At 30.2% G+C, this 57,671-nt stretch carries 55 protein-coding genes and 1 other annotated feature (2 of these 56 running past the window's edge); of the genes, 16 read left to right on the top strand and 39 right to left on the bottom strand.

The window, feature by feature from the left end:
* Both cysK and speD read right to left on the bottom strand, forming a co-directional pair.
* A protein-coding gene (cysK, locus tag KDK92_RS08525; RefSeq protein ID WP_338115264.1) for a cysteine synthase A crosses the window boundary here: on the bottom strand, positions 1-111 show its 5' end (the start). It extends 798 nt beyond the left edge of the window; 111 of the gene's 909 nt are visible here — the first part of the coding sequence; it begins with the start codon at positions 109-111; its stop codon lies beyond the left edge, outside the window.
* A 115-nt stretch (positions 112-226) separates the two neighbouring features.
* Positions 227-465: a binding site (T-box leader), on the bottom strand.
* Between the two features lie 81 nt (positions 466-546).
* Positions 547-972, bottom strand: a complete 426-nt coding sequence (gene speD, locus KDK92_RS08520) for an adenosylmethionine decarboxylase (RefSeq protein WP_420852337.1) — start codon at positions 970-972, stop codon at positions 547-549.
* A gap of 316 nt (positions 973-1,288) precedes the next feature.
* Between speD and KDK92_RS08515 the strand changes: the two genes are divergently transcribed.
* Together KDK92_RS08515 and KDK92_RS08510 are read left to right on the top strand one after the other, a co-directional pair.
* The gene (locus KDK92_RS08515) at positions 1,289-1,978 is read left to right on the top strand and encodes a nitrite/sulfite reductase domain-containing protein (RefSeq protein WP_420852336.1); all 690 of its coding nucleotides are present in this window, start codon (positions 1,289-1,291) and stop codon (positions 1,976-1,978) included.
* Between the two features lie 59 nt (positions 1,979-2,037).
* Positions 2,038-2,694: a hypothetical protein gene (locus KDK92_RS08510; protein WP_250858807.1), complete on the top strand. Its 657-nt coding sequence runs from the start codon at positions 2,038-2,040 to the stop codon at positions 2,692-2,694.
* An 11-nt stretch (positions 2,695-2,705) separates the two neighbouring features.
* Here the strand turns inward: KDK92_RS08510 and KDK92_RS08505 are convergent, their stop codons facing one another.
* From KDK92_RS08505 to KDK92_RS08475, 7 genes are all read right to left on the bottom strand, one after another.
* On the bottom strand, positions 2,706-3,422 hold the full coding sequence (locus KDK92_RS08505; protein WP_250858806.1) for a YaaA family protein: 717 nt from the start codon (positions 3,420-3,422) through the stop codon (positions 2,706-2,708).
* 62 nt (positions 3,423-3,484) lie between these two features.
* Complete coding sequence (locus tag KDK92_RS08500) at positions 3,485-3,919, bottom strand: FxsA family protein (protein WP_250858805.1); 435 nt, start codon at positions 3,917-3,919, stop codon at positions 3,485-3,487.
* A gap of 117 nt (positions 3,920-4,036) precedes the next feature.
* On the bottom strand, positions 4,037-5,461 hold the full coding sequence (locus KDK92_RS08495; RefSeq protein WP_250858804.1) for a sensor histidine kinase: 1,425 nt from the start codon (positions 5,459-5,461) through the stop codon (positions 4,037-4,039).
* Between the two features lie 422 nt (positions 5,462-5,883).
* Positions 5,884-6,831 carry a helix-turn-helix transcriptional regulator gene (locus tag KDK92_RS08490; RefSeq protein WP_250858803.1) on the bottom strand — a complete coding sequence of 316 codons (948 nt, stop codon included), beginning with the start codon at positions 6,829-6,831 and terminating at the stop codon, positions 5,884-5,886.
* A 78-nt stretch (positions 6,832-6,909) separates the two neighbouring features.
* Entirely contained in the window at positions 6,910-7,647 is a 738-nt protein-coding gene (locus KDK92_RS08485) for a hypothetical protein (RefSeq protein WP_250858802.1), read from the bottom strand.
* Positions 7,648-7,672: 25 nt separating this feature from the next.
* Positions 7,673-10,846 carry an AAA family ATPase gene (locus tag KDK92_RS24800; RefSeq protein WP_250858801.1) on the bottom strand — a complete coding sequence of 1,058 codons (3,174 nt, stop codon included), beginning with the start codon at positions 10,844-10,846 and terminating at the stop codon, positions 7,673-7,675.
* Positions 10,846-12,009 (bottom strand): exonuclease SbcCD subunit D, encoded by a 1,164-nt coding sequence (locus KDK92_RS08475; protein ID WP_250859903.1) that lies wholly within the window; start codon positions 12,007-12,009, stop codon positions 10,846-10,848. Before KDK92_RS08475 ends, KDK92_RS24800 begins: the two co-directional genes overlap by 1 nt.
* A gap of 237 nt (positions 12,010-12,246) precedes the next feature.
* Between KDK92_RS08475 and KDK92_RS08470 the strand changes: the two genes are divergently transcribed.
* Both KDK92_RS08470 and KDK92_RS08465 read left to right on the top strand, forming a co-directional pair.
* Positions 12,247-12,459, top strand: a complete 213-nt coding sequence (locus KDK92_RS08470) for a hypothetical protein (RefSeq protein ID WP_250858800.1) — start codon at positions 12,247-12,249, stop codon at positions 12,457-12,459.
* A 183-nt stretch (positions 12,460-12,642) separates the two neighbouring features.
* Positions 12,643-14,031 carry an alanine/glycine:cation symporter family protein gene (locus KDK92_RS08465; protein WP_250858799.1) on the top strand — a complete coding sequence of 463 codons (1,389 nt, stop codon included), beginning with the start codon at positions 12,643-12,645 and terminating at the stop codon, positions 14,029-14,031.
* Between the two features lie 58 nt (positions 14,032-14,089).
* On the opposite strand, the gene KDK92_RS08460 is transcribed toward KDK92_RS08465, so the two are convergent.
* From KDK92_RS08460 to KDK92_RS08445, 4 genes are all read right to left on the bottom strand, one after another.
* On the bottom strand, positions 14,090-14,296 hold the full coding sequence (locus KDK92_RS08460) for a hypothetical protein (RefSeq protein ID WP_250858798.1): 207 nt from the start codon (positions 14,294-14,296) through the stop codon (positions 14,090-14,092).
* A gap of 85 nt (positions 14,297-14,381) precedes the next feature.
* Positions 14,382-15,557 carry an alanyl-tRNA editing protein gene (locus tag KDK92_RS08455; protein WP_250858797.1) on the bottom strand — a complete coding sequence of 392 codons (1,176 nt, stop codon included), beginning with the start codon at positions 15,555-15,557 and terminating at the stop codon, positions 14,382-14,384.
* A 528-nt stretch (positions 15,558-16,085) separates the two neighbouring features.
* Positions 16,086-16,481 carry a hypothetical protein gene (locus tag KDK92_RS08450; RefSeq protein WP_250858796.1) on the bottom strand — a complete coding sequence of 132 codons (396 nt, stop codon included), beginning with the start codon at positions 16,479-16,481 and terminating at the stop codon, positions 16,086-16,088.
* A gap of 314 nt (positions 16,482-16,795) precedes the next feature.
* Positions 16,796-18,118, bottom strand: coding sequence for a leucine-rich repeat domain-containing protein (locus KDK92_RS08445; protein ID WP_250858795.1), 1,323 nt, complete (start codon positions 18,116-18,118; stop codon positions 16,796-16,798).
* 211 nt (positions 18,119-18,329) lie between these two features.
* Here KDK92_RS08445 and KDK92_RS08440 point away from each other — a divergent pair, with 211 nt between their 5' ends.
* A complete protein-coding gene (locus tag KDK92_RS08440) occupies positions 18,330-19,307 on the top strand; it encodes an alpha/beta fold hydrolase (RefSeq protein WP_250858794.1) in 978 nt (325 codons plus the stop codon).
* Between the two features lie 83 nt (positions 19,308-19,390).
* Here KDK92_RS08440 and KDK92_RS24515 read toward each other — a convergent pair whose 3' ends face one another.
* Entirely contained in the window at positions 19,391-19,522 is a 132-nt protein-coding gene (locus KDK92_RS24515; protein ID WP_276575928.1) for a hypothetical protein, read from the bottom strand.
* Between the two features lie 257 nt (positions 19,523-19,779).
* Here KDK92_RS24515 and KDK92_RS08435 point away from each other — a divergent pair, with 257 nt between their 5' ends.
* Genes KDK92_RS08435 through KDK92_RS08425 form a run of 3 tightly spaced genes read left to right on the top strand, consistent with a single transcriptional unit; the run spans position 19,780 to position 21,523 of the window.
* Complete coding sequence (locus KDK92_RS08435) at positions 19,780-20,088, top strand: PadR family transcriptional regulator (protein WP_250858793.1); 309 nt, start codon at positions 19,780-19,782, stop codon at positions 20,086-20,088.
* A gap of 14 nt (positions 20,089-20,102) precedes the next feature.
* A complete protein-coding gene (locus KDK92_RS08430; RefSeq protein WP_250858792.1) occupies positions 20,103-20,756 on the top strand; it encodes an ABC transporter ATP-binding protein in 654 nt (217 codons plus the stop codon).
* Positions 20,744-21,523 carry an ABC transporter permease gene (locus KDK92_RS08425; protein ID WP_250858791.1) on the top strand — a complete coding sequence of 260 codons (780 nt, stop codon included), beginning with the start codon at positions 20,744-20,746 and terminating at the stop codon, positions 21,521-21,523. The genes KDK92_RS08430 and KDK92_RS08425 overlap by 13 nt, the downstream gene beginning before the upstream one ends.
* Before the next feature lie 85 nt (positions 21,524-21,608).
* Here KDK92_RS08425 and KDK92_RS08420 read toward each other — a convergent pair whose 3' ends face one another.
* Positions 21,609-22,958 carry a helix-turn-helix domain-containing protein gene (locus KDK92_RS08420; protein ID WP_250858790.1) on the bottom strand — a complete coding sequence of 450 codons (1,350 nt, stop codon included), beginning with the start codon at positions 22,956-22,958 and terminating at the stop codon, positions 21,609-21,611.
* A gap of 216 nt (positions 22,959-23,174) precedes the next feature.
* On the opposite strand from KDK92_RS08420, the gene KDK92_RS08415 reads away from it, so the two are divergent.
* Positions 23,175-24,230 (top strand): M20/M25/M40 family metallo-hydrolase, encoded by a 1,056-nt coding sequence (locus tag KDK92_RS08415; protein WP_250858789.1) that lies wholly within the window; start codon positions 23,175-23,177, stop codon positions 24,228-24,230.
* Between the two features lie 140 nt (positions 24,231-24,370).
* Here the strand turns inward: KDK92_RS08415 and KDK92_RS08410 are convergent, their stop codons facing one another.
* Both KDK92_RS08410 and KDK92_RS08405 read right to left on the bottom strand, forming a co-directional pair.
* A complete protein-coding gene (locus KDK92_RS08410) occupies positions 24,371-24,607 on the bottom strand; it encodes a thioredoxin family protein (RefSeq protein WP_250858788.1) in 237 nt (78 codons plus the stop codon).
* Positions 24,608-24,634: 27 nt separating this feature from the next.
* The gene (locus KDK92_RS08405; protein ID WP_250858787.1) at positions 24,635-25,015 is read right to left on the bottom strand and encodes an ArsR/SmtB family transcription factor; all 381 of its coding nucleotides are present in this window, start codon (positions 25,013-25,015) and stop codon (positions 24,635-24,637) included.
* Between the two features lie 300 nt (positions 25,016-25,315).
* On the opposite strand from KDK92_RS08405, the gene KDK92_RS08400 reads away from it, so the two are divergent.
* A complete protein-coding gene (locus KDK92_RS08400) occupies positions 25,316-26,062 on the top strand; it encodes a DUF975 family protein (protein ID WP_250858786.1) in 747 nt (248 codons plus the stop codon).
* 57 nt (positions 26,063-26,119) lie between these two features.
* Here KDK92_RS08400 and KDK92_RS08395 read toward each other — a convergent pair whose 3' ends face one another.
* The 13 genes from KDK92_RS08395 to KDK92_RS08335 form a co-directional block, all read right to left on the bottom strand.
* Positions 26,120-27,088 (bottom strand): MerR family transcriptional regulator, encoded by a 969-nt coding sequence (locus tag KDK92_RS08395; RefSeq protein ID WP_250858785.1) that lies wholly within the window; start codon positions 27,086-27,088, stop codon positions 26,120-26,122.
* A gap of 194 nt (positions 27,089-27,282) precedes the next feature.
* Positions 27,283-27,882, bottom strand: coding sequence for a rhomboid family intramembrane serine protease (locus KDK92_RS08390; RefSeq protein WP_250858784.1), 600 nt, complete (start codon positions 27,880-27,882; stop codon positions 27,283-27,285).
* A gap of 72 nt (positions 27,883-27,954) precedes the next feature.
* On the bottom strand, positions 27,955-28,383 hold the full coding sequence (locus KDK92_RS08385; protein ID WP_250858783.1) for an NUDIX hydrolase: 429 nt from the start codon (positions 28,381-28,383) through the stop codon (positions 27,955-27,957).
* A 199-nt stretch (positions 28,384-28,582) separates the two neighbouring features.
* Positions 28,583-28,810, bottom strand: a complete 228-nt coding sequence (locus tag KDK92_RS08380) for a thioredoxin family protein (protein ID WP_250858782.1) — start codon at positions 28,808-28,810, stop codon at positions 28,583-28,585.
* A gap of 18 nt (positions 28,811-28,828) precedes the next feature.
* The gene (locus KDK92_RS08375) at positions 28,829-29,794 is read right to left on the bottom strand and encodes a permease (protein ID WP_420852335.1); all 966 of its coding nucleotides are present in this window, start codon (positions 29,792-29,794) and stop codon (positions 28,829-28,831) included.
* Positions 29,795-29,876: 82 nt separating this feature from the next.
* Positions 29,877-30,536, bottom strand: a complete 660-nt coding sequence (locus tag KDK92_RS08370; RefSeq protein WP_250858780.1) for a cytochrome c biogenesis CcdA family protein — start codon at positions 30,534-30,536, stop codon at positions 29,877-29,879.
* A complete protein-coding gene (locus tag KDK92_RS08365) occupies positions 30,536-31,003 on the bottom strand; it encodes a YbbN family protein (protein WP_250858779.1) in 468 nt (155 codons plus the stop codon). Before KDK92_RS08365 ends, KDK92_RS08370 begins: the two co-directional genes overlap by 1 nt.
* A 32-nt stretch (positions 31,004-31,035) precedes the next feature.
* Positions 31,036-31,383, bottom strand: coding sequence for an ArsR/SmtB family transcription factor (locus KDK92_RS08360; protein ID WP_250858778.1), 348 nt, complete (start codon positions 31,381-31,383; stop codon positions 31,036-31,038).
* Positions 31,384-31,629: 246 nt separating this feature from the next.
* A complete protein-coding gene (locus KDK92_RS08355; RefSeq protein ID WP_250858777.1) occupies positions 31,630-32,772 on the bottom strand; it encodes a gluzincin family metallopeptidase in 1,143 nt (380 codons plus the stop codon).
* Between the two features lie 194 nt (positions 32,773-32,966).
* Positions 32,967-33,749 carry a histidinol phosphate phosphatase gene (locus KDK92_RS08350; protein ID WP_250858776.1) on the bottom strand — a complete coding sequence of 261 codons (783 nt, stop codon included), beginning with the start codon at positions 33,747-33,749 and terminating at the stop codon, positions 32,967-32,969.
* A gap of 126 nt (positions 33,750-33,875) precedes the next feature.
* The gene (locus KDK92_RS08345; protein WP_250858775.1) at positions 33,876-34,670 is read right to left on the bottom strand and encodes a hypothetical protein; all 795 of its coding nucleotides are present in this window, start codon (positions 34,668-34,670) and stop codon (positions 33,876-33,878) included.
* Between the two features lie 88 nt (positions 34,671-34,758).
* Positions 34,759-36,567 carry a sensor histidine kinase gene (locus tag KDK92_RS08340; protein ID WP_250858774.1) on the bottom strand — a complete coding sequence of 603 codons (1,809 nt, stop codon included), beginning with the start codon at positions 36,565-36,567 and terminating at the stop codon, positions 34,759-34,761.
* Positions 36,564-37,244: a response regulator transcription factor gene (locus KDK92_RS08335; RefSeq protein ID WP_250858773.1), complete on the bottom strand. Its 681-nt coding sequence runs from the start codon at positions 37,242-37,244 to the stop codon at positions 36,564-36,566. Before KDK92_RS08335 ends, KDK92_RS08340 begins: the two co-directional genes overlap by 4 nt.
* 321 nt (positions 37,245-37,565) lie before the next feature.
* Here KDK92_RS08335 and KDK92_RS08330 point away from each other — a divergent pair, with 321 nt between their 5' ends.
* Both KDK92_RS08330 and KDK92_RS08325 read left to right on the top strand, forming a co-directional pair.
* The gene (locus tag KDK92_RS08330; protein ID WP_250858772.1) at positions 37,566-38,954 is read left to right on the top strand and encodes a rhodanese-like domain-containing protein; all 1,389 of its coding nucleotides are present in this window, start codon (positions 37,566-37,568) and stop codon (positions 38,952-38,954) included.
* A 124-nt stretch (positions 38,955-39,078) separates the two neighbouring features.
* Entirely contained in the window at positions 39,079-39,546 is a 468-nt protein-coding gene (locus KDK92_RS08325; RefSeq protein ID WP_250858771.1) for a hypothetical protein, read from the top strand.
* A gap of 130 nt (positions 39,547-39,676) precedes the next feature.
* On the opposite strand, the gene KDK92_RS08320 is transcribed toward KDK92_RS08325, so the two are convergent.
* Positions 39,677-40,714 (bottom strand): ABC transporter permease, encoded by a 1,038-nt coding sequence (locus KDK92_RS08320; protein WP_250858770.1) that lies wholly within the window; start codon positions 40,712-40,714, stop codon positions 39,677-39,679.
* Between the two features lie 56 nt (positions 40,715-40,770).
* Positions 40,771-42,315 carry a hypothetical protein gene (locus KDK92_RS08315; RefSeq protein ID WP_250858769.1) on the bottom strand — a complete coding sequence of 515 codons (1,545 nt, stop codon included), beginning with the start codon at positions 42,313-42,315 and terminating at the stop codon, positions 40,771-40,773.
* A gap of 1,182 nt (positions 42,316-43,497) precedes the next feature.
* Between KDK92_RS08315 and KDK92_RS08310 the strand changes: the two genes are divergently transcribed.
* Positions 43,498-43,983 carry a GNAT family N-acetyltransferase gene (locus tag KDK92_RS08310; RefSeq protein ID WP_250858768.1) on the top strand — a complete coding sequence of 162 codons (486 nt, stop codon included), beginning with the start codon at positions 43,498-43,500 and terminating at the stop codon, positions 43,981-43,983.
* 109 nt (positions 43,984-44,092) lie between these two features.
* Here KDK92_RS08310 and KDK92_RS08305 read toward each other — a convergent pair whose 3' ends face one another.
* From KDK92_RS08305 to glmS, 3 genes are all read right to left on the bottom strand, one after another.
* On the bottom strand, positions 44,093-44,578 hold the full coding sequence (locus KDK92_RS08305; protein WP_250858767.1) for a hypothetical protein: 486 nt from the start codon (positions 44,576-44,578) through the stop codon (positions 44,093-44,095).
* A gap of 312 nt (positions 44,579-44,890) precedes the next feature.
* Positions 44,891-45,667, bottom strand: a complete 777-nt coding sequence (locus KDK92_RS08300) for a PHP domain-containing protein (protein WP_250858766.1) — start codon at positions 45,665-45,667, stop codon at positions 44,891-44,893.
* A gap of 182 nt (positions 45,668-45,849) precedes the next feature.
* Positions 45,850-47,676: a glutamine--fructose-6-phosphate transaminase (isomerizing) gene (gene glmS / locus KDK92_RS08295; protein WP_250858765.1), complete on the bottom strand. Its 1,827-nt coding sequence runs from the start codon at positions 47,674-47,676 to the stop codon at positions 45,850-45,852.
* A 459-nt stretch (positions 47,677-48,135) separates the two neighbouring features.
* On the opposite strand from glmS, the gene KDK92_RS08290 reads away from it, so the two are divergent.
* The gene (locus KDK92_RS08290; protein WP_250858764.1) at positions 48,136-48,678 is read left to right on the top strand and encodes a DUF1062 domain-containing protein; all 543 of its coding nucleotides are present in this window, start codon (positions 48,136-48,138) and stop codon (positions 48,676-48,678) included.
* Positions 48,679-48,746: 68 nt separating this feature from the next.
* Here the strand turns inward: KDK92_RS08290 and glmM are convergent, their stop codons facing one another.
* On the bottom strand, positions 48,747-50,096 hold the full coding sequence (gene glmM, locus KDK92_RS08285; protein ID WP_250858763.1) for a phosphoglucosamine mutase: 1,350 nt from the start codon (positions 50,094-50,096) through the stop codon (positions 48,747-48,749).
* Positions 50,097-50,316: 220 nt separating this feature from the next.
* On the opposite strand from glmM, the gene KDK92_RS08280 reads away from it, so the two are divergent.
* Both KDK92_RS08280 and KDK92_RS08275 read left to right on the top strand, forming a co-directional pair.
* Positions 50,317-51,990 carry a flavin monoamine oxidase family protein gene (locus KDK92_RS08280; protein WP_250858762.1) on the top strand — a complete coding sequence of 558 codons (1,674 nt, stop codon included), beginning with the start codon at positions 50,317-50,319 and terminating at the stop codon, positions 51,988-51,990.
* 82 nt (positions 51,991-52,072) lie between these two features.
* Positions 52,073-53,743 (top strand): flavin monoamine oxidase family protein, encoded by a 1,671-nt coding sequence (locus KDK92_RS08275; RefSeq protein ID WP_250858761.1) that lies wholly within the window; start codon positions 52,073-52,075, stop codon positions 53,741-53,743.
* A 126-nt stretch (positions 53,744-53,869) separates the two neighbouring features.
* Here KDK92_RS08275 and KDK92_RS08270 read toward each other — a convergent pair whose 3' ends face one another.
* The 3 genes from KDK92_RS08270 to KDK92_RS08260 form a co-directional block, all read right to left on the bottom strand.
* Positions 53,870-55,384 (bottom strand): hypothetical protein, encoded by a 1,515-nt coding sequence (locus KDK92_RS08270; protein WP_250858760.1) that lies wholly within the window; start codon positions 55,382-55,384, stop codon positions 53,870-53,872.
* 166 nt (positions 55,385-55,550) lie between these two features.
* The gene (locus KDK92_RS08265) at positions 55,551-55,715 is read right to left on the bottom strand and encodes a heavy metal transport/detoxification protein (RefSeq protein ID WP_250858759.1); all 165 of its coding nucleotides are present in this window, start codon (positions 55,713-55,715) and stop codon (positions 55,551-55,553) included.
* 107 nt (positions 55,716-55,822) lie between these two features.
* Positions 55,823-57,671: the 3' portion of a heavy metal translocating P-type ATPase gene (locus tag KDK92_RS08260; protein WP_420852334.1), read on the bottom strand. It continues 590 nt past the right edge of the window; the window shows 1,849 of its 2,439 coding nt (coding positions 591-2,439); its start codon lies beyond the right edge, outside the window — the gene reads right to left on this strand; the stop codon is at positions 55,823-55,825.

Genomic DNA, 57,671 nt, shown 5'->3' with positions numbered 1-57,671 from the left:
ATTGAACCCCTCCAATTTAACATATACTTCTGCCATATCCTCATTTACTACATTATTAAGTTTAATAATCGGTGTTTTACCTATCATTTCTAAAATATTCATAAACATAATCTAATCTCTCCTTTTCTTTTAAAATTTCTCCTAAGTTACTAAAAAATAAATAAAATTTCTCCTACTTTTTAAAATAAAAATAAAAAAACCTCGTTCTCATATATGCATTTCTACATTAAGAGACGAAGTATTATCCGCGGTTCCACTCTAATTGATACAAAGTATCCACTTTTCAAGCACCTATATGCTCTATCGCTATAAGGGGCGAATCCCCGTGTAGCCTACTAGCCAACTAGCCTTTCAGTACACACTCCAAAGGGCACTTCATATAAATTTCCTATAAGATCTCTCTCAGCTTTGAAATCTCTCTCTGTATATTTCCTTTATACTACTTTCCTTTTTCTACGCTTTACCACTTTATTCCGAGTACATCACTCTGATTAATATTTATTATATGCATGTAATTTATAAATGTCAACAAAAATTTTATAAAATTTAATCATTATTTTCTTCAAGGTTAATTGGTTTGAAATGCATATTTTGAAATCTCTCATTTGAAAAATATCTTATTTTACTAGTTTCACCTCTAATAATATCCTTAATTTCTATCTTATTACTTTTTAACATTGTCTTTAAATAATCTAGCCCAATCCATGGATCTACACTATCTCCACAAGTAAATAAATCTATAGCTGCGTATCCATATTCAGGCCAAGTATGAATTGTTAAATGAGATTCTTGAATAATAACAGCCCCACTAACTCCCCATGGGTTGAACATATGAAATACACTTTGTACTATTGTCGCCCCTGATTTTTCTGCAGCTTCATTCATATACCCCTCAATAAGTTTGTGATTGTTTAATATCTCTTTATCACAGTTATACATTTCAACAAGAATATGTCTCCCTAATTGTTGAATATTCACTCCCCTCATCCCTTCTTTATCTTTTAAACTTTATGTTTGTATATACTAAACTGTTTAGTATATACCCCCTATTTTAACACATGTCCTATTTAATGCAAAACTCACTTTCTTGGAGTAAAATGCTCTCCTTTCAAGAATTTAGCTTAATTATTTTTTTATAATTCTGTTTCCTATTTTTAAAATTTCTGTTTTCATGTATCGTAGGTTACCTCTTTTTTCTTATTTATTGTATATAATTTTATTATAATTTACATGAAATCGAAATTAGTGAATAAACTAATCTTATATATAACGAGGTGATAATATGAAAATGCCTAAATATGCAGTTTTGCAAAGAATAAGAAATAATAAAAGAACTTACGCAATTACCCCTAGAATACCTGGAGGTTTTGTTAATCATAAAACTTTATTAAAAATTACAGAAGTTGCTGAGAAGTATAATGCATCTATAAAATTAACATCTGGTCAAAGACTGATGATAATTGGTTTAAAAGCAGAAGATGTGGAAAAGGCTTGGAAAGATCTTGGTATGGAGCCTGCAGTTTTATCTCCATATTCAGTTAAAAATGTAGAGATGTGTCCAGCTACTTTCTGCAAAAGAATGAAACAGAATTCACTTCCATTAGGACTAAGACTTGAAAAAAGATTTTATGGAGCTCCAACACCTAATAGAACTAAAATCGGGGTTGCTGGATGTCGTAATGCTTGTGGAAGTGTTAACTCAAAAGATATTGGAGTCATCGGAACTAAAGATGAAGGTTATATAGTGATAGCTGGCGGAAGTGCTGGATATCATCCTAGACTTTCTGATAAAATAGCTTCAAATTTGAATGAAGATGAGGCTTTTAACATGGTTGAATCAATTTACGAATTCTATAATGACAATGCAGAATTAGGAACTAAACTTGGTGATTTCATAGATCAAATAACTCTAGATAAATTTATCCAAGGTGTTTATAAAATCTATGATGAAATTAATCCCAAAACCATAGAAAAGTAGTTTAAAAAATATAGCACAGCAAAAGGAAAAAATAATTTTTAAAATTCAGGAGGTTTATTATGAGTTTATTTTTAGGACCAATACATCATTGGCTTTACAACAAAATTAGATTATTTAGTGATTTAGAGGAGAATATTATAGAGGCTATAAATTCTTCTAAGGAAAATAAAATTGATAATTATGTTCATCTTATAAATGAGAAATTTGGGTGCCCATTAGAGAATAAACCACTTGAAGAATTAATCGATGCTAGCAACATCCACGGATGGTTACATGCAAGAATTGGGGAAGCTGAATCAAGACAAGCAGCTTTAATCACATACATTATAAGAGAATATAAAGATGGAATGGATTTAATTAAAGGCGTTTACTCAGCTCAAGCCGAAAGATGTGCTCTTTCTGTTGATAAATCGTCTATAACTTCACCAGAAAGCATCAACAAATTAATAAATGATTTTATTCTTGATGGAATGCCATGTGATAATGTTAAATCCATTACAATCAGTACAGCTGAATTGCTTCAATGGAAAGTTTCAAACTGTCTTCACAAAGACTATTGGGATAACGTCGATGGAGATATAAATGTATTCTATGATTTAAGATCATTGTGGATAAGTACTTTTGTAGACACACTTAACTGTGGATATTACTTTGAATTCCACAAGGAAACTGTTGATAATTCTACAATCCTCGTTTCTGAGATAAAAAAAGCGTAAGGTTAAAAACCTTACGCTTTTTTTATGAATACCCAATTATTATCCTTAGAGTTTTCTTCACTAAAAAAATAACCATCCATATCAAATTTCTTTATTTTAGAGATATCTTCTACTCTATTGCTTATCAAGTAGTGTAACATCATCCCTCTAGCTTTCTTTGCGTATGTACCTACTGTTTTTAATTTCCCATCTTTCATTACTTTAAAATCAATTGTCAACATTGGCCTTTTTACGAGCTTACAAAATTCTTTTGAAGCTAAATTCACTATTAATTCTTCATCTGAAAATTCTTGTGATATTTTTTCAGTCCATAATGAATATAAACTTTCATCACAAATCTTCATAGTCATATCTAATCTATAGGGATTTATACTATCAAAGGGTTTTAAAATTCCATATAAAGCTGATAATATCCTTAACTTATCTTCCATATATTCAAGTTCTTCTTCAGAATATCCTTCTAAATATAATTCCTTAAAAACAAACCCAGTATATGCTTCAATAGCACAGGCTTTATCCAAATTTTCAACTGAAGTTTCATAAATTTTAAGAACTTCTTCTAACTTTTTACCTTTGATTTTCATTATTCTAGTGATTTCATCTTGCGATTTTGATTTCAGTATCTTTCTAAGTTCAAAACTCTCCGGTTGAAACTTTGGGTTTGAATTTTTATATGATATTCTTCTCTCAAACTGTTGTATCTTGCTTGGTGAAACTATAATCTTCATTCTATTACCCCATTCTTTAGAATTTTTATACAATGATTAAAAGCGCCTTTAAGCGCTTTTATTTAGTGTTCATTATAATCATCTTTATTTATATATACAAAGTTACTGTTTCCAGTGTTTATCATACCATTAAATTTACTCTTCAAAAATTTAATAAATATAACTCTTGAAATTGGTATTATTAGTAAGAATCCAGTAATGTCAGTTAATATACCCGGTGTTAATAACAGCACACCACCTACAAGAATACTCAATCCATTCAATAATGAATCTCCTGGCATGTTACCACTGCTTAATTCCATCTTTATTTTATTTAATATTTCTTTTCCTTGTTGTTTTGCAAGATATGCTCCTGCTACCCCTGTAACAATAACAAGTAGTATTGTTGGTCCCCAATTTATTGCTCCTGCAAGTTTAAATAGTATATATAATTCTAATATTGGAATTACCGTCAATAGCAAAACTAACTTGGAAAAAATCCCCGAACTTTTTTTCATAGTTTTCTGCACCACCTAATATAGTTTTATTTACTTTTTATCATTATATCATATTCCCTTGAGATAATCATATTTGTTAATAAAACTTTATATTTTTTTAACATTTCCACTTAATTATTATTTCGAATTTTTCTTCGGTAATGTAATCTGGAACATACTCTTCATTTCTCCAACTTCATCATAAAGTTCAATTGTTCCATCGTGCATATCAACTATTCTCTTTACAATTGATAATCCCAATCCACTACCACCAACCTTAGAAGCTCTATCTTTACTTCCTCTTACAAATGGCTCAAATATATTCCCTCTTATGTCCTTTGGTATTCCTACTCCTGTGTCCCCAACTCTTACTATTGCTGAATCCTCTATATCATCTACACTTATTATGATTTTTGTTCCTGTGGTGTTATATTTGAGAGAATTTGAAATAAGATTTGATATTACTCTCTTCATCTGCATAAAATCAACATCAATTAGCAACTTCTCATCTTTAATATGAACTTCTATTTCAAATCCATTAACAATTATATCTTCATAATTCTCAGCAATAACCTGTCTTACCAGTTCATTTATATCTTTCTTTTCAAAACTCAATTCATAACTCCTATGATCTAGTTTTACATAATCAAAAAGAAGATTAATCAGTTCAGTAACACTTCTTGCTTTCATATAAATAATATTTAAATATTTTTGTTTATCCTCTTCATCCTTCACAATTCCATCTGCAATTGCTTTAGCATATCCTTGAATTGTTGTAATTGGTGTTTTTATATCATGTGAAATATCCACTATCAATTTCTGCTTACTATCCTCAAGTTCTTTCTTTTCCTCTTCTATTCTTTCAATCTCATCTATCATATAATTAAATGAGTCTGCAATTTCCACGAATTCCATCTCTACAGAATTGTTATAATGAATTTTCTTTTTATTCTCTGCTTTAGCAAAATTCCTAAGCCTCTCTGTAAGTATAGTCAAAGGATTTGTAATCCTTTTTCCCACCCATATAGAGAATAAATAAATATTTAAAAAGAATAAAAAAATAAAAACTATAAGGGAACCTTTTAGTGATGCTATAAAGTCATATAAAAAATCTTCTGTGAATTGTTCATAATACAATTTCTTATCTACTCTAACAATGAGTCGGTATTTTATACCATTATATCCTTCAAATTTTGTGCTAGTAATAAAATATTTTTCATTCTCATCTACAAGAAGATCATATATTTCTCCTGGCCCATAGTTCATTCTTACCTTCTGAACAACTCCACTAGAATATGCTACATTCCCCTGTTCATCTACAATTTCAATCCATCCATTCAATTTTTCCAAATCATCTGTATTTATTTTTTTATAATCACTTTTTACAATATCTTCAGCCATTACATTGTATACTTTTATGAAATCTCTTGATCCCTTTTGTAGTGATGAGGAATATAAAAAGGCACCACCCAATAGGCATACTATCAATAAACATAAGGAGGTTATTGTGAATATAATGTAATTTGTGAACAGTGTTTTTTTTACATTTCCATTTTTGTGCATTTTAATCCTCCTTTAACAAAACTTATTATTAATTCAATTATAAATCTTATAAACTATACTTTACAAGTAAAATCCCTTAATACATACCGTAAATATACAATTTCTGCGGATATCTAATTAGAGATAAATGAGAATTTTATTTACCTATACATTATTTTTCTGTAAACAAAAATAAATCTTTCCGAATAGGAAAGATTCTCATTTGTTTCCAATATATTCATTTGGCATATTACTAAAAAGTATTCTGTATTCAGAGAACATTCTTTTGAATAATATACCGTCCCCCGTGTATATTAAAACCCTCTTTTTAATTATTCGATCTATTGCTATTATAAACCAACCTTACAATTTTGTCAACATTTTTGAAACTATTTGTAAATTTTCTTGAAATTCTAACTCTATTATCCTAAGGCATATTCATTCTATTCATCATTTGCACTTTTATACAGTTTATTGATTTTTTCTACTTTATCAATAATGATATTCTTTAAAAATACTGGATCAATAACTTCTACCTCTTCTCCAAAACCCAATATGAAGCCTATTGACCATTCATCAATAGGAAAATTGAGCTCAGCATAAACATAGCCATCCTCTTTAAATTCCATGGCTTCTACATCTATATAATCACATAGCTTATTAACCGCTTCTTTCTTGAATTTCAATAAAATCTTATCATTCTTACGCTCATTATGTCCATAAGAATAATCCTGATCAAATTCATATGATTCCATATTCTTTCTTTCAAATAATTCATCAGTTATTTCTAGATTCTTAATTCTACTCAATTTAAATAATCTATAATCATTCCTTACCCTACAAAAACCATATACATACCATGACGTACTCTTAAACAACAAATGAATTGGATCTATATCCCTCTCTGTGTAAGTTCCATTAGCATTAAAATACATAAATCGGATTACATTTTTGTAATTTATTGCATCCCTTATACACTTAACTTTTTTCTCCGTATAACCACTTTTCCCCCATGATGAGAAATCAAACAAAACATTATTTTTACTATCTTCACTGTTTTGTATTGTGTCCTGAATATGTTCAAGTTTATCCATAATGCTTCTAAGTTCTTGAGATATGTATGCCTTTTCAATTCCCCTCAAAGACATTAGAAGTGTACTAACCTCTTGTCTTGAAAGAAAGTTCTTATCGATTTTAAAACTACTCATTATTCCAAATCCACCATCTCTTCCTTGATAAGAAATAATAGGTATCCCCGCTTCATTTATAGTATCGATATCTCTCAATATTGTTCTAGTTGACACTTCTAGTTGTTCAGCTAACTCTTTTGCAGTTACTTTTTCGTGAGTAAGTAATTTAATAATTATAGAAATATGTCTATGTTTTTTCATAAAATACTCCTTCTAATGATTTAAATGTAGGTTCTGAGAAACGCCAGAACCTACATCATTCTCCATTGACAATTATCTTTAAATCCCTGAAGACTCATCTTCCTTTTCTCCAGTAACTTCATTGTAATCCTCACCATATACTCTAGAAATCAGGGTAATTCTATAGTATGATGCAAATATTGAATACAGCATTGTTATAATTGAAATACTTACTAATACAACTGTTCCTCCAACTGTTCCACTAATTATATTTAATATTGCCACTGGAACACACAAAAGAAATAGCTCCCAAAAATGCTCCTTAGCAACATCCTTACATGTATCCATTCCGTCTGTTACTCCATACTCTCTATACACTATGGATTCAGCAATTGTTGAATATTTTACAACCAAATATATCATAAATACTAATCCAGCTATACCACCTAGTATTCCTAGTACAGGAATAAGCGCTACTAAAAGACTCACAAAAATAACTCCAAATATCATAAGCCCAATGAGAAATGTCCCCCCTAAAACACTCCCATAATAAGATAACGCTTCCCTTAATTCCGCTCCAAATTCTTTTCTTTTACCTGATAGAATATTTTTGTTAATTGTAGCTAAATATGAAGCTAGAAGTGGTGACAAAAAGAATAAAATAATCCCTCCTAATATTGATATACCCGAAGTCGATTTCAGACTTCTCTGGGATATAATATCTGATGCTCCATCATTAAATATTGTAAACTGACATGCAATAATTACTCCCTGAACCAGTAAAAATAAAGAATATCGCCTAAAGTTCCCAAACATTTTTCTTATCATTTCACCCATTTTAATTTTCCCCCTTAATCACTTATCAAATCTTGAATTCTGTACTACTCCCCTTATTTGTTGCCTTTACTATCAATTGTGCATCGATTCTCTCTTTTAACTCTGGTACGTGAGATATTATTCCTACAAGTCTTCCACTTTTCTGAAGATCTATAAGACATGCTATTGCACTATCCAATGATTCTGGATCAAGTGTACCAAATCCTTCATCAATAAACATTGTATCTAGTCTCACTCCTCCAGCATATGACTGTACAACATCTGATAAGCCTAATGCCATTGACAATGATGCCTTAAAACTTTCTCCCCCTGAAAGTGTTTTAACATGTCGTCTCTGCCCTGTATAGTTATCATACACTTCTAGTTCAAGTCCACTCTGCTTATTCTTTCTCTGAAGTTCATCTGTCCTGTATAGTAAATATCTATTTCCTGTCATAATCTTGAACCTTGAATTTGCAGCATGTAATATATCTTCAAGAAATGCTGCTAAAACATATCTTTCAAAAGTTATTCTATAAGAGTTTTCACCTCTTGATACCTTTGCAAGATATCCTATAACATTATATTCCTTTTCCTCGCCTTTTATCTCTTCCGAAACACTTTTTATCTCTTGTAGTGCCTTATCATTATTTGATAATCTTGAGTTTATTTTTCCTCGTTGTTTATCAATTTCCCCTCTAAGGTTCTCAAGTTCCAATATTTTAGAGTTAATCTCATCAACATTCTCTTTTTCTAAAGAATCTACATGTTTATTAAGTTCTTCTAACTTTGCTTTAGCCTCTTCCATAGTCTTGTTAAATTTCTCTATACTCTTTTTCAGTTCACTAATTTCAACTTCTGATAACTTACTCTTCTCATACTCATCTTTGCACGTGAAATTTTTACTTACAGCCTCCTTAAAACTATCAATCATTTCCTTAATTGATTTTTCAAATTCTACTAAGGATTGTTGTAAAGTTTTCAATCTTCCCTCTTTAGATGATAAAGAATTCTCCAAAGCTTTAATCTTATTTTCATATTCCTTAATATTTTTTTCCCATGATAAAACAAAACTTTCTTTATCCTTTATTCCTGTGGATAATCTCTCACTTGATTGATATTCTTTTGGAACAGATGATGCTATTTCTTTTAGCATTGCTTCACTCTCAGAATGCTTTTTAAATACACTATCATATTCTTTAGATAATGCCTCTATATTATCAATTGTACTTTTGTATTCTATTTTGTAATTTTCTATTTCTTTTGTTACTTTTAAAAGTTTTGCTTCTATTTCATCTCTTAATTTAATCTTTATATTAATATCTTCTAGTTCATTTTTCAGTAATTCTATTCTATTGCTTAACTCTACTTTAGACTCTTTATATTTCATTTCTTTTATATTATCAAGGGATGATTTCTCTGATAGCCTTAACTTTAGTTTGGTAAAATTCCTTTCTTCCCCTTTATATCTCTCGTCTAAAACTGAGTAATTATTCTTTAAGGTATTATATTGCTCCTTAACAGAATTTATCTGCTGATCTAACTTCTCTAAACTCTCTATATCAATTGACTCTGCATTATGCTTGGTTGGATTAGGATGTTCCTTCGAACCACAAACAGGACATGGTTCACCATGATGTAATTCTTTAGCTAAAATACTTCCCTGTGATTTTATAAATTCATTAAATAATTCTTTTTTCTTTAATTCCAATTCAGAAATCCATTTCTCAACGCCCTCTAACTCCCCTGAATACTGCTTTTTCTCTTTATATAGTTGAAGAAGGGACTCATAAACCTCATCATATTCATTTGATGTTATTGCAATCTCATCAAATGTACTTTTTTTATTGTTATAGTCACCCTTTATCTCACTTAAACTCATTAACTCTTTAGATAGTTTCTCTTTTAATTTATCTTTTTCTTCTGTAGTCTTTAATATTTTTTCTCTTTTATCTGTCTCCTGAATTTTTAACTGTCTTAATTCTTCAAGCCTACAGCTATACAGCTTGAATTCTTTCTTTAATTCTTCGATCTTATTTACTTTTTCAATATACTTCTTCAATATAATAACTTCTTCTTTTTTTCTCTCTATCGCCTCTATCTGTTCTTGTGTGTTTAATTGTGTATATTCTTTTTTCTCTTCTAAGATTCTATCTTTTAATTCTTTTAATTCACTATCCTCAAGCTCAATTTTCTTCTTAGTGTTATTAATCTCTTCTTCTCTTTTAAGAACATTCATCTCAAGCGGTATTATTTTTTCGCAGAGCAGTGCCTTACTCAACCTTTCCTCTCTTGATAAGAAAATCTCCTTTTCACCAGTAAGTTCCTCTTTTTTAATTTGAAGTTCCTTTATATCATCAATAATCTTATTCTTTTGAAAAGCTTTATTTTTTATCTCAATCTCTTTCTTGATTCCTTTGTTTATATTATCAATTTCTTGCTCTTTTTCTTTTAAACTTTCTTTATCTTGAAGGATATATTTTTCCATTTCATCTACTATATACTGAATATTTCTATCTTCACTATTTAGTATTTTAATAAGTTCTTCATTTTCTTGATTTTCCTCAATTGATATTCTTGAAATTGCACCATCTCTTAATGTTTTTTTATTCTTAATTCTTCCATATATCTCTTTAGCCTTACTATCTAATTTTATTTGAAGCAAACTATATATCTTGGTATCAAATATTTTTCTAAGAACTCGTTCTCTTTCTTGGCTATCCGAGGTAAGGAGCTTTCTAAATTCACCCTGAGGTATCATCATTATCTGCCTAAACTGCTCTCCACTTATCCCCATGAGATCTTCAATTTTCTTATTAACTTTTGCTACTCCCGTTATTATTTTTTTCTCTTCACCATTAAAAATTTCTAAAGTTGCTTCAGGTTTACACTCAATAAACCCTTCCCCTCTTTTCTTAGCTCTTTGCTGTTTAGGTACTCTATAAACTCTATACTCTTTTCCTTTTAATTTAAATTGAAGTTCCACCTCAGTCAGTTCACTCTCCTTAGCAAACTGACTCCTTAAACTCTCAGCATTTCTCTCTGTTATACTGGTCTCACCATACAGTGCATATGATATACCATCAAATATAGTTGTCTTTCCTGCCCCAGTTCTACCTGTTATAAGAAATATACTCTTGTTTCCTAACTTAGTGAAATCTATTTCTTCTTTCCCTCCATATGGACCAAAAGCACTTATTATTAATTTTAAGGGTTTCACTACTGTGCCCTCCCTTCTCTTTCAATATTACCAATTGTTTCTTTCAAAATATTCTCCTCTATCTCATCAAGGTCCTGACCAACAATGTTCTCATAAAACTCCTTGAACAACTCATAAGTATTCTTCTTTACAAAATCTTCTCCAGCAGATGTTCTCTCTCCTTCATTGATTCTCTCTAGTGACTCTTTCTCTATTCTCAGCACATTAGGATATACAGCTCTAAGTTTACCTATAGCATCAACCACTTCTCCTTTATCAGTAAGTATAGCCATTATGTAATCTTCATTGTTCCCATCCTTATATATATCCTTTGAAATCAATTGTTCTAGCTCTCCTTTAATCTTCCTCATATCTCTTTTCACCTGTATAGGTTCTAGTTGAATATCACACCCATCATTTCCTATGTTCACAATAGTGAAGCTCTTTTTTTGATTATACTCAGAGAATGAATATTTCATAAGGGAACCTGCATATCTAACATGATTATATTTAACCTTCTGTGGTTTATGTATATGACCTAATGCAACATAATCAAAATCCTTAAAATAATCCACTGATACAATATCACTTCCACCAATAGATAAAGGTCTCTCTGATTCACTGGTTTCGACTTCAACCCCTCCACCTAAATAAGCATGAGTGATTAATACATTTCTTTCATCTTCATTAATATTTAACTTTATTTTATTCAATACTTCTTTATAAGCATCATCATGAGTCTTTATATCATCATTCTTTAATTTTTCTCTAATAATAGCAGGTTCAAGATATGGAATTAAATAAAAGTTTACCTTTCCATATTCGTCTTCAAATACTATAGGCTCAATTTTATCCTTTAATTCTCCACAAATATATAAACCTTTTTTCTCTAGAATCTTACTTCCAAATGCCAATCTATCTGGACTATCATGATTTCCTGCAATAGCCATTACCTTTATCCCTAAGTCGATTAATACATTACTCAAAAATTCATCTAATAATTCCACCGCTTCAACTGGAGGAATAGACCTATCATAAACATCTCCAGCAATGATTAATACATCTGGTTTTTCTTCTTTTAAAAATTCAATGAATTTATCCAAAACATATTGTTGTTCTTCTGTCATATGAATACCATGAACTAATTTTCCTATATGCCAATCTCCTGTGTGTACAATTTTCATTTTTTTCACCTCGAAATTTACGAAACATTTGTTAAATTATTACTTTACCTAAGATTATAACATAAAAAAAGCATGCTCCGCATGCTTTTGAAAGAAGTTGACAGTTGACTCCCACCTTGAAATTTCATCACATTTTTTTATTAAATTGTATTGTTTTCCATTAAATTCTTTTGAATTAGAAAATATTTATTGTAGATAATGTAGAAACTAAATGTATTAACTATGTGAGGTGATGTTTTGAGTAAAAGAACTTATGAAATTACTATAAACGAAGGTAGTGCTCCAAATAAAAAACTTGTCTTTGATTGTGAATATGATTGTGCTGAAGAAATGAATAACAGTCAAGTAATCACTACAGCAGTTGCCAATAGTGTGATTCAAACTAAAGATGTTCGTTGGATTCAAGATATAAGAGATATTACTAATGAAACAGGTACAATAACTAACTAATTGAGAGAAGCTTTTGCTTCTCTCAGGATGTTTAAAAATTCCAATCTCGGCGTCACTTAAAACGTTTTCAAAAATTGGAATTTTGTATTATTTTAATTTAATATTGTATTTATCAGAATTTTAGGAATACATTATAATAAAAGTACACAAAAAATATATTTTTTTGGAGGAGGATATAATTTCATGGAGAATTTTGTTGATTTAATTGGTAAAATCGCAGATATGGTTTGGGGAATACCTCTCCTGGTAACGCTATTATTTACTCATATTTTTCTAACGGTGAGATTAAGATTTATTCAGAGACATATCGGTAAAGCTATCAAACTGTCAGTAACAAAAGATGAACTTGCACAAGGTGATGTGAGTCAATTTAGTGCTTTGGCAACTTCTCTTGCCGCCACTATAGGTACTGGTAACATCGTTGGTGTTGCTACTGCTGTCGCAATTGGTGGTCCCGGTGCAGTGTTCTGGGCTTGGTTAACTGGTGTATTCGGTATTGCAACAAAATATGGGGAAGCACTTCTTTCTGTAAAATACAGAATTAAAACATCAGATGGAACTATGGCTGGTGGTCCTATGTATGTTCTTGAACATGGATTAAAAGAAAAGTATGGCCTTAAAGTAACTGGTAAAGTTCTAGGTGTGTTATTTGCTTTATTCACGGCTCTTGCAGCTTTAGGTATAGGTTGTATGGCTCAAGCTAACTCTGCTACTGGAATGATAAATGATGTTTTTGGAATTGACAAAAATATTATTGGTATAGTACTTGCAGCATTAGTTGCTATTGTTATTCTTGGGGGAATAAAGAATATAGCTAAGGTATGTGATAAATTAGTTCCTTTCATGGCAGTTTTCTATATATTGGGTTGTATTATAATACTCTCTATGAGTTATAAAACAATTCCTGCTACAATTGCACTTATCGTAAAATCAGCTTTCACTGGCCAGGCTGCAACTGGTGGTTTCGCTGGAGCAACTGTTATGATGGCTGCTAGATTTGGGGTTGCTAGAGGATTATTCTCTAACGAATCTGGTCTTGGTAGTGCACCAATAGTATCTGCTGCTGCTCAAACAAGAAATCCTGTTAGGCAAGCTCTAGTCGCTTCAACAGGTACATTCTGGGATACAGTTATCGTTTGTGCAATTACAGGTATTGTATTAGTTAATACTGGAGTATGGAATAGAGGATTAGAAGGTGGAGAGCTTACAAATGCTGCTTTTGGTACATTTGGCGTCATAGGTAAAACTATATTAACAATTGCTTTAATAACTTTCGTTTTCTCTACAATTCTTGGTTGGTCATATTATGCAGATAAAGCTATTGAGTATTTAGCAGGTAAAAAGGTTGCTTTCGCATACAAATTATGTTTCATAGTATTCGTTTATTTCGGCTCTATATGGTCTTTAGACGTAGTTTGGAAACTATCAGATATAGCTAATGGACTTATGGCACTACCTAACTTAATCTCATTATTGTTAATGAGTGGCGTTATAGTTTCTGAAACAAGAAAATATCTTTGGGAAGATAACCTTGATGCAATAAGCGAAGGATATATAGAAGTCAAAAAATAAAAAACTGAGCAGCTGGATAAGTTGCTCAGTTTTTTAATTCATATTATCTTTTAAAGATTTATCTTAATTTTTCTTGTAGGTTAGGTAATTCTTGTTTTTCTGTTTGACCTTTAATTTTAACACTATTTTTAATTCTAGCTGCTTGTGGTCCAACATGTTCTTGATGTGTGGCGTTATCTAAGCCCTGAATAGGTTTCCAGTCTTTTCTAGGTGGATTTGCTTCATCCTTCTTTACAATAGAAGATTGTGATCCTTTTTGTACCATAAAAATATCCCTCCTCTTTTACTTGATATATTTATTATTGTCCTATATCATGTAATAATTCTAGGAAATTTCTACTGTTAGGATATCACATACACCTTTTTACCATTTCACATAAAAACGAGTAAAATCCTTCTAATTCACTTAAATTTTCAAAAGCTCCTTGAGCCATACTATCTCTGCCTCCACCTTTGCCATTAAATTTTTTGATATGTTCTTTAAAAACTTTGCCACAACTTATCTTCAATTCACTATTGTTAATAAATAATAATTTCTTATCTATTTCTGAAGCTAGAACAAGTATATAATTCTTTTCACTTAAAATTTCCCCTATAGTTCTGATTTCTTCAAATGATTCTTCTGCATATCTTTTAAATATAAACTTATTATCAGCAGCATTTATTAACTTTGAAACTTCTTCCATGGCTAATTTGTTTTTTAAATCATTCAACTGTTTTTTCAAATTATTTAGTTGCTCCTGCTGATTACCTATAGACTTAAGTAAGTTATATTCATCAGTTGAAAAACATTTGTTTAATGTATTTATTACATTATGCTTATGTTTATAATCTTTATACGCTCTATTACCACATTTTAAATATAATCTACTCATACCTTTATATTTTTCTACTTTAAGTATTTTTATTATACCTATTTCTCCTGTTCTTGACAGATGAGTTCCACAACAAGGACAACAATCTATATCATCAACTTCAACAATTCTTATATCTCCATCTACATGAAACTTTTTTCTTGCATTAACTTTTTCTAACCCTTCATTATCTACAATATACGTTTTAAAGGGAACATTCTTGTATATTGCCTTATTCACTTCTTCTTCTAAAGTATCTATCATATCATTAGTAAAAGGATACATATCAATATCCATGGTTATATAATCTTCACCTAAATGGAAGCCTTTATTATTTCCTTTAAATAACTTGTATATAATACCTGATACAATATGTTCTCCAGAGTGTTGCTGCATGAAATCAAATCTTCTTTCAAAGTCCACACTACATAATACATTTCCACACTCTAGCACTCCATCAACTTCATGATAAATTAGATTATCTTTTTCAAAAACATGCTTAACTCTAACTCCATTTATATATCCTGTATCTGAAGGTTGCCCACCACCTTCTGGATAAAAGGGAGTCCTATTTAAAACTGCTAATACCTTATTTTCTTCTTTTAATACCTGAACTATTTGCCCTTCACATTCCTTTATGTAGGAATCTTTATAATAAAGCTTTTCTGTCATAGCGTACACTCCTTTTCAGTAACATATTGCAAGTAAAATTATAGCACATAATCTTTACCTCATTATTCATTTAATTCTTTATAACATGATTCAAGAATATACACTTCTTCAACACAAGGTTTTCAGGTAACAATCCAAATTTTTATTAATATTATCTAATTTTTTAATTTTACCAACTCCCCCAAAAGGCTCTGCTCTTAAACCTAAATCCCACTTTCTTCTTGAAAACTTGAATTATCGCCCATCTAAATAAAAAACAATATCCACAAAATAATCTTATAAATAGTTTTATTACTCATTATTGCCAATTTATTTTTTCTTATTTTTAAATTCATTTACTTACTACAAAATTAAATCATGTAGTCAGACTTTTATGTATAAACAAAAATAAAGTGATGGACTTTGTTTGTCAATTCCATAACTCTATTTCATTTTTTTGTATAGTTAGCCTTCAACATGTTTTGATGTTAGAATGTAAATCAGACTAATATGTTTTATACTAATATTGTAGGTTTGGCCCTAGATTAACTACAATTCCTGGACATGAATCTCAGGTGGTGACGATGATATTATATCCACTATATCATTTAAAGTTACTATCGCATAATGCACAAAATCAGTGTATATGCCTACACTCTCATCAACAACCCAATTATAAAACTCAGAATGATAAACTTTGTATATTGGTATTCCATTAAAGTTTTTTCTGTACTCTTGAAGACCTTCTGCTTCATTGTAAGTTTTTATTCTTTTCCCTTCATCGCATATCCTAACTGCATCTGGATAGTCAAATCGAATTATTAAATTATACATGTTACCTTCAAGTTCGACTAGAGTACCATTACAATCATATAAAACTTTAACTACTTCATATTCATCGGCTGAAATTTCATCAGGTTTATATTCTATCCATTGTTCCTTCAAATAATATACCTCCTTCAATTTAATACCTAACCTTTATTGGTTATTTCTGTCCCAGAAATCTTTATCTTCTTAAACCCTTATACTTTCCCATTATATTATTCTATTCTTTAAATCACTCTCAAGTCCTTGCCTTTCGTCAATTAATTTTTCTTAGCTTCTCCTTTATCTACTACTTTCTTTACATGCTTTACTATCTACTAACTCTAAAACACTTTCGCATTTGAACCTTAATACTTCGCTTTTAAACCTTCATGAAAAAGGCTAACGCAGGAATTTTGTTTCCCATGTTAGCCTTAATATGATGCTAATTCATATTAGTAAAATATCTCCACTCCATTTTCAGCTTTCATATTTTCCAACTCCTCCACATCAATATCATCATTGTCGAATATGCTTAACGTTTTTAAGTTTTCTAAGTTTTTAAGTGGATTAATATCATTAATCATATTATATGCAAGATATAACTCTACTAAATTTTCTAATACACTTAAGCATTCAATATCTTCTATCTCATTATATAATAAGTCAAGCTTCACTAAATTTTTTAATCTACTTAAGTATTCAATATCTTCTAGCTCATTATGCGATAAGTCAAGCTCTACTAATTTTTTCAATTCACTTAAGCACTCAATATCTTCTATCTCATTATGTGATAAATCAAGCTCCACTAAATTTTTTAATCCACTTAAACACTCAATATCTTCTAAGTGATTATATGATAAGTCAATCTCTTGAATATTATATAAATTACTAATTGATTGTAAATCTTTAATCCCACATGCTGATAGATTTAAATAGATTAAATTTTTAAGGTGTTTTAGTGGTGATATATCTTTAATCATATTTGAGTCTAATGATAATTTTTCTAAATTTATAAGATTAGAAAGATGAGTAATATCAGTTATATGATTGAGTTCTAAATCTAATTCCTTTAATTTAGTTAAATTCTTTAGGTAACTTACATCATTAATCTCATCTGCGAATAATTTTAATTTCTCCAAATTTCTAAAATCCTCTATGAATTTTAAGTCATGAATTTTATTGTTGTATATATGCAATTCTTTGATTTGTTTTTTATTTTTTATTTTATTAATAATATTTAGATCACTCATAAAAGCTGGTAACATTATACCTGAAATCTTAGGATACTTATTTATTATATCAAAATCTTCATATTTATCCGGAAATCCTAAAAATTCTAATTCTAGAAAACCATCTAATTCTATTTGTCTTACCTTGGTTTCATATAAATTTAAGTATTTTACTTTGTTTAGATTTTCTATTGGTTTGATATTTATTATAGGATTATAACTCAAGTTTAAGTGTATTAAATTATTTAAACAACTTAAAGGAGTTAAATCTTCAATGGAGTTATCTTGTAAATCTAAATATTCTAGATTTTTTAATTTACTTAATATTGAAATATCCCTTATCCTGGTCTCTAGTAAAGATAATTTTTTTAAATTTGTACAATACTGTAATAAGTCTATACTAGCTAATGGCCCTTGATCTGCAAAATGTCCTATAAATAATTCTTCAATACTTTCTAATTCAGTAACTATTACATCCCCATATGGTTTATTTATTTCTTTTCTTACAGCTACTTCCATAGTATCATCGTAGAATTTCACTTTCATTCTTAACCACCTCTTTTAACAATCATTATTTTCCAAATAATCTATAATTTTAATTTTACCATTCTTACTCATTAATAAATAGACATATTCCCAAATCAATATCTATATACTAATAAGTGAATAGTATTTCTATATTGAGAGGATTCTCTAAAATATGAAAATTAATTTTAATTATTATAAAAGATCTATTCCATATGTCGAAGGCTACATTTTGAAAAGTAAGTTTTATAAATGCAATTATATAAGATTCAAAACCCTTTATAATAGACCTGCTTTGGGTACTGAAACTGTTGAATTATACAATTTCAACCCAAAATCAAAAATAAGGGCATCAGTTTTAATATTGCATGGATTAGGCAGTAGAAATATAAAATTTCTATTGTGGATGGGAACCCATCTAGCCTCAGCAGGGGTGAATTCAACTATTGTTATTCTTCCTGGAAATTATACTCGTGTGGAACACAAGTCTGTTAGCGGAAGAAGTTTTTTATGGCCTGAAGTTAAGGTTATGTATAGATTTTGGGAACATGCCGTAGTTGATATACTTTCAACAATAGATTTGCTAGATCAGCTAAGTTTGTGGAAAAAAAACAATTGTGTTTTAGGGTACTGTCTTGGTGGTATGCTTGCTTCCATAGCTTCCTCTATGGATGATAGAATTAATGAAACAATTTTTATGGCTACAGGAGGGCATATCCCAAAAATTCTTTATAAATCAAAAGCAACACGGTTTGCAAGAAAGCTTTTTAATGACGGCTTGAAAACACCTTATTACCTACATGATAAAGATAAGCTATTCAAAACTTACAATGAACAATTTCCTTTAGTAAAAAAAATGAGTTTAAAAGAACTTATAAATAACGAAGAGATTCACCCTCTATTTAAAATAGATCCAATTTCCTATGCTCACCTACTAAACAAATCAAAAATAACCTCTATAAATGCTTTATTTGACGAAACTTTACCTTTAACCAGCAGAATATTGCTATCTCAACAAATGGGGGGAGCTAATAAATATACCATTCCTATAACTCACACAGGTTGGCTCCCCTTTGAATATGTTCTAGCAAAATACATGCTGCTGAAATTAAATATTAATGACCTAAAATCAAAGAAAGTACTTCTGAAAAAAATAAAATTCGAAGTTCCATTCTTAGATTATTTGTTTGATATTAAAAAGGACCATTAAAAATAAAAAGAGCTGTCTCAAAATAGAAATTACTTTCTATTTTGAGACAGCTCCGTACTACATTATCCATTCACCATTCTCAATTATGTTACATTTTTATTGGTCTTACCTTTCGTTGCTTTATCCCTCATTTCAGGTACTGGTTCTACATCATTTTTTACATGTCCTTGATATCTTCTTTTCTCATATGAATGTTCTTGTCCTTTCTTTGCCATAAAAAATATATCCTCCTCTTTAGTTTATATAGTTATTATTCTCTTTTATTATTTAATGATTCTTGGAAATTTTATACTCTTCTATCTTTTTAATATTTTTCAAATTGTCTTATCTTTCATATGTAAATATTTTTCAATTCACCTATTAAAATTTTTTTAATCCCCTATTGAATTATTATCAAATAAGATGATATAATGTTAACATCGAAAACCGATATCGAATTTCAATATTAATATATTTTTTAGGAGTAGTCACTATGAAAGATAAAATAATGAGGAAGCTTTTCCTTGGGTTTATACAAATACACATATTACACCATGCAAAAAAAGAACCTATCTTTGGTGCATGGATGATTGAAGAATTACAGGAACATGGTTATGAAATGAGTCCTGGTACTCTATACCCTCTTCTTCATAACATGGAATCTAATAATTTATTGAAAAAAGAAGAAAAATTAGTTAATGGAAAGATACGTAAATATTATTCCATAACTAGCTTTGGAATAGAGATCCTTAAAGAAGCAAAAGAAAAAGCTTCAGAACTTATTGATGAAATAAAGGATTAATGGAGGTGTAATTAATGTTTAATCTTGAAAATGTAATCTATAAAGATGTATTAAATATCCCTGCTCTTCATATACCAAAAGATAAAATCACTTGTATTGTAGGAGGAAGTGGAAGCGGAAAAACCACCCTTTTACGTTTATTGAACAAGCTTATTTCAAATGACAATGGAGAAATTAAGTTTAATAATATCCCTTTGAGTGAGATAAATTCAATAACTCATCGAAGAAAAGTGGCTATGTTATCCCAGTCACCAGCTATATTTAAAGGTAATATAAGAGATAATCTTAATATTGGGTTAAAATTTAGTGAAAAAGACCTGCCTTCTGATGATGTATTAGAAGATATTCTGAATTTAGTTCAACTAAATAAAACTCTAGATGATAATTCTGAAGTTCTTTCTGGTGGGGAAAAACAAAGACTGGCTCTGGCTAGAGTTCTTCTTTTAGAACCTGAAGTTCTTCTGTTGGACGAGCCCTCTTCTGCCCTTGATGAAGAGACTGAAAAATTAATTATAGAAAAGTTAGTCCATTACGCTAAAAATAATGATAGTACTCTTATAATGGTGACCCATTCTAGAAGTGTAGCTGAAAATTACTCAAACTATATAATTGAGATATCTAATGGCAATGTTATTTCTCAAGGGGAGGTGGCATCGTGGATAAAGTAATAGACCTTCAGATTTGGCAAATGATTTCTGCATATATTTTTATTCTTATACTACTAGCCATAGTTAAAATAAGAGGTATACACAGAGAGAAACAGATTATTATTTCTTCTCTAAGAATGACTATACAATTAATATTAACAGGTTACGTGCTCGTTTATATTTTTGATAATCCTAACCCTGTATATACTATACTTATAATTATCTTGATGGAAATTTTTGCAATATATAATATTTTTAAAAGAGTAAAATTAACTCTTTCTAAGAGATTGAAGAAGATTATAGCTCTTTCAATGGCTATAGGAACTCTTACAAGTTTATTCTTCTTTGTGTTTATTGTAATAAATATTTCTCCTTGGTATGATCCCAGATATTTCATTCCTATAGCGGGTATGCTCATTGGTAACTCAATGACTGGAATATCTTTAGGTGTTACAAGACTTGTAGATGGAATGCACTCTCAAAGAAACCTTGTAGAAACAGCCCTAATGTTAGGGGCAACTCCTAAAGCTGCTTCCAAAGATATTGTAGATAATGCTTTTGACTCTGCTATCCTACCAACTATAAATTCCATGGTTGGTATGGGAATAGTCTTTCTTCCTGGAATGATGACTGGACAAATATTATCTGGAATTTCTCCAATTACAGCCATTGAATATCAAATAGCAATTATGCTGGGTATTCTAGGTAGTGTTTCATTAACTGTTATATTATTCGTTCAATTAGGATATAAAACATTTTTTAATGATGAAGACCAACTTACTATTTAGAGCTTACAGCTCTAAATAAAATGGATAATGGATAATTGAGAATGGAGAACCTATCCATTATACATTATCAATTATCCATTTCTTTTTAACTAATAAACGGTCCCAATATTGATAATAACTTACCATCGCTCTTTCCACTCTTCAAGTCGATATTTATTGCCTCAATTATTACATCTTTATTTAAAAATGGTGCTAATGTAGCTATTACTCCGTAATTTCTTTCATCCTGATCTAGCATTTCATAAAATATTTCTTCACATTTACTAGAACTTAAAAATGGTACTATTCCTCCCAACACCTCTTCAAACCTCTCATCATCCAATATATTATCAACTAGCTCATCCATCTTATCTCTTTTCAAAAAAGGACATAGCATTGTTATCATCTCAATATCAAGTTCTTCTTTATTAATACAATTATCTATAACCCTACCTAAAGTTTCTCTCTTCATGAATGGCGCTAAAGCCTCTAATACTTTTATATCCATTTCATTTTCCATCATTCTATTGATTATCTCATCCATCTTGCTTCTTTTTATAAATGGAGCAATTGACGCCAACAATTCAAAGTCAATAATATCATTGTCCATTGCCTTATCAAGAATAACTCCCATCTTTTCTCTACTTACAAATGGTGCTATTCCCCCTATAATTTCAACGTTAACCTCATTTTCTAATGCTATATCTACTAATTCATCTATCTTTTCTCTACTTATAAATGGACACAATCCCATAAGTATAGTAAAATCTATTTCTTCTTTGTTAATTGCCTTATCTACAATACTATCAATTTTATCTCTTCCTAAAAATGGTGCAAGTCCTATAATATTTTCAATATCCATTCCATCTGTTACTATATCTAACCCATTTTCTGCTGATTTTCTGTCTAAGAATGGAGCTATTTCAACAAGGTCTTTACTGTTAATAAAATTTAACTTGCCAAATTTACTCTTTATATCGTTTTTCAATCTTTCTTTGTCTTTGATAAATGATTCTTTTTGTTTTTTAAATGTTTCTTTTTGTTTCTTAAAACTTTCTTCAAAATCAGGATCAAGTTTAGTTTTCCTAATACTCTCCTTTTGAAAGGATTTCTTGATATTTTCAACTGATTCCAGTATCTCATCTAAAATTCCGCTGTCTGATTTTTCATTGATTAGATTACTATTTTCAATGTGCTTCCTCTCTACTTCATTATTCATTTCTTTATTCTCTTCTATTACTTCGTTACTTTCGCCTTTTAATATCTCATCCACTGTAACTTGGAATATCTCAGCCAACTCAACTAATATTGCTATATCAGGAAGTGAACTTCCATTCTCCCATTTTGATATGGCCTGGTGTGTTATATTTAGCTTTTCAGCCAACTCTGCTTGGGTTAGATTCTTATTCTTTCTCTGCTGTGAAATATATGCACCAATTTTTCTACTATTCAACATGCGATCACCTCATACCTCTCAAGTTTTTGGGATAATTATCTTACTCACAGTATATCATTCCACCCAATATATGGCTATTTACTGCTAGTTGAATTTAAATTTTCTATTTTGCAACTACTGGTTGAATGAATTTCTCGACTATTACTTTTCAATATATACCACTTATACCTATGTATGTTATCATATATGTATGATTAAATTCGAGGAGGAAAAGTTATGAGAGAACAATCAAAGAATTTCTTAGAAAAACTTATAGTAACACCATCTCCATCTGGTAATGAAGTAGAAGTACAGAAGATATGGATGGACTATGTTAAGGATTTTGCTCATAAGATTGAAACTGATGTTGTTGGTAACGTTATGGCATCTGTTAATCCTGATAAACCATTCAAAGTAATGCTTGCTGGTCACTCTGATGAGATTGCCTTTATGGTTAACCACATTGATAGTGATGGTTATATCTATGTTTCTAAAGCTGGTGGTATAAACCCTAAACTTGCTCTTGGTATGAGAGTAAGAGTTTTAGGTAAAAATGGAGTACTAAAAGGTGTAGTTGGTGTTAAAGCTGAGCACCAAGGTGGTGCTAGTGATAAAATCAAAGCTAAAGATATATTTATAGATTGCGGTGCTGCTAACAAAGAAGAGATAACTAAACATGTTAGCATTGGGGATTACGTAATCTATGATGTTGATTATGAGTATATGCTAAATGATAATTTTGCTGGAAGAGCTCTAGATAACAGAACAGGTGCATTTATCGTTGCTGAAGTTCTTAGAAGAGTTGCTGATAAGGATCCTAATGTAGCAGTTTACGCTGTAAGTACAGTGAACGAAGAAACTAACATGGGTGGAGCTTACTTTGCAGCAAGCCATATAAAACCAACTATGGGTATTGCTTGTGATGTTACTTTTGGAACTGATTACCCTGGAATTGATTCAAGAGAAAGTGGAAATGTTGAACTTGGAAAAGGGCCTGTTCTTTCTAAAGGTGCACCAATAAACGATAAAATTAACACGCTTTTAGAAAAAGCAGCTGAAGATAATGAAATTTCTATCCAATATGAACTTACTCCTAGAGCAACTGGAACTGATGCAGACAAGATAAGATTAACAGGCACTGGTGTACCAGTAGCACTTGTTTCTCTACCACTTAGATATATGCACTCACCTTCTGAGGTTGTTAACATAAAAGATATTGAAAATGAGATTGAATTATTAGTTCAGACTATTTTAAGCATGAGTGGAAATGAGAATTTAAAGCCGCTTGAATAATTATATAGCTAAGACATAGTCAAATAAAAGAAAAACATAGTTTTTCAATGTGGAAAACTATGTTTTTTACTATATGAGAAATCATAAATTCTTGTATCTGTGGATAAGTTGTTGACTTTCAGAATATTTAAATATACTCTTTAATAATTTAGTAGAATTCCCTTTATCTCTTTCACAGAAGGAACCTTCCCCATAACAACTACTTGATCATTAATAACAAGTGCTGGAGTAGTCATAACTCCATATCCCATAATCTGTCTATAATCTCCTACCTTAATCACAGGTACATTAATTCCTAATTCCTTCAAAGCTTTTCTGGCCCTCTCCTCAAGCTTGTTACACTTACTACATCCCGAACCTAAAATCTTGATAATCATAAACACTTCCTCCTAAATAACTAATTGTTATGCTTTTTTTAGTTTTGAACAAACTCTCCCATTCTTGATATCATCACATGTAATATTACTTTTTTTATAATCCTTTAGCTTCTCAATATCTTCAATTAATCTATATTCCTTAACAAATTCGTCCTTAATAAGCTGATTAATAAAAAGATGGTTCTCAACTATTGAAATATCCAGGCTATAGTATACGTACTGAGCTTTTTTGTAATTTTTTATCAATCCTACATTAATTAATTTACTAAGATGCCTTGATGCATTAGACTGATTAATTTCTAAAATACTCTCAATTTCACATACACATAATTCTCCATGTCTAAGTAGATTAATAATTCTAATTCTAGTCTCATCCCCCAAAGCTTTGAATAATTTCACTAATTTCATAGTTCCACTTCCTTTAACACCTTAGATTCTTATATATGAATATACTCATATATTATGATAATCTGTTCTTTTTGTTCCTAAATTCTCTTCAAATATATAACTAATTTTAATTCTTAGAACATATAATTGACTATGCAAAATTAAATTCAATAAAAATTATTAATATCCCATAATAAACTTATTATTATTTTATAATAAGTTTATAAATACCCCTTTACTTAGTTTGATTTATCCTGTATAATAGTAAACATACCAAGATATTAAATGTATTTATTAAATATTTTTAAGGAGAGAATGTATATGTGGACAAGAGAGCAACTTAAAACCCGAGCAAAAGGGGTTCTACGAGCTTCATATTGGAAGGCATTGTTGGTTAGTGCAATTTTATTTTTCTTAGGTGCTGCTGGTAGTTCTGGCAGTGGTTCAGGCTACTCCCGGTCTTCTAGAAATCGAATAAATTATCATATTGATAATACTGATTTTTCATCATATAGTCCTATAATCATAACAGTTATTGTAATAGCTTTAGTTGCCATTTTACTTGCAATTCTTTTTTCAGTATTTATATCTAACCCAATACAAGTTGGAGGGAAAAAATATTTCCTTAAATCAACAGAAATGGACTTTGATATGAATAACTTAGGATATGGATTTAATAAAGGAAGATACTCAAATATTGTAAAAACCATGTTTATTAAAAACTTATTTATCTTTTTCTGGTCTCTTCTTTTGATAATACCTGGAATAGTGAAATCATATGCTTATAGAATGGTACCTTATATTCTTTGTGACAACCCAAATATGGATTATGATAGAGCAATAGAGTTGAGCAGTGCTATGACACAAGGTCATAAATTTGATATGTGGGTATTAGATCTTTCATTCATTGGATGGCATTTATTAAGTATGTTCATTCCATTTGTAGGTAAGTTCTTGGTAATGCCTTATACAAATGCAACAGATGCTGAGTTATATTTAGCATTGAAAGATAATGCTATAGGTACAGGATTATGTGATCCTAATGAACTAACTGACTATAAATATTAATATATAAGTTACCCCCTTGTTGATTTAACCTAACAAGGGGGTATTTTTATACAATTTCTATTCTTTTATTGGATAGAATATATCAAGATGTGAGAAGAACTCTTCATCCTGTTTTGAAGGAATGTTGGGGAAGTGTTCTTCAAGACATTGATGATTTCCAAAATTATAATCACTCTCTTTTATCCATTCATGTAAATTTCTATATACCAAAGGTATTTTATCACCTGGGCATCCTTTTGTGTTTGATACAGCATATAATCCACCTTTGAATTCTTTTATACCTATTTTTCCTGAAGGTTTAATCCCCTCCCCAACAGTTACCCAGACTTCATACCCATACTCAGAACTTCCTTCCTGTGGTGGGCAACTATCGAATCCAAAATAACGGCTGGTAAAAAGCTCATCTAACTCGTTCTCCTTAACCCAATTTATCATCTCATTCCAAGCATGTTCCTCCGGTTCATCACTTATATGACTATACCAAGCTATTCTCATAGGTCTAAGATTTATTATTCTAACATCATCCAATTTAGAAATTTTTTTAATTGCCATATTTATTTCCTCCATATAATTATCTTCTTGTGATTTTCTTCTAGATTCACTCTCTATCGCCTGATCATGTTCACTCTCTATTTCTTGTGACTTTTCCATTAGAAGTTTCAAACCACTTGCACGAGTGTATTCCTTGTCTTTAAGCAATCTCAAAAATTCTTGTATGATCCATTGAAAAGTCTTTAAGGCGTGAATATCCTTATCTATGTTATTTAATTTTCCTTGGAATATATTTATTAGAACAGGCATATCTTCAGTTGAGAATATAATCTGAATATCCTTTACAGACAACTGTAATTTTCTCAAGAGTATTATCTGTTGAATACGCTGTATAGCATTATTATCATATGCCCTATACCTTGCTTCTCCAATCCTTATACTTTCTATCAAGCCAACTTCTTCATAATATCTTAATGTTCTACTAGTTATTCCATATTCACTGGAGATCTCCCCTATTTTCTTCAATTGATTCATACTATCACTCCCACAATGATTCGTTTTATATGAAGTACTTCATGAATTTATTGTATCATTTTACGTAAGGTTAAGGTCAATAGTATTTTCCATTTTTTATTTTCTATGAAAATAAATAAAAAGCCATGATCGAATGTATCCTATATGGCACATTCGTTCATGACCTTATTATTTTAGTTATTTTCTTAATCTTTTTATTTATTCGAAGCTGATATTTTCAATTCAACCATACTGAATATAAATCCAGTTATGAATCCACCTAAATGACCAACTATATTTACATCTTTATAAAGGAATGATAATATCCAACAAATAATAGTAATTTTTATAAGATTACCTTTAAATTTGGGGTTACTTATCATATCCTTCTTAAGAAAAACTATGTACATATAATATCCTAATATCCCAAATACAAATCCAGATGAAATTAGTACCGCTCCTGGATTGAAAAAGAATATAACTATTGATGATCCAAGAACTGTTATTATAAAGAACAATAAGAACTTTGCTTTACCTAAAGTATACTCAATAATTCCTGAAAAACAAATAATAAAGAATGTGTTTATAAAATAATGTGGAATGTTTATGTGTAAGAATGTATATGTAAACATCATCCAATAATTTCCTTCTTTAACCTTAGTGACGCTACTTATAGAACGAGAAACCTCTCCAATGTTTTTGAAACCAAACTTTAACCCCACAAATATAACTATCAATGTATTAATTAATATAATTATAGTAGTAATAGGATAATCTTTTATATAACCTTTTATTTTACCTAGTGATAAATTCATTATATCTCCTCCACTTTATTGACAATTAATAATATTATATATTATATGCCAAATTCCGTAAATATCCCGTTCCTAACGTTGTCCCCTTAAATTTTCTTGCACCATTTTAAATAACAAAGGTTGAATTTCAGGATACGTTAAATTCTCTGGCATACTATCAAACAGTTTAACTTCTCCTATTTCTAAATCAGGTAACTTTCCTAACTCTTCAATTTCTGCATAGTATACTCTTCCATAATTAATTTCACAACCTACTTTTTCAACTGAATAATCACATACAGCTTCTATATTAAACCTAGTTGCTCCAGTTTCTTCACTAAGTTCTCTTTTTGCTGTATCATCAATCACTTCATCCATTTCCCTATGTCCACCTGGAATCTCCCAAGTACTTCTCTCCTTATGCTTAACATACACAAATTCTTTATTGAATTTTGCGACTATCACTGCGAATTTTAGTTCCTCATTTCTAAATTTCCCTAGATTATATACTTTAGTTTCCATGCTCTTTCCTCCTTATGACCTCTCATTCAATAATTATAACATTTTCATGTTATATTTTGAACATTCGTTCTTTTTCCTGTGTGATTGAAATGTACTAAGCCTTTATAAAGAAAGAGTTAAGCTTTAAACATCAACATTATAGTTAATGTTTATAACTTAACTCTTTTTTTATATACTAGTAGTTATGCCTATCTTATTCTTACAAATACTTTTTGATTTCTTCTGTTGATGGTACTCTTCCCATTAATTTAACCTTTTCATCCACTACAAGAGCAGGTGTTTTCATTACACCATAGGCTGCTATATCTTTAAAATCAGTAACCTTTTCAATTGTTGCTTCAATTCCTAATTCTAAGGTAGCTTTCCTTGTGTTTTCCTCTAATTTTTTACAATTAGCACATCCTGAACCTAAAACTTTAATTACCATTTTTACTCCCCCTTTTATTTATATTAAAATATATGAAAATGCATTAAATAAATATCCTATAATGATGATTCCAATAGATACTACTGTTATAAATAATACTAATAGTTTTGGTTTTACAACCTTACTAAGCATAACCATTGAAGGTAATGATAGTGCAGTTACTGCCATCATAAATGATAATACTGTTCCAATCCCAACCCCTTTTCCAAATAAAGCTTCTGCGATCGGTATCGTACCAAATATATCAGCATACATTGGAATACCTACTACCGCTGCCAAAATTACAGAGAATGGGTTATTGCTACCTATCACTTTCTCTATGGCATCCTGTGGAATCCAATTGTGAATTGTTGCTCCAATCCCTACCCCAATTAATATATAAATCCATACTCTTTTAACAATATCTCTTATCTGTCCCTTAGAAAAATTTATACGTTCCTTTCGTGTCATTTCCTCAACTTCTAAATCAGTGTTTTTTATCTCAAGTACATATCCTTCAACATACTTTTCCATCTTTAATTTATCAATAATGGTTCCACCTATTACTGCAAGAATCAATCCTACAATTACATATGCTAATGCAATCTTAAAACCAAAGAAAGACATCAATATTAAGAATGATGCTAAATCAACTAGTGGTGAAGATATAAGGAATGAGAATGTAACCCCTAATGGAAGTCCTGCCGAGGTAAACCCTATAAAAATAGGTATACTTGAACAACTACAAAATGGTGTCACTGTCCCAAGCAAAGCTCCGAGTATATTTCCTTTTATTCCTTTTATGCCTCCAAGTATTTTTTTAGTTTTCTCTGGTGGAAAATAACTTTGAATATATGATATTAGAAAAATCAATACAGATAATAATATAAAAATCTTAATGGTATCGTAAATAAAGAAATGTATACTTCCACCTAATTTTTCATTAACAGGCAACCTAAATACCTTCTCTACAAGTAATCTTACAAGGTCTGAAAGCCATGTCATTTTTAGCACTTGATTATTCAACCAACTAAATAAATATGTTACTTTATCCAAAACTTTTACTTCCTTTCATATCTTAATATCTTTATGCTTTCCAAATAAAATATAAAGCAATCAAAATTAAAATTGCTCCACTAATTTTTTCAATCCGCTCTTGATACTTTGATAAAATTTGTACATTTTTTAGTAAGTCCGTAAAAGTACCTACAAATATTAGTGGCATACTTCTTCCTAAAGCATATGTAAACATTAATAGCATCCCATAAATCATACTTCCTTTTTCAGCTGAATAAGCAATCATTGATGCAGTTATAGGAAGAGTACATGGAGATGCTGAAATTCCAAAGGGGATTCCAAGTAAAAATGCTCCAACTATACCGCTACCTTTTCTAGGTAAAATCTGGACTGTTTTATTGTTGAAATCAAAATCAAATATTTTCAACAGCCATAAACCCATAACTAATAAAATAACAGCTATTACATAATTTATAACTTTAATATCTTTAAGAATTGAACCAATAGCTCCTGCGAATAAACCTAAGATTGAAAGCATAAAAGCTATTCCTAAAGTGAATGCAAGGGAAATGATAAACCCACTTTTTTTTGAATAATTTTGTTTACCATTAACATATGCAGCCACAAATGTTACTGTTGGAAGGGTGCATGGACTTAACCCACTTACTAATCCAGTACTAAAAACAAAGAATAATGTTGTAATTAAATTAGCATTTACATCAATACTCATTACTTCACCATCCCATCTATAATTTCTCTAACTTCCCCTTCATCAAAGATGCCTTGAATTACTTTAATGGATTTCCCTGATGAATCCATTAGAAGAATTGATGGTATTTTAGAAACTTCATTTTCCTCTGTAATGTTTTGTAATGCTTCCTCATCTTTCTCTTCTAAAATTCCTGTGTTAATGAACCAAATATTTATTTTATCTTCATATGCCATCATTAATTTCTCTACTTTGCCATTATATTCATCAAAAAACTTTTTAGTGTTTGGACAACAATCAGCATTATAGGAAAAAACAATCATTGATGGTTTATTAGATTTCTTAAAATTTTCATATTGACTCTTTAGATTGATTTTATATTGTAATGATATATCTTTTTTACCTACTTGAAATATACATTTAAATAAAAGGACAACTAGAACTAATGCTAAAACACCAATTAAGGTTCGAAATTTTTTCTTCTCCAACCAAAAACCCCCTTATGATATAATCTTTTTCCTTAAATCAATCCCTTACATGTTTCAAGATATTTTTTTGCATCTTTAATTTTTTCAATATCACTTCTAAATTTTGAATTATCATCTATATTGTCTATTATTATCATCAATATTTCTTTAAGCATTTGTTCATCAATACTTAATCTATAAAAAACAAATTTCTCCACTCGTTGATCTTTTACAAATCCCATATCCCTTAATTTTGCAAGATGCTTTGATATCTTAGGTTGCGACTCCCCCGTAATTCCGCATATTTGACATACACAAAGTTTCCTATGATATAGTAAAATTAGTATTCTTAAACGTGTTTCATCAGACAATATTTTAAAAAATTTTGTTATTTCATCCACTCTATATCACTTCCTTTACAAGCTATTATCTTCATATGTTTGTATATACATATGCACATGTGAGTATATGTATTCCTTATATTATAAAATTCATCGGTAACTAGACAAAAAAATAAAGAGTTAAACCTTAAATCTTAACTCTTTCGTAGCTAACATTTTCAGCCTAACTCTCTGTTAGTCTTATTATTTCTTTCGAAAAATATATGTCACAAAAATCCTCTTTCATCTACTTGCTCATCATATCTATTAATCTCTAAACTCTGTATTTAATTCTTCAAAGGTTTTATCTAAAACTTTTTCAAGAACTTCATAAAATCTCTTATTATTTTCAAGATAAATCTCTCCATTTGTTTTTTCCTGGAGCCCATATTCACTAAGCCCTTTTAATATTTCCTTAACTTTATCTATTCCATATTTATTAATAATTTTATCTATATAATATCTTGAACTTTTATAATACTCATAAGCATTTCCTTCATAATTTTCAAGATCTATCTTATCTAGTTCAATTAACTCAAATGCTGGATGATAGCTATCTCTCATACTGTCTTCTTTTGAGAAATACTCAGCCAAACCTTCTGCTAACCAATAAGGCATATTGTTAGCGGATTCTCCTATAGTAATCTTATGAATTAATTCATGAGCTATACCTCTTCTAAAATTGTTATTCTCCTTTTCTAATTTTAAGAACTTAATAGACTCTGGATACTCATACCATCCTCCGAACTGCCAACCAAATGATAGCTTCACTGACTGCCTTAAAAGCTCTCTATCATTATAAAGCTTTATGATAGTTTTATCCTTAGGAGTATCTCCATAATTTTCTGTAGCAATACTGTATCCTTTTTCAGCCTCTTCACATATCCAATCTTTAAGTTCTAATTCGCCTAAATACTTAACTATAAAATGCTCTGTTTGAATGGTTTTAAAATCTAAATCATAATCTAAAATCTTATCATCTTCAATTGTATAAATATTTGAATACTTTAAGCTATAGTCTTTTTCATTACAATGATATTTTTGAAGTAACTGTGCTCTGAATTTAAAATCATCTATCTTATCAACCTTTAATACTTGAAGAGAATACTCTGTGATATCAGCACTTATTATATCGTCAAACCAGTGAATTTTCTCCCAGTAATATTCCCTATTTTCCTTACTTATAGTTTCCATGTACTTCTCTTTATTCTCTTCTTTAATGTATTTCTCTTGCCCTTTTATAAGGTTATTTATTTTGTTAATAGACTCTAGGTCCTTCCCAGTATAAGTCTTATTATCCTCACCAACCCCTCTTTCTTCATTAATATTATTAGTACTTGCGTTGCAACCTATTAGTATAATTGCCATAGATATAGCTAAAATTAATGAATGAAAAACCCCTTTTTTCATGTTCATCCTCCTCCCATGAATTTCAATATTATAATATCAGCCTTTGTATATGATTACCATTTTATCATATACAAATAATTTATTGCTAACATTATATAAACAATAAATTTTCACCACTGAATTATCTTTATTACAAAAGGTCCTTGCTCTCAAGAAAACTCTCTTGAAATCAAGAACCCAAAACTGTTTGAAAATTATTTAATAAAATGTATTTTTCTTTTTTTATAATAAACAGGTTTCAATCCACAAGCCTCTGCCATCTCAAGCCCACTCTTAAGGTTAGCTCCAATAGCTCCAGGATAATGTCCATCAGAACCGATAGTTACAGTCTCTCCTCCAAGCTCTCTAAATCTCTTATATATCTTCATAAGTTCATCAGCGGATGTCTTATTACCTATTCTTCGAGTACTTATCTCCATTGACTTCTCTCTAAGGGCAACTTCCTTAAGTACCTCATCAATTAAAGGTTTATACTCATTATAATAAAGTTCCTTATCATCATATCTAGAATATCTAGCTATATAATCAATATGAGCCAAAGAATCTATATACTCGTTCTCCTTAACCCCTCTAATCATTGATCTGAAATATTCCTCATATGCTTCTCTCTTAGATTTTCCTACATAAACCTCAGCATCAAAGAACTCATATTCATGTTTTGAAGCATAAGGAGCATGTGTTGACCCTAGAATAAAATCAAAATCATAATTATTAACTAAGTGAACATTTCTTTCAACAGCTTCTTCTCTTAATCCAAGTTCTATACCAAGAAGTAACTTATCACTCCTAAGCTTTGTGTATGCCTCAAAAAACTTATCAACATCAAAGCCACTTCTATTCTTTATATAATCATTTATATCCATATGGTCAGTTATTACTAACCCAATACCAAGTTCATCTGCTCTCTTTATAGCATCGGCTATCTTCATATCACTATCACCTGAAAAATCTGTGTGTACATGTGAGTCAAATATCATTTCCATCCCTCCAAATCTATCTCTATTTTAACCTAATTTTTGAGTAATTACTAAAGAAATCGAAAAAAGGCAGTTGGAGAATATCCAACTGCCAAAATTGTTAATATTACTTTATAAACTACTATCTTATTCTTGATTCATGTCATCCTTAAAATCTTCACAATCAATCAAATCATTGCAAATAGTTTCTGGCATGTATTTATCAAAAATATTATAAAACTCATTCCACTTTTTATCTAATTCCTCGAATTTCTGCGCTTTCTCTAAAGTCTCAATATCTTTAAATATTTTTTCTAATTTAACTAAATCTTCTTTTTTAATATCTTGCTTTGTTTCACCTATGAAATCTTCAAAACTCATCTCTTCAAAGGCAGCCATCTCTGGAATATATTTATCAAGAATATTATAAAACTCATTCCACTTTTTATCGGATTCCTCGAATTTCTGCGCTTTTTCTAAAGTTTGAATCTCTTTATATGTTTTTTCTAGTTTTGCTAGATCTTCTTTTTTTATATCTTCTTTCATTTCACCTATGAAATCTTCAAAACTCATCTCTTCATAGTCAGTCATTTCCGGCATATATTTATCAAAGATATTATAAAACTCATCCCACTTCTTATCTGCTGCTTCAATCTTCTCTTCTTTTTCTAAAGCTACAGCTTCGTTAAAGTTTTTTTCTAATTTAACTAAATCCTCTTTCTTAATATCCTTTTTCATATCTCCTACTAGATCCTCAAAACTCATGTCTTCAAAATCAGAATCAAACAAAGTTGTCATATCTTCTTCACTATTCTCAAATTTTGATTCAATCTCTATGTTTGTATCCTTTTTTGTAGTTGTATCCGCCAATGTTGTTTGTGCAATTCCTGTAATCATTAATACTGCTGCTAATAAAGTAACCTTAATTTTCTTTGAAATCATAATTTACATCCTCCTAATTATTAATTACTGTTCTTTGTAATGTAATTATATAATCATGATGTGTACTCTCTGTGTAAACTCTATGTCCTCAAAGTGTTTTATTTTCTTTTTTCAATAAACTGAAATAAAATTCCACACCTAATTCAGTATTTCTAACACCATATTCACTTCCATGAATATCTAAAATGTTCTTCACAATAGGTAACCCTAATCCAGTTCCTCCTAAAGCTCTACTTCTAGACTTATCTACTCTATAAAATCTATCCCATATTTTACTTATTTCTTCCTCTGATATATATGCACCACTGTTTTCAATATACACATATACTTCATTCTCATTATCTTCTGTTCTAATATTAATAGTTCCACTTTCATTTGAATATCTTATAGCATTACTGTATAAATTTACAATTACCTGATCTATTTTTCTCTTATCTGCAAAAACTATTTTTTCTTCTACATTCAAGTGGATACTTAAATTTTTATCTATTTCATGATGTTTAAATTTATTCCGTATATCAACAATCATTTTTTTTATATCAAACTCACTCTTTGATAATGCACAAGCCTTAGATTCTAGCTTAGACAACTCCAACATCTCTCTTACCATATCATCCATTTTTTCTATTTCATCAATTATTACATCTAAATAATAATCCTTTTTTTGTTCATAGATACCATCCTTAATACCTTCTGCAAATCCCTTCATAATTCCAAGAGGAGTTTTCAATTCATGTGATACACTAGCAACAAATTCTTTTCTTATTTGCTCCTGAATTCTTTCTTTTTCAATATCATCAAGTAATTCTTGATTTGCTTTTTTTAATTCTGTCATGCTTCTATTTAAGTTTCTTGATAATATATTTAAACTTTCAGATAAGCTTCCCATTTCATCATTTGCTTTAACATTAGAATAAACTGTAAAATCCAAATTTGCCATTTTCTTTGCTACAACATTCATTTCTAAAAGTGGATCAGCAATAATTTTCGAATAAATAAATGAAATAAGTATTATAAATATCACAGCTAGTAAAAATAGATAAATATAATAATCCATCATAACCTCTATTGCTTCACCTATAGGTTGCAGAGATGTCATTGCAAAAATCATTTCCTTGCTGCCATCTGATTTCATTATCGACTTTTTGAATATAATACTTTTTATTCCTGTACTAGGATCAACATAGGAATTTGTTTTTATAATCTCACTAAATGGAATTTCTTTTTTTTCATCAAATTCATCAACATAGTTATATATCTCATTTAATAAATTGTTAGCCCTATAATCATAAAAAATTTCCTGATCAATAGAGTTATTAATATAAACTATCTCTCCCTTGATGGCGCTAATGGAGAAATTAACCTCAGGTTCTTCATTAATAATTTCATCTGTTTCATCACCATTTTCTAAAGAATAACTCCTATCATTTATCTTAACAAGATATGGTTCAACATACATATTATCTTCATCCATAAGTATACCTTCTAAATAAATTTTATCTCCTAATTTTGGTTCGAATCCCTGAAAACCTTCATTATATATGATTGAATCTAAATAGACTTTAACATATAAATCATCGTCAGTATGAATAGTGATGGTATATGACTCATTTTCATTTAAGTATTTAGGACTCCCTTCTTCATCAACAATAAGCAAAGGAACATTATTCTTCTCAGTAAATATATTGATATTATTTATTATTTGAGTTCTACTCCATTGTGCTTTTAAATATTCCTGACTAAACTTTTCGATATTTTTTTCAGTAGTGCTTATTTTTCTCTTTAAGTATAATTCATCAAAAAATATTCTTTGAAAGCCCATTACAATTAGTAAGAATACCATAAAGAGGCTAAATGTAATGCAAAATAACTTGACCACTATGCTTTTACTCTTCATCTATTCACCTCAAATGTATAGCCAACTCTTATGATTGTTTTAATATGCTGGGCTTTGTTTCCAAGTTTCTTTCGCAATTTTTTTATATGAGTATCTACAGCCCTTGTATCACCGAAATAATCATAACCCCAAACATTATTTAAAATAGCCTCTCTTGAAAGAACAACGCCTTTATTCTCTACCAAGTAAAGAAATAAACTATATTCTTTAGGGGATAACTCTATTTCTTGATTATCACTCTTAACCTTGTACGCTTGTTTATTGATCTCTATTCCATCTATTATTATAAGATGATTTTTTTCTCCTACATTCCCTTCAATTCTTTTAAATAAAGTTTTAGCTCTTGCAACTAAAACTTTTGGGCTAAATGGCTTTGTGACATATTCATCTGCACCTAATTCAAATCCCATCAGTTTATCCTCTTCATCACTTCTAGCTGTTAAAATAATTATTAGCACATCAGATTTCTTCCTAATTCTTTTACATACAGACCACCCATCTAATTCAGGCATCATAATATCTAAAATTATTAAATCTACTTCATTTAAATCAAAAATTTCCATAGCTTCTCTTCCATTCTCAGCTTCATAGACTTCAAATCCACTAACTTTAAAATAGTCTGAAGTTATTTCTCTTATTCTTGCTTCATCTTCTACAATCAATACTTTTTTTCCCATATTCCCATCACCAACTATGAACTTATTTTTATACTTTATATTTATATTTGAGATCATTATCACATTTAGTTGTGTATTCTATGTGTATTTGAATAACCCTTTGATTCTTAATAGTTTATGGGGAAATATAGTAATCTATTTGTATATATAATAGAAGACACTTTATCTATAGAAAAATCAAATTGACAATATTCGACGATTTCCTATACTATATGAATATATTAATAATTTTTTTGTTATTGAATGGACAATATTAAGATAAATCATAATTATATTTTATATATGATCATTAATTAGACACGTAAATAGGGGGCAACAATTATGATGAGAAGAAAATTTGCTTTACTTTTAGTAGCAGCGGCAATCATTGGAAATATAACTTTTACCGCTTGTGGTAATAAAGTAAACACAAATACAACAGAAAAAAAGGTTGAATCATCAGATAAAAAGGAAACAAATGATATAAATAATATTTCAACTGAAGAGTTAAAGAAAAGAATAAATGAAGAAAATGTCGTTATTGTAGATACTAGAGATGAAGCTTCATATATTGGATGGACACTTGCTGGTGAAGAAAGAGGCGGACATATAAAAGGTGCCGTAGATTTTCCTACTTCATGGTTAGATAAAATTGAAGATAAAGACATGCAAAAAACACTTGATGATAAAGGCATTATTAAAAGTAAAGAAATTATAATCTATGATGTTAATGGAAAAGAAAAATCAAGACTTGCTGATAAACTTTTAGGTTTAGGATATACGAATGTAACAATATATACTGAAGGAATTAAAGCTTGGTCTCAAGATAAAGAACTTCCAATGGACAAACTAGCAAGATACGAGAAACTAGTTCACCCTCAATGGGTTAATGCATTAGTTAATGGAGAAAAACCTGAAACTTTTGAGAACGACAAGTATGTTGTAGTTGAAGTGAGCTGGGGCGATGGTAAAGACTATAAAGAAGCTCACATACCTGGAGCTGTTCATCTTGATACAGGATTGATTGAAGAAGAACCATGGTGGAATATAGTTTCAGATGAAAAAATAGAAACTGTTTTAACATCTATTGGAGTAGATAAAGATACAACAGTTGTATTATATGGAGCAGACTCAACTGCTGCTGCGCGTGTTGCTTCAGTAATGATGTATGCAGGTGTAGAAGATGTTAGACTTATGAATGGTGGATTTGGAGCTTGGACAGAAGCTGGATTAAAAACTGAAAATGGAAATATAGAACCAAAGTCAGTTGAGAGTTTTGGAGCTAAAGTACCAGTACATCCTGAGTATATAATTAACACAAAAGAAGCAAAAGAAATACTTGCAGATGAAAATGGTGAACTTGTATCAGTAAGAAGTTGGGCTGAATATATAGGTGAAACAAGTGGGTATAGTTATATTGAGCCTAAAGGACGTATATCAGGAGCTGTTTGGGGTCACGCAGGTTCAGATCCATATCACATGGAGCATTTCAGAAATGTAGACAATACAATGAGAAACTTTCATGAAATAGAAGCATTTTGGAAAGACTGGGGAATAACTTCTGATAAGAAGGTATCATATTTCTGTGGTACTGGATGGAGAGCTAGTGAAACTTTCTTCTACGCATATCTTATGGGATGGGATGACGTTTCAGTTTACGATGGTGGATGGTATGAATGGAGTGGAGATGAATCTAATCCAATAGAAACAGGAGCACCAGAAAAAAAATAAATATATTTACAATAAAAATGTACGGTATCCCCGTGCATTTTTATTGTATAATGGTAAATAAGTCTAGAATTGCACATATAAATGCACCTAAAACTTTTTAATTCTATGGAAGGAAGTGAATATATTGAAAAAAACATCAGTAGGAAATATTGTTTGGGGATGGATATTCCCCATATTAAGCTACATACTATTTTTTATGAGTATATATCTTATTAAGTTAGTGGATGATAGAATGGGACTTCAGAGGGATCTATTTGTAAGAAACAAAAAACTTTTTACTTCTGTTCTCTCACCAGAGTTAGTTATTATATATAAAATAATACTTATTATAGGTACTTTGATTTCTATATATTATATGTTTAAAGTAAATCGCCAAAATAAGTCAACGATGTTTGGAAGTAAAACATATTCCTTCAAAGCATATTATTATGGCATTTTTTCTTCAGCAGTATCAATAGCAGCTTTTGCAATGCTATTTTCCCTTGAAAAAGTTGATACACTAGCATTTCCATGGATTGTGATTTCATTACTTATTGCAGCTATTGTTCAATACATAAGAATAATACAGTATATGATTACTAATAAGCGATAGTAAACTCATACGTACTACGTTAGGTTTGTTCACTAGTATCCCAAAACTCTTTTTAATACATGAAAAATAGGTACTTGTCCAATTGGCAAGTACCTATTTTTTTTATGAAATTCCTTTGCAGGTCACGTTATTAATAAATGATATTTGGATCAAATGCATCTGTCAGCGCAGTTGCAACATATTGAAAAAGTAGTATCACTAATGCAAGTACTAGTGAAGGAAGTATAATCTGATAAGAGTAGAAGAAAAGAACACTTGAATCAGAATAGGAAAATAGCATTTTTCCTAATGTGTAATATGGTACCCTTATCCCAAGGCCAATGCAAGAAAGCATAGCTTCATCTAATATTACACTTGGAATATCATCAGAGAAAGCTGTCATTGCCAAAGGCATAATATTAGGAATCATGTGTGCAATTACAATTCTCTCACGATCAGCTCCCAACGCTTTTGAAGCTATAATAAACTCTTGTTCTCTAAGTTGACAAACCTTCCCTCTTACAATCATGGCAGTTTTGCACCATCCAAGTAGTGCCATTGCAATTAAAATTGATTTAAAAGAATTTCCTATAACTATAACTATTATACTTATCAATAAAATATTTGGAATACTTGATATTACCTCTATAACTCTCATCATTATATCATCAATTATTCCACCCATATATCCTGATATAGTACCGTAAATAATACCTATAAAAGTGTTAAGTAGTGCGACTACGATACCTAAGTATAATGATAGCCTTAGTCTAACAAAAGTGTTAGCAAATATATCTACACCATGTCTATCTGTCCCGAAAATATGCTGAGAACTAGGAGATGCATTTGGTAAGCCAAAATTTTTTTTTAACAATTCCCTACTTTTTAGTATTTTAAAGTTTACATCAATATTTCCTTCACCAAGATAACTTAAGCCTTTAGCGTCTTCTATAGTATAAATTTGATCTGCCGCCCATATTGGGCTTGTAAATGAAATACTTAATATAATAGTCAATAAAAAGAGTGAAATAAGGGCTATTTTATTATTCTTAAATTTTAACCACGCCCGCTTATTATATCCTAAAGCCTCTATCGTTACATTATTACTATACTTGAAGTCACATCCCACTGTTTTAAATTTCTCTTTATTTACCAATTTCTTTTCTTTACTTAATAATTTAGTATCCATATAACCCCCTCTTTATAAATCCGTCTTATTCACTTTAAAGATTATTAACAATTTAATTACAGCCCAAAGGGAACAAATAATACTAATATAAGTAATGTATCTACTAGTAAAGGTGGAAGAAATCTTTCCATAAACAGCCCTTCAGTATCTTTATTGTATTTATATAAATAATATCCATAAATGCTTGCGCTTATAATCACACTCACTGATATACCAATTATAGGATTCTGTAGAATTCCATAATGAATTAGTCTCCTTGAGTAGTAATAATTAAAAATTTCAAAAGTTGTAAATAATATTCCAATAAGGCTGAAAACCAAATATGATTTGATTTTATTTTTCTTTACAAGTCTAAAACTGATAAGACTATATATACATGCTGCTGCAAAAAGAGGAAGAACCCATGCTGTCCCAAGCAAAAAGAAATATGTAATCACATTAAATAAGGACTTAATTTCTTTTTCCGCAGCCATTTTTATATCGACTTTTCTTAGAATATTGTTCTTGATTTTATACTCTTCTCCTATGGATGAAACATATACATTATAAAAATCTTTACTTTCAAAATTCGCAAAAATAGCTATATCATCAATTAGATACGAGTTTATATTCAATGAAGATAATCTAGATATATTTTTTTCTTCAATTATTTTCCCATCTTTTATAATCATATCAACTACTTGCTTTGATGGAGATGTGTAGATAAATCTACCACCATCTTGCGAGTAGAATCCTTTCAAATTTTTCATAATTAAATTACTAAAAACATATTTTGATGCATTACCACTTTGTATATTTACTTGTGAAAACAAAGTATTAAAATATCCACCTTTCTTTATAATATCAGTTATAAAATAAAAATTATTACCATCTGAAGCAATTACAGGCTGGTTATAGGAAGTACTAACTCCCTTTTTGACTTTTAAGAAAGGTTTTGCTTCAGAGATTTTTCCATTATTATAAGTAAAGTAATAAAAATACTCATCTTCAGCATGATAAACTATCAAATATTCATCATTTATTTTTATACCCATAACCTCATCTAATGCCAAAGGGACTTGAACCTTTTTAGTTTCACCTGTCTTATAATCATGAATTTCAATATGGTGTTGGTCTGAGGTTATAAAAATATTTTCATCAATATGCTCAAAACATTTATTATTAGGTAAAACTTCTGTTTCACAAGATATAAGTTGCAAATTGTTATTTAATTTCAAGGTTTCTAAATATATAACATCCTTACCTTTTGTCAACGCATTTATGTATATAAAATCATCTTTAAGATTAAGAGAAAGATCATATATTCCATTCAAATCATCAGATTGAATTTCGTTTGCCTTAATCACATTACCTAAATAATCAAACTCTATAATTTTATAATTAAAATCATCATTATGAAGGGCAATATAATTATATCCATATTTAATTAACTTCATATTTCTAGTTACTTTTCCATTGGAAATATTAACCTCTTTTCCCCATTTTTCAGAGGGTGGTTGTCTCATTATCTCCACTTGTTGTTGAAATTGATATCCCACAAATATCAATATTAAAACTAAAATATAAACAATGAATTTTGTTCTACTTTTTAACCCTTTCATATCATTCCCCCCAATAATTGTAATATTATGATTAAATATTTGTACTGTTGCTAAATTATTTATATATTTAATTAGCAGTTAAATCAGTATTCTCATTAGCCATTTAATCATATCCAATTAAAAAATCATTTAATTTAGATTTACAAGATTTCATTGTTCCCATTACCTCTGCATCATACTCATCTTCACTTAATCTAGATCTTAAACATTTGATAATACTCAGTTAGAATTAATACGATAATCATTTATTTGATTATCGTATTGATAATTTTCTCAACTTTATATACATAACTTTCTTTCAGCACATCTTTATTTAAAGAAGTAAAAAATATTACAATTTACTTCTATATATTTTATATTTTACATTTTTGTTACAGCTTAATTATACACATATATAGAAATTAATTCAATATTTATCATTATTATTCAAAATGTTATATATGGCTTTTAGTTCATGTTTCTCCTCTATATCTCGAAAATAAAAAGACACGCAAATAGATCTTAATCTAAATTACGTATCTAAACGAATGCCTTTATTTTACTTGGAACAGGGCAAATCTAATTTTAATGAACACCCCTCTTCATATTCCCCATAAAAGAAAGCCATGAAACTTCAGATGTTTATAACCTGAAAATCCATGGCTTTAAATATGGTTTATTATGTGTCATATATACTTATCTTTTGCTGTGAAAGCAATGTTCCTATCTAATATCCTCTATAGCAATTCCAACATTGAGGTTGCCTATAATAATATTGAGGTTGCCTATAATAATATGGGTAATAAGGTCTATATCCTCCAAATGCCCGTCCGACTGCGAATAATGATAGTAATGGTAATAAGAACATAACCATTCCTCCTTTTCTTACTTTTTAAGCTTATGCAATAAAATAATCTCTTTATTCAGTATATGCAATTCCAATTTTTATTGATTCATAAACATACAACTTTAAATAAAATATAAGTTTTCATACAGATTATCTAAGATTATCAGTTCCTCAACTATTTTCTTTCAATCTCATTATCACTAATTTTACAAACGATATTTTCATATAATCCCCTTCCAGTTTAAAATAAATAAACAGTATTACATGTGATTTCATCAATTACATTTATGTTATAATATTCCATATACAATTATATATATTTATGTATTGAATAATATAATAAGGAGATTAATATTATGGAAGAAACTATAATTAAATTTGTTAAAATGACTGAAAGTGAATTTGAAGAATTCTATAAATTAGAGAATGAGAATTATGCAGAAGACCTGAATAAAGTGTTTAATACACCAAAGGAAGAAGCTTATAGCCAAGCAACAAAAACCTTTGATTCTTATCTCTCAGATGGATTAAACACTGAGAATAATTATTTATACAGTATTATTGAATCTGAAAGCAATAACCAGATAGGAACTTTATGGCTAATTGCTAGAGAGAATAACAATATAAAAGAACTATTTATAGCTTCAATTAGAATATTTAATCAGTACCAAGGAAAAGGTTACGGAAAAATTTCAATGTCTTTAGTAGATAAAAAAGCTTCAGAACTAAATGTAGCTAAAATTGCCCTCCATGTTTTTGGTTATAATAAAAATGCAATTTCATTATATGAAAAAGTAGGTTTTGAACCATTTAGCATCAATATGGAAAAATTTTTAGACTAATCTAAAACCGTAAAGATAAGAATAGACATAAAAATTATCACAATAATGATTCAATTATTTTAAATTCATATGAGTAGGAAGGACATTAAATGCCCTTCCTTATAAATTATTAAGCATCACAAGAAAGAATATTAAATTTAACTGTATCAATATTAGGACCTGTTAATCTGACTTTTACAGATTCTCCAGTACCTGGTTCAACCAAAAGCGGATGAGTTAAAGAAAAGCTAAAATTTGCCTCTTTTTCATTTGCTACAGATGCAAATGAATCTACTTCAAAAACTTTTGAAAAGCTTGCACTCATACCAGTTGTACCTGTTCCAATTTCTATAGTTACTAAATTTGATCCACCAGTTTGTTCCTGCCATGATCCAATAATTGCTGTAATTAGTTGTGCACTTTCAGAAATATCCACAACCACTTGAGTAAGGTCAGTCTCATTAATCAAGGTATTATTGGATTTACAAATTCCTCCATTTCCACCACCATTGCATGCACAATCTCTTATTTGTTTTAGCAACTTTATTATTCTAATAAAATAACATTCTATATAACAAAAACATCCTCCATTTCTCGAATCATTATAACCAGACATTTTTTACCTCCTTAATCTCTTCTTTTGCTATATTTTTAATCTTCAATACCATTATATTCCATTATTTGACAAGCGTTACATTTTCATTTATTAGTTTAACTATATTTCAGCTTATTCCCAGAATTCGTATCATAAATTCACATAATTTCCTGTAGAATTCTTCTTGCTGAGTTTGTTAAGAAAAACACATAATATTGTTTTGACTCTGTTTTTCATATACCTTAAGAGTTTCAGGCATTGAAAAAGCCCTTGATTCCAAGAACCAACCTCAGAAATCAAAGACCCAATATTGAAATATACTATTACATTAATTTATATACTTGAAAAATACTCTCTCTTCCTATTCTTATAATAAACAGGCTTAAGTCCACTCATTTCAGCAATCTCCAATGCTAGTTTAAAGTTATTTCCAATAGCATCTACATGATGTGAATCAGACCCTATAGTTACTGTCTTACCACCAAGTTCTCTGAACCTCTTATATATCTTTATAAGTTCCTCAGCTGATTTCTTATTGCCTATTCTCTTGGTACTTATCTCCATGGACTTATCTCTTAAAGCTATTTCCTTAAGGGCTTCATCAATCAAAGTCTTATGTTCATGGTAATAAAGCTCTTTATCATCATATTTTAAGTATCTTGCAATATAGTCGATGTGAGCAAGAGAGTCTAAGTACTCATTTTCTTTTATACTTTTTATCATAGATTCAAAATAAAGACTATAAGCTTCTTTTTTACTTCTTTCTGAATCATAAAACTCATATATGTTTTCAATATCATAGGGTGAATGAACAGAGCATAATATGAAATCAAAATCTCTTTGATTTATAATCTCAATATTTCTCTCAACTGCTTCTTTTCTTAGACCAAGTTCTATTCCAAACAGAAGCTTGTCCCCTCTGAATTTTGAATATTCACTATAAAACTTATCTAGATCAACATCGCAATAACTTTCTTCATAATCATTTATATCCATATGCTCCGTTAAAACCATTCCTATTCCAAGCTCGTCAGCTCTCTTTATTGCATCAACAAGCTTAAGCTCGCTGTCCCCTGAAAGTACCGTGTGTATATGTGAATCGAAAATCATATTAATTCCCCTCCCATTAATTTCTTAATCCAAAAGAGTCTGCAATTAGAATTGTACTAATCACAGACCCTGTATATTTCTAAGGTTTATATCTCAATTTTTAATATCGTTTTAGATTAGTTATTTTTAAAACGATTACTCTTTTTTAGAAACCCACAATCAAATTATATTTATTATCAAATCTATTCAACTGTAACCGACTTAGCAAGGTTTCTAGGCTTATCCACATCGCATCCTTTTTCAAGTGCCATATAGTATGAGAACAATTGAAGTGGTACGATTGAAACAACTGGTGTTAATAATGGATGAGTTTTTTGAACATATAAAGCTGAATTAACAGATTTCTCTATTTCCTCATGCCCTTCTGTTGCAAACGCTAGCACCTTTGCACCTCTAGTAGTAACCTCTTTGATGTTGCTAACCATCTTATCAAATATTTTCTCTTGTGTTGCTACTACAACAACTGGTGTACCATCTTCAATAAGCGCTATTGGTCCATGTTTTAACTCTCCTCCAGCATATGCTTCAGCGTGGATATATGAAAGTTCCTTAAGTTTAAGGGCACCCTCTAATGCTACTGCATGGTCTACTCCTCTTCCTAAGAAGAACATATCTTTAACATGGTAGTTCTTAGATGCAAACTTTTGGATAACCTCTTTATGCTTAAGGGCATCTTCAACCTTTTCAGGAAGAGCTAATAGTTCTTTCTTAAACTCTTCTCCTTCTTCCTTAGTTATTGTCCCTTTAAGCCTAGCAAGATGTAATGCAAGGATATCAAGTGCTACCATCTGTGTTACATACGCTTTAGTTGATGCTACTGCTATTTCTGGTCCTGCCCATGTGTAGAATACATCATCTGCTTCCCTTGCCATTGTGCTTCCAACAACATTTGTAATTACCATTACTCTAGCACCTGATTTCTTAGCTAATCTAAGTGCTGCTAAAGTATCTGCTGTTTCCCCTGATTGACTCACAACTATCATAAGTGTATTTTCATCAATCAATGGATCTCTATATCTAAACTCAGATGCCACATCTGTCTCTACAGATATCTTGGCCATCTTCTCAATAACATACTTACCTACAACTCCTGCATAATATGCAGTACCACAAGCGACTATATAAACCTTATTAATCTTCTCAAGATCTTCTTTAGTAATCTCGATATTATCAAGCTTAACATCTTCTCCTAAAGCGATTCTTGACGTCATTGTATCTCTAATAGCCTTTGGTTGCTCATGTATCTCTTTAATCATGAAATGCTCATATCCACCTTTTTCAGCAGCTGCTGCATCCCAAGTGATGTGGCTAATCTCTTTGTCGATTTCAATTCCATCTTCGTTAAGAATTTTCACCCCATCATTATCTATAACTGCAAATTCATTATCATCAATATAATAAACTTCTCTGGTATATTTCAGTACAGCCGTAACATCTGAAGCTATGAACGTTTCGCCCTCTCCTTTACCAACAATAAGCGGACTATCTTTTCTTACTGCTATCATCTTATCAGGCTCATTCTTACAAAGTACTCCAATAGCATAACTACCTTCCATCTTGTTAGTAGCTTTAACTATAGCCTCGAAAAGATCTCCATTATAGTAGTAATCGATAAGGTTTGGAATAACCTCAGTATCAGTCTCCGATAAGAACTCGTACCCTTTTCCACCTAACCACTCTTTAAGATACATATAATTCTCAATGATACCATTGTGAACTATACTTATTGATCCATCTTTGTTAGTGTGAGGATGTGCATTCAAATCTGATGGTTCTCCATGAGTTGCCCATCTTGTGTGACCAATCCCTTTAACTCCGCTCATATCTTCACTCTCAAGTCTATCCCTTAGATTTTGGATTCTTCCCTTACACTTAATTACATCAATATCTCCATTCTGAAATACTGCTATTCCAGATGAATCATATCCTCTGTACTCAAGCTTCTCAAGTCCATCTACCAAAATCTCTGCTGCTCTCTCTTTACCAAAATAACCTACTATTCCACACATATTCTATAACGTCCTTTCAATATTTTATTTTTAAGAACATCATAAAAGATTAACTTTTTATTAGTACTTCACTGAATTTGTCCCCAAAGTCACCTCTGGTATTTGCCAGTTATATCGACAGTACTTATGCCGTGGGATAATCCTCCGAATACTCGCTAAATCCCACCCGCGTCAAGTCAGTATCATACCGACTCCAGGAGCTCTAATTAATACTCTATTTAAAATTTCACCTCCACATTTAAAGTTATCTTATCTATGAGTCCAAGTTTTATTATAAAGCCTTTTAAGCTTTATTTCAATTTATAACAGAATCCTTTCCAAAATTTTAACATCTTTTTTCATTTCATTTATATTATATGCTCAAATACTTGTGGAGTGCATAAACAATTCCATCTTCATATTTTCACTACGCATTTTTAGTGGTGTTTTTTAATATATATTTTTAGGGGGTATTATATTATGGAAAAATTATCTTTACACTGGAATATCATAGGAAAAAAATCTGATGAGTCTGTAATCAGATATTGCCATAGTTGTGGCAAAAAAGTTGAATTCAAGGATTCAAAAGTCAGACGTGAAAACGCTAATGGTAATAATATTTATAGATTTGCAATATATAAATGTGATAAAGGACATACTTGGAATAAGACTTTAAAAAAGTTTAAATCATTCAAGAATATGAAAGAAAATCTACTTGATGATGGAGAAAAATATGATATGGATAAACTATTCTCCTTAATCCCATCAAAAGATGTTGATAGTGAACCATCTTATGAACTGTCTTATAACATTCATCAAAAAGAATGTGATTATATAGAAATACATGTGAATATTATTGAGGGTAGAATACGCCTTGATAAATTAATTGCATCAAAATTCTCGAATATAAGCAGAACAAAAGCTAAAGAAATGATTAAAACTGGAGCTATTTTAGTGGATAACACTCAAGTTAAAGGAAATTTTGAAATAAACCACTCCTGTATTCTCACTCTTAATACTTAAACTGATACATTACAAAAGACACACCAACAAAATGGTGTGTCTCTATTTAAAAGCACGTAAGTGCTTTTCTAAGCCTTTGCTTTTTCTTCTATAAGTTTTGCTAATTCATGAGCATATTTATCAATTTCCTTCTGATTCTCACCCTCTAACATAACCCTAACTAATGGTTCTGTTCCAGAAGGTCTGATTAATACTCTTCCTACTCCATTCATAGCCATCTCTATCTTCCTAATCTCTTCTGCTATCTCATTATCTTTTATATATATATCCTTCATACTATTTGGTACCGTAGCATTCACCAATACTTGTGGTAATTCTCTCATAATTGAAGTTAGTTCACTCATCTTAGCACTTTTATTTTTAATAATAGTAGCTAACTGTAATCCTGCTAACAATCCGTCACCTGTTGTATTATGCTCTAAGAATATTATGTGCCCTGATTGTTCTCCACCAAGTCTATATCCCTTGTTCCTCATCTCTTCTAATACATATCTATCCCCAACTATTGTTCTAGCACATTTTATGCCTAGATTATCAAGTGCAATATCTAGTCCCATATTACTCATAACTGTAACAACAACTGTATTATCAAATAGCTTATTCTTTTCTTTAAGATACTTTGAACATATAGCAAGTATGAAGTCACCATTAACTAAGTTCCCCTTCTCATCTACAGCCATACATCTATCAGCATCTCCATCAAGGGCAATACCTAAATCACATTTGTTATTTACTACATATTGCATAAGGTGCTCAGGGTGAGTTGAACCACACTCTTTATTTATATTAATTCCATCTGGGTCATTATTGATTACTAGAACCTCTGCTTTTAATTTTCTAAATGCGTCTACAGCAGATTTATACGCAGCACCATTGGCACAATCTAATGCAATCTTTAACCCGCTTAAATCTCCATCCACTGTAGTGGTTACATAGTCAACGTAATCTTCTATTGCATCGGTTTTCGAATAACTTCTACCGATATTTTCACCTATTGGCATCTCTATTCCTTCAAAATCATCTTCAATAAGCTTCTCAATTCTATCTTCTAATTCATCACTTAATTTATATCCATTTCCATTAAAGAATTTTATACCATTATCTTCCACAGGATTATGTGATGCCGAAATCATAACTCCTGCATCTGCATTATACTTTCTAACCAAATATGCTACAGCTGGTGTTGGTACCACCCCTAAACTTACAACTTCTGCTCCTACAGATAGTATACCTGCTGTTAAAGCAGCCTCAAGCATATTTCCTGATATTCTTGTATCCATACCAACTATTATTTTAGGTTTGTGTGCACCATCAGTTAATGTAATTGCCCCAGCCTTTCCAAGTCTAAAAGCCAATTCACATGTAAGTTCTTTGTTTGCTATTCCTCTAACACCATCTGTGCCAAATAATCTTCCCATAATTGTCTCTCCTTATCAATAAAAAACTACTATAATTTTATCACATTCAAACAGAAATCTCTAATTTTATTGGCATTAGACGTATGAAAATAAATACCAAGTCAAAGATGCAACAAAATAGACTAGCAATAATAAGTCATTTTTTGATTATGGATTATATTGTACTAAATTACATATTAAGAAAATATAATATTATGAACCAATTTTGGAGTCAATTCTATTGAATAATAATCTTAATAATAGAGTGGATGAACTTTTTAGTCCTACTGATAGTGAACGTCATCAATTACTTGATAAACTTCTTACCTCAAGAGGACGAAAAGAAGACTTACCAAATATAATCGAAGGTTATTCTCCTCCTGAAAATATTATAAACATATGTCCTCCTGGATACGGTAAGGGAAAGAAGATAAATGTTGCCATACTTGGTGGTGGAATAAGCGGACTTGTTGCTGCTTTTGAGCTGAGAAAATTAGGGGTAGATGTAACCTTATATGAAGCAAGTAATAGATATGGTGGAAGAGTATACACCCATTTTTTTGACGAAGCAAAACGATATGGAGCTGAAGTTGGAGCTATGAGGATACCTCTTGCTCACGAATGTGTATGGCATTATTTAAATCTCTTTAAAATAGGAACTCGACCTTTTATTCAAAGAACGCCAAACGGATTTACCTATGTGAAAGGTATTTGCCTTTGTGGTGATATTGAAGGAAAAGAAACTATAGAAAAAATCTATCCTCTATTTAACTTACAAGAATGGGAAAAAAACCTTCACTGGAGTGAAATGTTAAATGATGCATTAGTAACACCTTTATTATCTTTAACTCCATCTGAGCGAAAAGATATTATACAGATAAAAGAGAAATACTCTTATAAATACAATACACTCTGTCAATACACATTACGTCAAATTCTGAAAAAAAGTTATTTAGGTGATGGTGCTATAGACTTAGTCTGCTCTTTCTCTCCATTTTTAAGATCCTTGCAACCTTATAGCTACTCTGAGATTTTACATGATGAATATGCTCTACATTTTTCTAATCTTTTTCAGCCAACAAATAATATGATTTCTATCATTGATGCTTTCTTAGATTCACTAAAGTCTACAAATCATTCTTCTTATGGTGTTAACCCCAAAGATTTAGGTACTATGTCACTTAAATTAAATACTCCTATTGAAAAAATTTTTTGGCAAGAAGGAAATTTTCAGGTAGCCCTTAGTCATAAAGAAAATAACCAGTTAATTGAGAAAAAATATGATTTCGTTGTAAATACAATCCCTTTTTCAACACTCCGTAATATAGACATGAGTAGATTAGAATCAAATGTTATAACTCAAGCCATAACAGAGGTTAATTATATGGATTCCATTAAGGTTTATATATTATATAAACGTAGATTTTGGGAAGATTTAGGGATAATCGTTGGGTATTCTTCAAGTGATTTAAGTAATGCACATATATATTATCCTAGTGATCATTATTATAGTAAAACAATAAATCCTGAAGAACCTGGAGTGTTACTAGCTTGGTACAACCTTGCCTTAGAAGCCTCAAAGCTAACCTCCCTTGATGAGAATACTATGATACAATTCATTAATAGAAATGTTGAGAAGATTCATTGCTTACCAGAAGGTTCATTAGATAAGTATGTTTTAGATTATAAGATACAACAATGGAGTAAAACCAAGTGGATAGGTGATGCTTTTTCATTTTTTTATCCTAATCAAAAACATATTTTTCTCTATGAAATGACTCAACCTCAATACGATAATAAAATGTTCTTTGCTGGGGAGCATGTTTCACCTACACATGCTTGGATGCAAGGTTCTATAAAAAGCGCCCTAGAGGCTTCGAATAGAATTGCAGCATTAATAACTAAAATGTTTTAAGCTGTTTAAGTAGTTTATCTATAGTACTATATTAGTTATTTTTAAAATATACTATTATAAAGCAATTTTGGAGTTAATTCTATTGAATACTAATAATATACGAAACAATAATATTTCAAATCCTACTGATAGTGAGCGATACGAATTGCTTGAAAAACTTCTTGAAATGAGAGAGAGAAAAGAAGATCTTCCTGATATACTGGATACTTTATCTCCACCTGAAGATATCACATGCATATGTCCTTCTGGCTATGGTAAAGAAAAAAACATAAACGTAGCAATTCTTGGTGGTGGCCTAAGTGGACTTACTGCAGCATTTGAACTTAGAAAATTAGGAATTAATGTCACCTTATATGAGGCAAAAGACAGATATGGTGGAAGAATTTATACTCATTATTTTGATAAGGAAAAACTCTATAGAGCTGAGCTAGGTTCTATGCGTATCCCTCTTGCCCATGAATGTGTATGGCATTATTTAAATCTATTTAAAATTCAAACTCGTTCTTTTCTTTATAAGAATATAAACGGATTCACCTATATAAAGGGAGTTCGTCTTCGTGGTGATATTCAAGGTAAAGAAGCCATGGAAAAAATTTATCCTCTATTTAACTTAAAAGAATGGGAGAAAAAGGTTCACTGGAATAAGATGTTAGATGACTCATTAGCAAGACCTTTACTCTCATTAACCTCTTCCGAACGCAAAGAGATTTTACAAATAAAAAAAGAGTATTCTTTTAAATACAATACACTCTGTCAATATACTTTACGTCAAATGCTTATTAAAGGCTATTTGAGTGAAGGTGCTATAGATTTAGTTTCTTCTTTTTCTCCCTTTGTAAGGTTTTTGCAACCTTATAGCTACTCTGAAACCCTACATGATGAATATCCAGTAGATTTTTCACAATATCTCGAACTAAAAGATGGAATGATTTCCTTCATTGATGTTTTCTTAGAAGCACTTAACTCAGATAATCATTTTTCTTACGGTGTTAGTCCTGATAACCTAGGTTATATGACACTTAAATTAAATACTCCTATTGAGAAAATATCTTGGTCTGAAGGAAATAATCAGGTTACTCTTAGTTATAAAGAAAAAGACCAATTCATCAGCAAAAAATTTGACTTTGTTGTAAATACAATACCTTTTACAGTACTCCGAAATTTGGATATGAGTGATTTAAAATCAAATATAGCAAGTCAATCAATAAAAGAACTAAATTATATAGATGCTCTTAAGGTTTTTATATTGTATAAACGAAGATTTTGGGAAGATTTAGGGATAATAACAGGCTCCTCCTTAACTGATTTACCTAATGGAGTACTATATTATCCTAGTGACCATTATTATAGCGGAATAAAAAATCCTAATGAGCCTGGTGTTTTATTAGCTTGCTATAATCTAGCTCTTGAAGCAACAAAACTGGCTTCTCTGGGAGAAAATAAAATAATAGAGTATATGAATAGAAACCTTGAGAATATTCATGGCTTACCACAAGGCACCTTAGATAAGTATGTTTTAGATTATAAGATATGTCATTGGAATACCCAAAAATGGATAGGTGGTGCTTTTGCCTTCTTTTATCCTGATCAAAAGCGTACCTTCCTCTATGATCTTACAGAACCTGAATACGACAATAAGATGTTTTTTGCTGGAGAACATGTGTCATCTACACACGCTTGGATGCAAGGATCTATAAAAAGCGCCCTAGATGCTTCAAATAAAATTGCTAAATTAATTACTAAAAGATTCTAACAGAAGTTTTTCTTATGAATCAAAATTTGTAGGCTATATGGGCATGTGAAAAATCTTTAATTTTCTATAGAATAAAAAGGTAGAAATCCACTAACTTATAACTGTAGATTTCTACCTTTTATTTGATTATTTTTTTAAATATGTCCAAACGAAGAATACAACCATTATTATATCAAATAATATTGCCCAATTTGCCTGTTTCTTTACTTTACCCTTTTTAAATATTGCCATAGCAGCCAATATTATTGATATTACAACACATACTATAGCGATTATGGTAACTGTAGCAGGTTCATTAATCTTTGTCCATCCAAGTATAAGTGGGATTTGACACATTCCTATTGTTGCTAATCCTAGAGCAAATAAACCTAACCAATTGAATTCCCTTACTTTCCCAATCTTCAATAACTTGAAAAGTTCGTATGGATCCCCTTCAACTATTTCTTCTTCCTTTATCCCAAATGGAGTACTCTTCTTAGATAACACAGATACGATTATCTCTCCATCCTCCATCTTTCCAACCACAACATTCTTTTTCTTGAATACGTTTTTCAAGATACCATTATCTATTACAATATCATCATTCTCATCTATTCCAATACTTTTAATTCCCTTCATATTCTTTCTCATAGAATAAACTTGAAGGATTGGATAAAAAATACTAAGTATTCCAACCACTATAATTACTGTACCAAGAACTTTTGATTCAGCAAGAAAGCTAATAATACCCATAGTTATTGCTGTGAATATAAAAAGAATCAACGATACCCTTGAAAATTGCATTTTAAAGCTTCGTTTAAAATCATTTCTAAATTTATTCTTAAACCTAACTATGTTTCTTATCTCATATGTATCAACTTTATTTACTTGTGTTTCTTCTTCTATTTCTTTTTCTTGAACCTTACTTACTTTAATATCTTCATCTTTTTCTATAATTTCTATCTCATTATTGTTTTCTATTTCTATATCATTATTGTCTTCTTTTTTTATCTCATTATTAACTTCTATTTCTATTTCATTCATATCATTCTTTTGTTTTTCCTCTTCCATCTCGTTCTCCTCAATATTGTCATTTTCTTCAATATCGTCATTCTCCTCAGATACAATCTCATCATCTGAATCAGCTGACTTTTCATCATTTATTTCCTTCTCTACTTCTATATTTTCTTCATCTTCATATTCTTTATTCAAATCTACTTTTATATTATTTATTAACTCACCAATCTCCCCCTCTACTACTCCTGTTTTATACAGTGGTAACTTAGTATTTCTTTCATTAGAATTTTTTATTTCTAATAAATAAAAGTCTTTGTTCTCTTCAATTGTGACTATGTCTATGGTATTTACATTAATTACTCCCATTGGATTCTGTACTTTGAGTTCTTTTCCATCTAATTCATACGTAAGTTCTAATTTATCCCCTTTAATTTTTCTTAATATACTAAAGATAAAAAGTGCTGATATAACCAAAAATGCCAGTGAAAATATTAATATTATTAACCCTTCATTTCTTCCCATGAAACTTAAAACTAATCCAATAATAACTGCTCCCCCAAAGAAAAATTTCCTCTTTCCTGAAAATATCATATTAAAGTTATCCATGATTAAATCTTTCTTAGTTTTACAAATATGTACCTTCATTTACATCTCTCCTCCCCCAAATTCTGTAAATGCTTAGAATTTTGTCTCATATGCCTTATATAGATTATATCCAATTTTTACACATAAATAAACCACAAACATATTTATCTATTTATAATATGTCTGTGGTTCTTATTTAAGCTTGACTAAGGTGTATTCCTAAATATTAAATTTCACTTGTATCTGTTACATCATAGCCAGCATCATATACTGCATCATTTATAACTTCATCAGATATAGATTCAGGTACAGCTATAATAGCCTCTCCTATTTTAATGTCTTCAACTTTAATTCCTTCAATACTCTCTAGTGCCCCTCTGACACGTCTCACACAAGAGCCTCATGACATACCTTCAATTAATAATTTTTTCTTCATTTAAAACACCTTCCTTTTAATATTTAAATAAATTTATTATTTAACCTAAGAAATTTAACGGTCTAACTTGGTTTAAAACCTTTCAATCTTAATGCATTTGAAACAACTGAAACAGAACTCAAACTCATTGCAGCTGCAGCAAACATAGGATTTAATAATGGTCCTCCAAATATATGAAGTACTCCCATAGCTATTGGTATACCCACAATATTATATATGAATGCCCAGAATAAATTTTCTTTAATATTAATAACCGTCTTCTTACTCAACTCTATTGCTGTCGGTACATCCATCAAATCACTTTTCATAAGAACAATATCCGCTGATTCCATTGCAACATCTGTACCAGATCCAATTGCTATACCAATATCAGCCTGCGCAAGAGCAGGTGCATCATTTATTCCATCTCCCACCATTGCAACTCTAGTATTGTCATTCTGTAATTTTTTCACCTCTTCAGCCTTATGCTCTGGTAGCACTTCTGCAAGAACTGTATCTATTCCAACTTGTTTAGCAATAGCATGTGCCGTTCTTTTATTGTCTCCTGTTATCATGGCAACGCCAATACCTATTCCATGAAGTTTTTCTATTGCTCTTTTGCTACTTTCCTTCACAGTATCAGCTACAGCCACCACCCCAGCAATTTTTTCTTCAATAGCAATATACATTGGAGTCTTTCCTTCTGAAGCTAACTCTTCTGCTCTATTCTTTAAACTTTCAGCCTCTATATTTCTATCATTCATTAGCTTGATATTACCAAATAGAACTTTCTTTCCATTAACTAATCCTTCTATTCCATGGCCTGGTACGGCTTTAATATCTTCACCATTCCAAAGTTCAATCTTCTTTTCATTTGCTTCTCTCACAATAGCTTCTCCTAAAGGATGTTCTGATCCTTTTTCAATTGAAGCTGATATTTTCAAAATATCTTCATTTGAATATTCTCCGTGAGCTATTATATCTGTAACTTTAGGTTTTCCTTCTGTTATAGTTCCTGTTTTATCAAATATTATATAATTCAATTTATGTGCTGTTTCAAGTGCCTCTCCACTCTTTATCAACACTCCATATTGTGCCCCTTTACCTGTCCCAACCATTATAGCAGTAGGTGTTGCCAATCCTAAAGCACATGGACAAGCAATAACTAATACCGCAATAAATATCTTTAATGCAAAACTTATACTATATCCAGCTATTAACCAACCAAGTCCTCCAAGTATTGCAAGTGTTATTACAGTAGGTACAAAATATCCTGATATTATATCTGCTAATTTTGCTATAGGAGCCTTTGAACCTTGTGCTTCTTCAACAAGTTTTATAATCTGTGCTAAAGCTGTATCTCCTCCAACTTTAGTAGTTCTGTACTTTATTACCCCATTTTTATTTATACTTGCTCCAATCACCTTGCTATCAACGCTCTTCTCTACAGGTATGCTCTCACCTGTTAGCATAGATTCATCAATACTAGTCTTACCCTCAGTAACTACTCCATCTACAGGTAGCTTTTCTCCTGGCTTCACCATAATGATATCTCCAACCTCAACATCATCTATGGAAATCTCTTCTTCTATTCCATCTTTAATTATTGTTGCAGTCTTAGGTTGAAGTCCCATAAGCTTTTTAATTGCTTCTGATGTTTTACCTTTTGATCTAGCTTCTAAGGATTTTCCTAAAGTTATAAATGTTAATATTCCAGCTGCTGATTCAAAGTATAATTGCATCACATATTCAGTATTACCCAATGCTATCTGAATTACTGCAAATATTCCATATAAATATGCTGCTGAACTACCAATAGCTATTAATGTATCCATATTAGGACTTCTTCTAATTAAAGATTTAAATCCAATCTGATAAAACTTTTTCCCAACTATTAACACTGGTGTTGTCAATATAAGCTGAATTAATGCA

The organism is Oceanirhabdus seepicola (assembly GCF_023684385.1).
Taxonomy (GTDB): domain Bacteria; phylum Bacillota; class Clostridia; order Clostridiales; family Clostridiaceae; genus Oceanirhabdus; species Oceanirhabdus seepicola.
Note: the sequence above shows the minus strand (reverse complement) of the source record. Positions and strands in the feature narration are given on the sequence as shown.

Bases quoted from the DNA above. Each gene is read 5' to 3' on its own strand.
- KDK92_RS08420 (WP_250858790.1), bottom strand. From the start codon at position 22,958: ATGTTGAATAGTAGAAAAATTGGTGCATATATTTCACAGCAGAGAAAG.
- KDK92_RS08475 (WP_250859903.1), bottom strand. From the start codon at position 12,009: ATGAAAATTGTACACACAGGAGATTGGCATATAGGAAAATTAGTTCAT.
- KDK92_RS08505 (WP_250858806.1), bottom strand. From the start codon at position 3,422: ATGAAGATTATAGTTTCACCAAGCAAGATACAACAGTTTGAGAGAAGA.
- KDK92_RS08340 (WP_250858774.1), bottom strand. From the start codon at position 36,567: ATGAAGAGTAAAAGCATAGTGGTCAAGTTATTTTGCATTACATTTAGC.
- KDK92_RS08490 (WP_250858803.1), bottom strand. From the start codon at position 6,831: ATGAAAAAACATAGACATATTTCTATAATTATTAAATTACTTACTCAC.
- KDK92_RS08355 (WP_250858777.1), bottom strand. From the start codon at position 32,772: ATGAAAAAAGGGGTTTTTCATTCATTAATTTTAGCTATATCTATGGCA.
- KDK92_RS08415 (WP_250858789.1), top strand. From the start codon at position 23,175: ATGAGAGAACAATCAAAGAATTTCTTAGAAAAACTTATAGTAACACCA.
- KDK92_RS08430 (WP_250858792.1), top strand. From the start codon at position 20,103: ATGTTTAATCTTGAAAATGTAATCTATAAAGATGTATTAAATATCCCT.
- KDK92_RS08330 (WP_250858772.1), top strand. From the start codon at position 37,566: ATGATGAGAAGAAAATTTGCTTTACTTTTAGTAGCAGCGGCAATCATT.
- KDK92_RS08345 (WP_250858775.1), bottom strand. From the start codon at position 34,670: ATGATTTCAAAGAAAATTAAGGTTACTTTATTAGCAGCAGTATTAATG.
- KDK92_RS08380 (WP_250858782.1), bottom strand. From the start codon at position 28,810: ATGGTAATTAAAGTTTTAGGTTCAGGATGTGCTAATTGTAAAAAATTA.
- KDK92_RS08370 (WP_250858780.1), bottom strand. From the start codon at position 30,536: ATGAGTATTGATGTAAATGCTAATTTAATTACAACATTATTCTTTGTT.
- KDK92_RS08270 (WP_250858760.1), bottom strand. From the start codon at position 55,384: ATGAAGGTACATATTTGTAAAACTAAGAAAGATTTAATCATGGATAAC.
- KDK92_RS08460 (WP_250858798.1), bottom strand. From the start codon at position 14,296: ATGGTACAAAAAGGATCACAATCTTCTATTGTAAAGAAGGATGAAGCA.
- KDK92_RS08465 (WP_250858799.1), top strand. From the start codon at position 12,643: ATGGAGAATTTTGTTGATTTAATTGGTAAAATCGCAGATATGGTTTGG.
- KDK92_RS08335 (WP_250858773.1), bottom strand. From the start codon at position 37,244: ATGGGAAAAAAAGTATTGATTGTAGAAGATGAAGCAAGAATAAGAGAA.
- KDK92_RS08400 (WP_250858786.1), top strand. From the start codon at position 25,316: ATGTGGACAAGAGAGCAACTTAAAACCCGAGCAAAAGGGGTTCTACGA.
- KDK92_RS08455 (WP_250858797.1), bottom strand. From the start codon at position 15,557: ATGACAGAAAAGCTTTATTATAAAGATTCCTACATAAAGGAATGTGAA.
- KDK92_RS08515 (WP_420852336.1), top strand. From the start codon at position 1,289: ATGCCTAAATATGCAGTTTTGCAAAGAATAAGAAATAATAAAAGAACT.
- glmM (WP_250858763.1), bottom strand. From the start codon at position 50,096: ATGGGAAGATTATTTGGCACAGATGGTGTTAGAGGAATAGCAAACAAA.
- KDK92_RS08350 (WP_250858776.1), bottom strand. From the start codon at position 33,749: ATGATATTTGACTCACATGTACACACAGATTTTTCAGGTGATAGTGAT.
- KDK92_RS08405 (WP_250858787.1), bottom strand. From the start codon at position 25,015: ATGAAATTAGTGAAATTATTCAAAGCTTTGGGGGATGAGACTAGAATT.
- KDK92_RS08445 (WP_250858795.1), bottom strand. From the start codon at position 18,118: ATGAAAGTGAAATTCTACGATGATACTATGGAAGTAGCTGTAAGAAAA.
- KDK92_RS08310 (WP_250858768.1), top strand. From the start codon at position 43,498: ATGGAAGAAACTATAATTAAATTTGTTAAAATGACTGAAAGTGAATTT.
- KDK92_RS08290 (WP_250858764.1), top strand. From the start codon at position 48,136: ATGGAAAAATTATCTTTACACTGGAATATCATAGGAAAAAAATCTGAT.
- KDK92_RS24515 (WP_276575928.1), bottom strand. From the start codon at position 19,522: ATGGCAAAGAAAGGACAAGAACATTCATATGAGAAAAGAAGATATCAA.
- KDK92_RS08390 (WP_250858784.1), bottom strand. From the start codon at position 27,882: ATGAATTTATCACTAGGTAAAATAAAAGGTTATATAAAAGATTATCCT.
- KDK92_RS08510 (WP_250858807.1), top strand. From the start codon at position 2,038: ATGAGTTTATTTTTAGGACCAATACATCATTGGCTTTACAACAAAATT.
- KDK92_RS08435 (WP_250858793.1), top strand. From the start codon at position 19,780: ATGAAAGATAAAATAATGAGGAAGCTTTTCCTTGGGTTTATACAAATA.
- KDK92_RS08300 (WP_250858766.1), bottom strand. From the start codon at position 45,667: ATGATTTTCGATTCACATATACACACGGTACTTTCAGGGGACAGCGAG.
- KDK92_RS08500 (WP_250858805.1), bottom strand. From the start codon at position 3,919: ATGAAAAAAAGTTCGGGGATTTTTTCCAAGTTAGTTTTGCTATTGACG.
- KDK92_RS08495 (WP_250858804.1), bottom strand. From the start codon at position 5,461: ATGCACAAAAATGGAAATGTAAAAAAAACACTGTTCACAAATTACATT.
- KDK92_RS08485 (WP_250858802.1), bottom strand. From the start codon at position 7,647: ATGGGTGAAATGATAAGAAAAATGTTTGGGAACTTTAGGCGATATTCT.
- glmS (WP_250858765.1), bottom strand. From the start codon at position 47,676: ATGTGTGGAATAGTAGGTTATTTTGGTAAAGAGAGAGCAGCAGAGATT.
- KDK92_RS08385 (WP_250858783.1), bottom strand. From the start codon at position 28,383: ATGGAAACTAAAGTATATAATCTAGGGAAATTTAGAAATGAGGAACTA.
- KDK92_RS08410 (WP_250858788.1), bottom strand. From the start codon at position 24,607: ATGATTATCAAGATTTTAGGTTCGGGATGTAGTAAGTGTAACAAGCTT.
- KDK92_RS08395 (WP_250858785.1), bottom strand. From the start codon at position 27,088: ATGAATCAATTGAAGAAAATAGGGGAGATCTCCAGTGAATATGGAATA.
- KDK92_RS08315 (WP_250858769.1), bottom strand. From the start codon at position 42,315: ATGAAAGGGTTAAAAAGTAGAACAAAATTCATTGTTTATATTTTAGTT.
- KDK92_RS08375 (WP_420852335.1), bottom strand. From the start codon at position 29,794: ATGACATGGCTTTCAGACCTTGTAAGATTACTTGTAGAGAAGGTATTT.
- KDK92_RS08305 (WP_250858767.1), bottom strand. From the start codon at position 44,578: ATGTCTGGTTATAATGATTCGAGAAATGGAGGATGTTTTTGTTATATA.
- KDK92_RS08320 (WP_250858770.1), bottom strand. From the start codon at position 40,714: ATGGATACTAAATTATTAAGTAAAGAAAAGAAATTGGTAAATAAAGAG.